The following is a 56,165-nucleotide window of genomic DNA, read 5'->3' as shown; positions in this document are numbered from 1 at the left end:
GCAGACCCACGGTGTGCAGGTCGGCGCCCAGGGCGCGGCGCTCGTCAAACACAAAACAGCCGCCGTGGTAGTGGCTGCCATCGGTTTCCTCAAAGTACTTGAGGATGCCGCCTTCGAGCTGGTAGACGTGCTCCAGCCCCTCTTCACGCATCAGGATGGCGGCTTTTTCGCAGCGGATGCCGCCGGTGCAAAAGCTCACCACGGTTTTGTCTTTCAGGTCGTCCAGGTGGCTGCGCAGCGCATCGGGAAACTCGGTGAACTTGGTGATGCGCCAGTCAATGGCGCCGTCGAACGTGCCTTCGTCCACCTCAAAGTCATTGCGGGTGTCCAGCGTCACCACCGGCCGGCCGTTGTCGTCAAAGCCCTGGTCCAGCCAGCGCTTGACGGTGGCAGGCGCCACGGCGGGGGCGCGGCCATCGGCGGGTTTGATGGTGGGGTGGTTCATGCGGATGATTTCACCCTTGACCTTGACCAGCATCTTCTTGAAGGGCTGCGTGTCAGACCAGCTCTCTTTGGGCGCGATGTCGGCAAAGCGGGGATCGGTGTGCAACTGGGTCACAAAGCCGCGCACATCATCGGCCGGGCCGGCCAGGAACATGTTGATGCCCTCTTCGGCCAGCAGGATGGTGCCTTTGAGCTGGCGGTCCAGTGCGCGCTGCAGCAGCAGCTCGCGCAGCGCAGGCGCATCGCTGATGGGGACAAATTTGTAGGTGGAGATGTTCAGGATGGTGTTCACCCCCTGATTTTAAGATTGTCAGGCGCGGCCCAATTGCTGCAGCAGCCACAGGCGTGCGCCCTCGGGGTCGACAAACACCCGGGCGTCTACCACGCCGTCCAGCAGGGTCTCAAAACGGGGGGTGAGCAAGCTGGCGCCTTCCACCGTGGGGGCAATCACAAACGCAACGGCCCGCAGGCGTGAGTCAGCCGGGCGAGATGCGTAGTCCTGGCGGGCACTGGTGTACAGCGCTTCGCTGTAGACCAGGGTGTCATGCAAGATGTTGCAGATGGCCCAGGGGCCGGCCGCATTCAGGGCCGGGGCATATTGCCGCATTTGTTGGGCGGTCTGGCTGCGCATTTCGGCATTCCAGTCGCCGCGCATGTGGACCGTCAGGATGGCGTCGGACAGTTCTACCAGGGCAGTACCGTGCGGTCGAAAGGCGGATGTCGCCATGTTTCTTGCTCCAAATCGGGTCGAGGCGGGTGTTCCCGCTTATTTTGCCTCCTGCGGCCCGATTGTGGCGCAAGGCCCGCCCCGGAGACCGGCTTGCTGCGGTGGCAAAACTACAATCAAGCCATGTTTGTACACCTGCGCCTGCACACCGAATTTTCCGTGGTGGATTCCACCAACCGCATTGACGAGGTGGTCAAGGCCGCAGCCAAGGATGGCCAGCCGGCCATGGCCATTACTGACCTGAACAACCTGTTCGGCGCCATCAAGTTTTACAAGGAAGGCCGGGGCAGGGGCGTCAAGCCGCTGATTGGGGCCGAAGTCATCATCGAAGGCCTGGGCGGCGACCCCGCTGCACTGTCGCGCATCATTGTGCTGGTGCAGAACAAGCAGGGTTACCTGAACATCTCGGAGCTGATTGCGCGCGCGTTTACGCAAAACGTGGTGAAGAACCAGGCCGTGGTCAAGATGGCCTGGTTGAAAGAACTCAACGAGGGCCTGATCTGCCTGGCCGGTGCGCAGGCCGGCCCGGTGGGCCAGGCGCTGGTGCAGGGTGACACGGCCCGCGCCTACGAGGCCGCCATGCAACTGGCCGGTGTGTTCCCGCACCGCTTTTACCTGGAGGTGCAGCGTGCAGGCCGCACCGATGACGAGGCCCACGTGGTGGCCACGGTGCAGCTGGCCGCCCGCATGATGCTGCCGGTGGTGGCCACACACCCTATCCAGTTCACCGAGCCCGACGACTTTGAGGCGCACGAGGCGCGTGTGTGTATTGCCGATGGCGAGATCCTGAGCAACCCCAAACGGGTGCGCCGCTTCACACGCGAACAGTATTTCAAGAGCGCGGCGCAGATGGAGGCGCTGTTTGCCGACATCCCCTCGGCCATTGCCAACACGCTGGAGATTGCCAAACGCTGCAGCCTGACGCTGGTGCTGGGCAAGCCGCAGCTGCCGGTGTTCCCCACGCCAGAGGTCAATGGCCAGCGCATGTCGCCAGAGGAGTATTTCCGCTACGCGTCCTTTGAAGGGCTGAAGGAGCGCATGTTGCACCTCTACCCCAAGGCGGACGCACGCGAGGCGCAGATGCCGCGGTATGTGGAGCGCCTGGAGTTCGAGCTGGCCACCATTTTGAAGATGGGGTTTCCGGGTTACTTTCTGATCGTGGGCGACTTCATCAACTGGGCCAAGAACAACGGCTGCCCGGTGGGGCCGGGCCGGGGCTCGGGTGCCGGCAGTTTGGTGGCGTATGCGCTCAAGATCACCGACCTGGACCCGCTGCAATACAACCTGCTGTTCGAGCGTTTTCTGAACCCCGAGCGGGTGTCCATGCCCGACTTCGACATCGACTTTTGCCAGACCAACCGCAACCTGGTGATCGACTATGTGAAGGACAAATACGGCAAAGACGCCGTGAGCCAGATTGCCACCTTCGGCACCATGGCCGCACGTGGCGTGGTGCGCGACGTGGGACGGGTGCTGGACATGAGCTACACCTTTTGCGATGGCATCAGCAAGCTCATTCCCAACAAGCCGGGCACCAACGTCACGCTGCAGCTGCCGCCCGCGGATGGCAAGAAGAACGACAAGTACGTCTACGCCACCGAGGCGGAGCCGATTCTGGCCGAGCGCGAAGAGAAAGAAGAAGACGTCAAGACCCTGCTGGAGCTGGCCCGCAAGTTGGAGGGCATGACCCGCAACATCGGCATGCACGCCGGGGGCGTGCTGATTGCCCCCGGCAAGCTGACCGATTTTTGCCCGCTCTACCAGCAGCCCGGCAGCGAGTCGGCCGTGAGCCAGTACGACAAGGACGACGTGGAGGCGATTGGCCTGGTGAAGTTCGACTTCTTGGGCCTGGCCACACTTACCATCCTGGAGATCGCGCGCGAGTTCATCATGAAGCGCCACCCCGGCCAGGAAAACTTTGCCTACGAGAACCTGCCGCTCAACGATGCCAAGGTCTACCGCCTGTTCTCCGAGGGCAAGACCGAGGCCGTGTTCCAGTTTGAAAGTGTGGGCATGCAGCGCATGCTGGTGGATGCCAAGCCCAGCCGCCTGGAAGACCTGATTGCGCTGAACGCGTTGTACCGACCGGGCCCCATGGACCTGATCCCCAGCTTTGTGGCGCGCAAACACGGCAAAGAGGTGATTGAGTACCCGCACCCGCTGGTGGCCGAGATGCTGTCCGAGACCTACGGCATCATGGTCTACCAGGAGCAGGTGATGCAGACCGCCCAGATTTTGGGTGGCTACTCGCTGGGCGGTGCCGACATGCTGCGCCGCGCCATGGGCAAGAAGAAGGCCGAGGAGATGGCCGAGCACCGTGCCATCTTCCGCGCCGGTGCGGCCAAGAACGACATCAGCGAGGAAAAAGCCGACGAGGTTTTTGACTTGATGGAGAAGTTTGCGGGCTACGGCTTCAACAAGTCGCACGCCGCTGCTTACTCGCTCTTGGCCTACCACACGGCCTGGATCAAGGTGCACTACGCGGCCGAGTTCTTCTGCGCCAACATGACGGTGGAAATGGACGACACCGACAAGTTGAAGGTGCTGTTCGAGGATGCCGAAAAGATGGGGCTGAGCTTTGAGCCGCCCAATATCAACCGCGGTGTGTACCGCTTTGAGCCCATCTCGAACAAGGAAATCCGCTACGGCCTGGGCGCCATCAAGGGCACGGGCGAGCAGGCCATCCAGGCCATCGTGGCCGCGCGTGAAGGCCGTGGCCCCACCGAAGAGGCGGGCCCCTTCAAGAGCCTGTTTGACTTTGCCCGCCGCGTCGACCGCACGCGCCTGAACAAGCGCTGCGTGGAAGCGCTCATCAAGGCCGGTGCCTTCGACTCCATCCACCTGAACCGTGCTTCCTTGGTGGAAAGCATGGACCGCGCGTTCGACTTTGCGGCCGCCAGTGCCGCCAATGCCAACCAGCACGGCCTGTTTGACATGGGTGGCGAGGACACGCATGGGTCCAGCACGCAAGAGCCCGATCTGGTGGAGGTGTTGCCCTGGGGCGTGCGCGAGCAGCTGACGCAAGAGAAGTCTGCGGTCGGCTTTTACCTCTCGGGCCACCTGTTTGACGAGATGGCACTGGAAGTGCGCCGCTTTGCCAAACGCCCGATTGAAGAGGTGCTGGAGACCCGCGACCCCCAGGTGCTGGCCGGCATCATCAGCGGCTTCAAGGTCATCAACGGCAACCGCGGCAAGGTGGGCATCTTCACGCTGGACGACAAGTCCGCCGCCATCGAGACCACCGCCGATGAAACCCTGCTCACCACCTACAGTGAGCTGCTGCGGGACGACACCCTGGTGATTGTGAGTGGCCGCCTGCAACAGGGGCGCAATGGTTTTGCGGCGCGTTTTGTCCTGCAGCAGGTGTGGAGCCTGGAGCAGGCGCGTTGCCGCTTTGGCAAGTTTCTGCGGGTGGCGGTGCAGCTCGACGGGCAGCAGCGTGCGCCGGATTTACACGCCTTGGTGCGCGAGTTTCCGGCGGTGCGCGAGATGTCGGAGCAGGGCGAGCTGGTGCGTGGCCTGCCAGTGCGTCTGCAGCTGCAGTGCCTGACGCCCACTGGCGAGGTGGACGGTGCTGCCGTGGACCTGCATCTGGACGAGCGTGCCAAGTTCTTCCCCAGCGATGCGGCCCTGGCCAGCTGGCGTGCCCAGGCCTACCAAGGCAAAGCTGCCATCGTCTACGATTTATAAGCCTTTTTGGCCTCTAGCCCTCGTGGGTACTGCGTGGGCAGCTATTAAAATAATAGCGCTCTGCGAGGTCTTATGGACCCAGCAGCGTTTGCGGCGACAGCACGATCACCAGCGGTGACCAGACCTTGCCGTTGTCCAGGGGCAGCTTCTCGGTCTTGTCGATGGCGTTGAGGGCCGCGTTGTCCCAGGCGTTGTTGCCGCTGCGCTTGCTGATGCGGCGGCTCAGGATGTCGCCGCTGGGGCTCAGCGAGACTTCAATTTCGGTGACGGGGTTGCCCGAAATGATGTCGGTGTAGGTGACATTGGGTTTGATACGCGCTGCCACCCGCCCAAAGTAGCTGGCACCGGGGCCTGCGCTTTTGGCCGCAGTGCCCGTGCCGCCTGAGCCTGTGGTTTCGCCGCCGGCCAGCGCGGCCATGCGTTTGAGCTGGTCGTCGCGGTTCTTTTGCGCCGCCAGTTCCGCGGCCTTGGCGGCTTTTTGCTTGGCCAGTGCCTCGGCTTTGGTCTTGTCGGTTTTCTCCGCTTTGGCCAGCTTCTCTGCTTTTTCGCGGGCGGCTTTGGCTTCCTGTTCCTTGCGCAGCTTCTCTGCGGCCAGCTTGTCGGCAGCCTGTTTCTCGCGTTGCAGTTTGTCTTGCTGCGCTTTGCGCTCCTGCTCCAGCTTGGCCTGTTGCAGTTCTTTCTCTTTCTGCAACTTGGCTTTTTCTTTTTCCTTGGCCAAGGCGATGTCTGCGGCCTTGGGCGCGTCTACCACGGGCGGTGCCGGTGGTGGCGCGGGGCGGGCGGGCAATGGGGGCTCTGGCTCGGGCTGTGGTGCTTCGGGTTCTGGCTCAGGGGCTAATGGCGCGGCTTCTTGCGGTACGCTGGCCCAGAGTTCTGCTTCTACGGCTACCGGGGGCGTCTCCCGCTTCCAGGCCACTCCGATGGCCAGCACGGCCACCAGCGCCAGGTGGGCCACCAAGGCCAGCAACACGGCGCGTACCAAACCCGGTGTGGCGGGCGGCGCAAATTCCAGATGGTGGCGGGTGGCGCTCATGGGCGGTTAGTTGGCCAGTTGCACCGACAGGCCCACGCGCTGGATGCCCGCGCGTTGCAGCGTGTCCATGACCTGGACCACACTTTCGTATTTCACGGCCTTGTCGGCACTGATGACTACGGCCGAGTTGGGGGCGGCGCCATCCTTGGTGGCCTGCGCATTGCCCTGCGCACGTTTGACGGCGGCAGCCACGTCCTTCAGGACGATGGACGTTGTCTGCTCTTTCACCTTCATCTCCAGCTTGTCGTCTTTGCCGATGACGATCTGGATGATCTGGTCGGGTTGGCGCGACGCCTTGCCCACGCTGGGCAGGTCGATCATGCTGGGGGTGATCAGCGGGGCGGTGACCATGAAGATGATCAGCAGCACCAGCATCACGTCGATGAAAGGCACCATGTTGATCTCGTTGATGGTGCGGCGGCCTCGGCCGCGTCCGGCTACTGCGGGCATGGGGGTGTTCCTGGCGGTGGCTTAGCGGGTAGCCGGGGCAGAGGCCTGTGCGCTCACGTTGCGCTGCAGGATGTTGGAGAACTCTTCGATGAAGGTCTCTTGCTGGATGGCAATGCGGTCCAGGTCCCGCGCGAAGCGGTTGTAGGCCACCACGGCGGGGATGGCGGCAAACAGGCCAATGGCGGTGGCCACCAGCGCCTCGGCAATGCCGGGGGCCACGGTGGACAGGGTGACCTGCTGCAGCGAGGCCAGGCCCGTGAAGGCGTGCATGATGCCCCACACGGTGCCAAACAGGCCTACGTAAGGCGACACCGAGCCTACCGAGGCGAGAAAGGAGAGGTTGCTCTCCACCACGTCCATCTCACGCTGGAAGCTCGCACGCATGGCACGGCGGGCGCCGTCCATCAGTGTGCCCACGTCGGCCACGCGGCGCTCACGCAGCTTTTGAAACTCGCGCATGCCGCTGGCAAAAATGCGTTCCATGGGGCCGCACTGTTGCGCGTTTTTGCTGGCTGCGCTGAACAGGTCGTTGAGGCTGGAGCCCGACCAGAACTCGCGCTCGAAGGCCTCGTTTTGGGCCTTCACACGGTTCAGCGAAAACAGCTTGCGGAAGATGGCAGCCCAGCTGGCAATGGACACCAGCATCAGCAACAACATGACGGCCTGCACCACGATGCTGGCGTTGAGGACCAAATGGAGGATGGAGAGGTCTTGGTTCATCAGGATGGTTCAGGTGGTCAGGTGGAGAGCATCGCACGCAAGCGTGCAATCGCTGTTTCCAATTGTTTCATGGAGCTGGCGGTGGAGAAACGCACAAACTGGGCGGTTTGCGCGGTGCCAAAGTCCCGCCCTGGGGTGATGGCCACGTGGGCGCGGTTCATCACCTCGAAGGCGAAGTCCCAGCTGTCCTTGATGCCCAGCTTTGTGCAAAGTTCCGAGCAATCGGCCCAGGCGTAAAACGCGCCATCGGGCATCACCGGCACGGTCAGCCCCAGGGCATTGAGCGCGGGGATGAAGTAGTCACGCCGGGCTTTGAACTCGGCACGACGCTGTTCATACAGCGCAATGCTGGCGTCTTCAAAACAGGCCAGCGCCGCGTGCTGTGCAATGGTGCTGGGGCAGATGAACAGGTTTTGCGCCAGGCGCTCCACCACGGGTACCAGCACCTCTGGCACCACCATCCAGCCCAGGCGCCAGCCGGTCATGTTGAAGTACTTGCTGAAGCTGTTGATGCTGATGAGGGCGTCGTCCAGCGCCAAGGCGGTTTGGCCAAACTGGGCGTCATGGCTGAGTGCCAGGTAAATCTCGTCCACCAGCGTGATGCCGCCACGTGCCTGCACCACCTGGTGGATACGGCGCAGTTCGTCAGGGTGGATGGAGGTCCCCGTGGGGTTACTGGGAGAGGCCAGCAGCACGCCGCGCGTGCGCGGGCCCCAGGCCGCTTCGACCTTGGCGGCACTGAGCTGGAAACGCTCAGCGGCCGTGGTGGGGACCAGCACGGCCTTGCCCTCGGCCGCACTCACAAAGTGGCGGTTGCAGGGGTAGCTGGGGTCGGGCATCAAAATTTCGTCGCCAGACTCGATCAGGGCCATGCAAGCCAGGTGCAGCGCCGCCGACGCACCGGCGGTCACCACAATGCGGCTGGCCGGCACCTGCACGCCAAAGCGGCTGGCATACCAGGCGCTGATGCGCTCGCGCAGCTGCGGCAGGCCCAAGGCGGGGGTGTACTGGGAGTGGCCGTTGCGCACCGCGCGCTCGGCTGCCTCTTGCACCAGCGGTGGGGCCGTGAAGTCGGGCTCGCCGATGTTCAGAAACACCATGGGCGCGTCGGTGTGTGCCACCTGGGCACCCAGGGCGGAAGCAGCCTTGGCTACCTCCATCACATAAAACGGTTCGATGTTTTGTGCGCGGGAAGAAATCTGCATGGGCTTGCGGACGTCAGGCCTTGCGGGGTTTCTTGGCCTTGTCGGCTTCCACTTCGGCGGCGCGCAGGCTGGGCGCCACGCCGTTGAGCACGCCGTTCACGTACTTGTGGCCATCGGTACCGCCAAACTCCTTGGCCAGCTCCACACACTCGTTGAGCACCACGCGCCAGGGCACATCCAGGCAGTGCTGAAACTCATACACACCGATCCACATCACGGCGTGTTCCACGGGTGAAATCTCGCTCCAGGGGCGGTCCAGCAGCGGAGCGATCAGCGCATCGATGGCTTCGCCTTGCGCCACACAGCCGTGCAGCAAGGCGTCAAAGTGGGCTGCGTCCGCCTTGTTGAATCCCGCCAGGTCGCGCGTGAACGGGTCGATGTCGTCTACGGCATTGCGGCCCACCAGGCTTTGGTAGAGGCCTTGCAGGGCAAACTCGCGGGCCCGCGTGCGGTTGGATTTTCCGGCGGCCTTGCGGGCACCCGTGGCTGTGAGCCCGGTGCGGGACTGGCGGGGAGGGCGCTTGGTGGCAGAGGAAGGGGTGTCGCTCATCAAATACTTTCCAGAAGGTTGGCCATTTCGACGGCTACACGGGCCGCATCGCGGCCTTTTTCGTCCTGGCGGGCAATCGCCTGGGGCATGTCTTCGGTGGTCAGGATAGCGTTGGCGATGGGCAACTGGTAGTCCAGCGCCACGCGCGTGACAGCGGAGCCGGACTCATTGGCCACGAGTTCGAAATGGTAGGTCTCGCCGCGGATGATGCAGCCCAGGGCCACCAGCGCGTCGTACTTGCCTTTTTCGGCCATGGCTTGCAGGGCCACGGGCACCTCCAGCGCGCCGGGCACGGTCACATGGTCAATGTCTTTGTCGGCCACGCCCAGGGCGAGCAGTTCGGATTTGCAGGCGGCGGCCAGCGCGTCGGTCACGCTGGCGTTGAAACGCGCCTGCACGATGCCGATGGAGAGTTTTTTGCCGTTCAAGCGGTCTTCGGTGGTGGTGCCTTTGTCTGCGCCAAACATAGTCAGAGTCCTTTCAAGTTGCGGACAGCGCTAAAGATCTGTCCCGCAAGGTTATGTGGTTGTTTACTTGCAGATGTAACCGGTGATTTCCAGGCCATAGCCAGTCACGCTGGGCATGCGGCGCGGGCTGCCCATCAGTTGCACCTTGTGCACGCCACATTGCAGCAGGATCTGGGCGCCAATGCCGTAGGTGCGCAGGTCGATGCGGCCACGCTCGGGCGCTTGCGATGCACGGGCGGTACCTTCAAACTGGGCCAGCAGCTGTTCGCCGGTTTCGCCGCAGTTCAGCAGTACCAGCACGCCTTTGCCCTCTTTGGCAATGTGGGCCAGCGCGGTGTCCAGGCTCCAGCTGTGCATGGAGCGGTTGATTTCCAGCGCGTCCAGCACCGACAGCGGTTCGTGCACACGGGCCGGCACCACGGTGTCGGCGGTCCAGCTGCCCTTGACCAGGGCCAGGTGCACGCCCTGGCCGGTGGTATCGCGGAAGGCGTGGGCACTGAACTCGCCGTAAGCCGTTTGCATGGGGCGCACGCCCAGCTTTTCGATCAGCGATTCGTTGCGGCTGCGGTGTTCGATCAGGTCGGCAATGGTGCCGATTTTCAGTCCGTGCTCGGCGGCAAACAGCTGCAAGTCGGGCAGGCGGGCCATGGTGCCGTCGTCCTTCATGATCTCGCAGATCACGGCAGCGGGCGTGCAGCCGGCCATGGCGGACAGGTCGCAACCGGCTTCGGTGTGGCCGGCGCGCATGAGCACGCCGCCGTCGACTGCTTGCAAGGGGAAGATGTGGCCGGGTTGCACCAGGTCGTTGGCCACGGCGTTTTTGGCGACGGCGGCCTGCACCGTGCGGGCGCGGTCAGCGGCGGAGATGCCGGTGGTCACGCCTTCGGCGGCTTCAATGGAGACGGTGAACGCGGTGCTGTGTTTGGTGCCATTGCGCGTGGCCATGGGGGGCAGCTTGAGCAACTCGCAGCGTTCGCGGGTCAGGGTCAGACAGATAAGGCCGCGGCCAAATTTGGCCATGAAGTTGATGGCCTCGGGGGTGACGTGGTCGGCCGCCAGGACCAGATCGCCTTCGTTTTCACGGTCTTCCTCGTCCACCAGGATGACCATGCGGCCTGCGCGCATGTCGGCGACGATGTCTTCAACCGGGGAAATGGGGACGGGGGAGAAGGCGGTCATGCGCAAGGTACTTTCAAAAGAGCGGTCCAACAAGGCCGTGCCGATGGCAGGCGTACCTCTCGATTATCGCCGCAAACCCCAAGCCAAGACCCTGCAGAGGGTTTCAGTGCCGGGCCGCCCCACGCGGCTTTGAACCGCCTGGCGCTCAGCCCTGCAAAGGAAACGCGCCCCTGGGGGCAGCGCCCCGCGCAGCGGTGGAGCGGGGGGCTTAGTCCACCGATGCGCTCCAGCGGTCACCCCAGCCTTTGTCCAGCGCACGGCGGTCCCGCTTGGTGGGGCGGCCGTGTTCGATGGTGTGGGCCGGTTCGGCGGCCAGGCGCTTGTGTTCGGCCATGTTGGCTCGTTTGGCAATGCTCTCGGGCGTCTCTTCGTACAGCTGTTGCGCCACAGATGCTGGGCCGCGCTGGTCACTGACCCCTTTGACGACCACGGTGCGTGGCACTTTGGCTTGCCAGATGGTCAACACATCCCCCACCCGGATGTCCTTGGAGGGTTTGATGTCGTGTTGCGCCATCTGCACGTGGCCCTTGTTCACCTCGTCGGTGGCCAGGGAGCGGGTTTTGAAAAAGCGCGCGGCCCAAAGCCATTTGTCGATGCGGGTGCTGTCCATGCGGGTTCAGGTGGGCGAAGTGTGGAGGGGCAATCGTACACAGGCATCCAGACCCACGCACAGGCCCTGTTCGTACAGGTTGGTGAGGGTGATGTTGCCGCCCAGCGCCTTGACCATTTCGCGCGTGATGGTCAGGCCCAGGCCGGAGCCCGAGTGTGCGTGGCCCGCAGCAAAGGGCTGGAACAGGCGCAGGCGCAGTTCGTCGGAAATGCCGGGGCCGCTGTCTTCAATGTGAAGCTCGGCCATGCCATCCTGCTGCAGCAGGCGTACGCTGAGGCGGCCACCCCGCGGGCTCAGGCGGATGGCGTTGTGCAGCAGGTTGCGCGCCATTTCGCGCAACATCCATTCGTGGGCATGTACCAGGCTGGCTTCGGTGCGAATGTCAAAGTCCAGGTCTTTTTCGGCAATCAGGGCCGACACGTCCAGGGCTACCGCACGCAGGGGCTCGGCCCAATCCATCGTAGAAAAATCCTGCTGCTGCTTGACCTGCTCCACCTTGGCCAGCGAGAGCATCTGGTTGGCCAACTGGGTGGCACGGTCCACCGTGGTCTGGATCTCTTGCAAGGCTTCCGTGGGCGGCACGTCTCCGCGCAGCGCGGACTGCACCTGCACCTTGAGCACGGCCAGCGGCGTGCGCAGCTGGTGGGCCGCGTCACGCACAAAACGTTTTTGGTGGTCCAGCAGGTGCTGCAGGCGCTGCATGACCTGGTTGGTGGCCTCGGTCAGCGGGCGTATTTCCAGTGGCAGGTGGGCGGCGTTGAGTGGCGTCAGATCGTCCTCGGGGCGCTGTTGCAGCTCGCTGCTCATGCGGCGCACCGGGCGCGTGACACGCTGGACTACCACCAGCACCACGGCGGTGATCACGGTGATCAGGATCGCCTGGCGCTGCAGCGTGTCGATCAGGATTTGTCGGGCCAGCGTACGGCGCAGCTCCAGCGTTTCGGCCACTTGCACCATGGCCATGGTGCGTTCGCGCCGTGTGGCCACAGGCTGCAGCAGCACGGCCACGCGCACCGGGTCGCCCCGGAAGCTGTCGTCGTAAAAGTCCACCAGGGCGGCGTAGGGCCCTTGGTTGGGCAGGGTACCGCGCCAGGCCGGTAGGTCTTCGGCGCCGTCCACCCACTGACCACTGGCATCGGAGATGCGGTAGCTCATGCGGCTGCGGTTGTCGGCTTCAAAGGCCTCCAGCGCAGAGTAGGGCACTTGCGCGCGCAGCCGCGCCTGCGGGCCGTCGCCTTCAATGTCCAGCAACTCGCCAATCGCCTTGGCCGAAGCCAGCAGTGTGCGGTCGTAGGCGGTGTTGACCGCGCCCAGCGCCTGGCGGTACAGGCTGACGGTGTCCACCACCACAAACAGCACGATGGGCAGCAGGATGCCCAGCAGCAGGCTGCGCCGCAACGACAAGGGGGCGTGGTGGCTGGGCGTCATGTCAGCCTTCGGCCTTGAGCAAATAGCCCAGGCCGCGCAGGGTGACCAGGGCCACGCCAGTGGCGGACAGCTTTTTGCGCAGGCGGTACACCACCACCTCAATGGCTTCAAACTGCACGTCCGCCTCGCCCGGAAACACCACTTCAAACAGGCGCTCCTTGCTCACCGCATGGCCCGGCCGGGCCATGAGGGCTGCCACCAGGGCCAGCTCACGCGGGCTCAGGTCCATGATCTGTTGGCGGTGGTAGAGCGCACCGCTGCTTTTGTCCAGCCGCAAAGCGCCCAGTTGCAAGTCCGGGCTGGCGCCGGGGCTGCTGCTGCCGTGGCGGCGGTAGAGGGCGCGCACCCGGGCTTCCAGCTCGTCCAGGTCAAAGGGCTTGGGCAGGTAGTCGTCGGCGCCGGCGTTCAGCCCCAGCACCTTGTCGCCCACGGTGCCACGGGCGGTGAGGATCAGCACCGGCGTGCCCAGGCCCTCGGCCCGCGCCGCTTTCAGGATGTCCAGGCCGTCGACCCCCGGCAGGCTCAAGTCCAGCACCACCACATCGGGTTCGGCGCTGCGCCAGTGGTCCAGCGCCAGGCGGCCATCGCTGCAGACATCCACCCGCATTTGCGCACGCACCAGGCTGCGTTGCAAGGTGGTATGCAGGGCGGGGTCGTCTTCGATGAGCAACAAGTGCATGGGGTTTTCCCTAGGCGTTTGGACAGCCGTTTGACAGGCTGGGCTCGCATCATAGGGCCTGCATTCAACACTAGGAGACATCCCATGCGTCGCGATACCTTTCTGAAGTCCATGGCCGTTTTGGCTGCAGCGGGTGCTTTGCCCCTGTCGGCCCGTGCCGCTGCCAACCTGAAGATGATGATCCCTGCCAACCCCGGTGGCGGCTGGGACGGCACAGGCCGCGCCTTGGGCAAAGCCCTGATTGATGCCAAAGCGGCAGACACCGTGCAGTACGAAAACAAGGGCGGTGCCGCCGGCGTGATCGGCCTGGCCCAGTTTGTCAACGCCGCCAAGGGTGACCCCAATGCCATGTTGATCACCGGCGCCGTGATGGTGGGCGGCATCATCACCGGCAAGCCCGCCGTGTCCCTGGACAAGGCCACGCCCATTGCACGTATCACTAGCGAATACAACGTGTTTGTGGTGCCTGCCGACTCCCCCCTCAAGACCATGAAAGATGTGGTCGCCCAGATGCAGAAAGACCCCGGCAGCGTGAAGTGGGGCGGCGGTTCGCGTGGTTCCACAGAGCACATCTGTGCCTCCATGCTGGCCACCAAGGTCAACGTGGACCCCAAGAAGGTGAACTACGTGGCCTTCCGTGGCGGCGGCGAAGCCACCGCAGCCATTTTGGGTGGCAACGTCACCGTGGGTGGCAGCGGCTACAGCGAGTTTGCCGAGTACATCACCGCGGGCAAGATGCGCGCGATTGGCGTGACATCCGAAAAACGCTTGCCCGGCATTCCCAACATCCCGACGATGAAGGAGCAGGGCTTTGATGTAGTGCTGGGCAACTGGCGCGCGGTCTACGGTGCCCCTGGCATCACGGCCGAACAGCGCGCTGCGCTGACCGAGATGGTGGTCAAGGCCACCAAGTCCAAATCCTGGGCCGAGGCCCTGGAAAAGAACGGCTGGACTCCCGCCGTGCTGACCGGCAAGGCGTTTGATGACTTCGTGGACAACGAGTTCTCCAGCCTGCGCGGTGTGATGCATCTGGCCGGCATGTTGTGATGCGTGCGGTGATCAAAGTGCGCCAGCAAACGGCGCTGGCTCTGGGGGTGCTCTTGATTGCACTCGGGCTGGCTGCCGGGGCCTGGGTTATCCCCTCCGAGGCAGGGTACGCGGGCGTGGGCCCGGATTTCTTGCCTTGGGTCGTATCCTTGGCGTTGTTGCTGTGCGGCGGCTTTCTGTTGTGGGAGTCCCGCACCGGTGGCTTTCGGGACCTGGACGCTGACGAAGACGAACCGCTACCTTACTGGCTAGGTTTTGTCTGGATGTCGGCAGGCCTGCTGGTTAATGGCGCCTTGATCACCACCATCGGCTTTATCTTCAGCTGCACCTTGTGTTTTGTGCTCGCCTCCCGCGGTGTGCGCATGTCGCAGGGGCAGCCTGCCGGGGGCGCACGCTCTTGGCTGCTGGACGCGGTGGTGGGAGTTCTCATTTCCGCACCGGTGTACTGGATGTTTACCAAGTTTCTGGCTATCAGCTTGCCAGGTTTGACGCAAAGCGGGTGGCTGTGATGGATATCTGGAACCAACTCCTTCAGGGTTTTATGACGGCGGGTACGCCCGTCAATTTGCTGTGGGCCTTTGTGGGCTGCGCGCTGGGTACCGCGGTGGGCGTGTTGCCCGGTATTGGCCCGGCTACTGCGGTGGCCATGTTGTTGCCCATCACCACCCAGGTGGAGGCCACGGCCTCCATGATCTTTTTTGCTGGCATTTATTACGGCGCGATGTACGGTGGCTCCACCACCTCCATCCTGCTCAACACCCCCGGTGAAACCTCCAGCATGGTCACTGCCATGGAGGGCAACAAGATGGCCAAAAGCGGGCGCGCGGGCGCTGCACTGGCCTCGGCTGCCATCGGCTCCTTTGTGGCTGGCACCATTGCCACCATCGTTGTCACGCTGTTTGCGCCGCTGGTGGCCGAATACGCGGTCAAGCTGGGCCCGCCCGAATATTTTTGCCTGATGCTGCTGGCCTTCACCACGGTGAGCGCAGTGCTGGGCCAGAGCACGTTGCGCGGGCTGACGGCTTTGTTCATCGGTCTGGCGATTGGCCTGATTGGCATGGACCAGATCACTGGCCAGGCACGCTACACCGGGAACATGCCTGAGCTGCTGGACGGTGTGGAAATCGTGTTGGTGGCGGTGGGCCTGTTTGCGGTGGCCGAGGCGCTGCATGCCGTGCTGTTTGAAGGCAAGGTGGTGGAGACCGAAAACAAGATGAGTCGCGTCACCATGACGGCCTCGGACTGGAAACGCTCCATCCCCGCGTGGATCCGCGGCAGCGCAATTGGTGCGCCGTTTGGCTGCATCCCCGCCGGTGGTACCGAGATCCCGACCTTCCTGAGTTACGCCACCGAGAAAAAGCTTGCCAAACCCGAGCACCGGGCCGAGTTCGGCACCAAGGGCGCCATTGAAGGTGTGGCTGGTCCCGAGGCCGCCAACAATGCCACTGTGACCACGGCGTTGATCCCGCTGCTGACACTGGGCATTCCGGTGTCCAACACCACCGCGGTGTTGCTGGGCGCGTTCCAGAACTACGGCATCCAGCCTGGCCCGCAGCTGTTCAGCAGCTCGTCGGCCCTGGTGTGGGCGCTGATCGCTTCGCTCTACATTGGCAACATCATGCTGCTGGTGCTGAACCTGCCGATGGTGGGCCTCTGGGTCAAGCTGCTCAAGGTGCCCAAGGCCCAGCTCTACGCCGGCATCCTGATTTTTGCGACGGTGGGGACCTATGGCATGCGTCAAAGCGCGTTTGACCTGTTCCTGCTTTATGCCGTGGGCGTGCTGGGTCTCGTGATGCGCCGTTTCAACTTCCCGACCGCACCGGTGATTGTGGGCATGATCCTGGGCCCTCTGGCCGAGGCCCAGCTGCGCAACGCCATGTCGATTGGTGAGGGCAGTGCCATGGTGTTCCTGCAGCGCCCCATGTCGGTGACTCTGCTGGTGGTGGTGGCTGCGGTGCTGGTCCTGCCACGGGTCTTCAAGCGAATTTCCCGCAAAAACATCGAAGCGATTGGGTAAGCCGGTTTCGGCATGAAATAGGCCTCTAGCCCGCGTGGATATTGCGCGAACAGCTCCTGAATTCATAGCAATTCAGGGGCTGTTCCTGCGTTAACATTGCCGCATGCCCATCTCTGACTCCCTGCCGCGCGACGCCCAGAGCATCCTGGAACTGGCAGCGCGCTCCATGTTTGCGCTGTTCTCCAGTGCGAGCGAAGGCATGATGCTGGTGGACCGCCAGGCCCGCGTGGTGTGGATCAACGAGCAGTACAAACGTTTTTTGCCGGCCCTGGGTTTTGAGCGTGAAGAAGACTTTGTGGGCCACCCCGTTTCCATGGTGGTGCACAACACGCAGATGCACCAGGTGCTGGAGACCGGCAAGCCCATCCTCATTGACCTGCTGACCAACCGCGCGGGCACCTTTGTGGTCAGCCGCATTCCGCTGCGCGACGCGGCGGGGCAGGTCATCGGTGCCTTGGGTATTGTGTTGTTTGACCACGCCGAAACCACGCTGCAGCCGCTGATCGACAAGTTCTCGCTGCTGCAGCGCGACCTGGACGACGCCCGGCGCGAGCTGGCCACCCAGCGTCTGCAGGCCCCGGGCCAGCGCCAGTCCAAATACACCTTTGCCAGTTTTGTGGGGCTGAGTCCGGCGGCGGTGGAGGTCAAGCGCCATGCGCGCCGTGCTGCGCTCTCCAGCAGCCCGGTGCTGCTGCTGGGCGAAACCGGCACCGGCAAGGAGCTGCTGGCCCATGCCATCCACGCTGCGTCCAGCCGGGCGCGCGGCCCTTTCATCAGCGTCAACATTGCGGCCGTGCCCGAGACGCTGTTGGAGGCCGAGTTTTTTGGCTATGCGCCCGGCGCCTTCACCGGGGCCGACCGCAAGGGCCGCGACGGCAAATTCCGCCTGGCCGATGGCGGCACGCTGTTTTTGGACGAGATTGGCGACATGCCGCAGGCCCTGCAAAGCAAGCTGCTGCGCGCGCTGCAAGAGGGCGAGATCGAGCCGCTGGGCTCCAACAAGCTGCTGCCTGTGAACGTACGTGTGATTGCTGCCACCTCGCGCGACCTGGCGGGCCTGGTGCGTGCGGGTACCTTCCGCGAAGATTTGTTCTACCGCCTGAATGTGCTGCCGATCCGTGTGCCGCCGCTGCGCGAGCGGCGGGCGGATATTGCGGCGCTGCTGGAGGTGCTGGGCGAAGACGTGGCGCTGCGTAGCGGCCTGCCGCCGCCTGAACTCACGCCCGAGGCACTGGCCCTGCTGGAAGCCCAGCCCTGGCCCGGCAATATCCGTGAGTTGCGCAATGTGCTGGAGCAGGCGGTGATGCGCAGCGAAACTGCCCGTGTGGAGGCCCATGTGTTTGCAGCGGTGCTGACTGAGTCCGGCGTGCAGCCTCTGCAGGCCGCGTTGCGCGTTCCCCCGGGCCCTGAGCCGGCTGCCAGCGTGCCGCCCGTGGTGCGGCCTTTATCGGAGCAAATCGCTGCGCTGGAGGCACAGGCCATACGCGACGCTATGTTGGCCCTTGGCGGCAACAAAGTGGCGGTGGCCAAGGCCTTGGGCATCTCGCGTGCCACCCTGTACGCACGTTTAGAGCTGTCTGAATAATAGGCATATGACTAAATTTCAGACGATGAAAATGTCTGAATATCAGGCATATTGTGGCGATTTATTGGTGTTGTTGTGATTTTCTTGAATGAAATCAATCACTTGCGTTTTGGCACGTTATGTGCAAATTGAACAATATCAAGCTACAACAACAGGAGACAGACATGCACCACCCCCGCTGGGCCGCCCGTGCCACGCTCATCGCAGCCAGCCTGTGCGCCGGCCTGATTTCTGGTGCTGCTTTTGCGCAGTCCAAAGAAATCAAGATCGCCCACATCTACAGCAAGACCGGCCCGCTGGAAGCTTATGGCAAGCAAACCCAGACCGGTTTCATGATGGGCCTGGACTACGCCACCGGCGGCACCATGACGGTTGCTGGCAAAAAGATTGTCGTGATTGAAAAAGACGACCAGGGCAAACCGGACCAGGGCAAGAGCCTGCTGGCCGCTGCGTATGGCGACGACAAGGTGGACTTGGCCGTGGGCCCCACCGCATCGCCCGTGGCGCTGGCCATGCTGCCCGTGGCCGAGGAATACAAAAAGATTCTGCTGGTCGAGCCCGCCGTGGCCGACTCCATCACCGGTGACAAGTGGAACAAGTACATCTTCCGCACTGGCCGCAACAGCAGCCAGGACGCGATTGCCAACGCCGTGGCGCTGGACAAGGCTGGTGTGACCATTGCCACCATGGCGCAGGACAGCGCCTTTGGCCGCGACGGCGTGAAGGCCTTCAAGGAAGCCATCAAGAAGGCCAAGCTGGTCCACGAGGAATACCTGCCGCCCGCCACCACCGACTTCACGGCCGGTGGCCAGCGCCTGATCGACAAACTCAAGGACCAGCCCGGCCGCAAGGTGATCTTCATCATCTGGGCCGGTGGCAACCCCTTCAAGATCGCGGACATGGACCTCAAGCGCCACGGCATCGAGATTGCCACGGGCGGCAACATCCTGCCAGCCATGGTGGCCTACAAGCAGTTCCCCGGAATGGAAGGCGCCGCTTATTACTACTTTGGCATGCCCAAGAACCCGGTGAACGAAGCCATGGTGTCGCGCCACTACAGCCAGTTCAAGGCTCCGCCCGACTTCTTCACCGCCGGTGGTTTTTCGGCCGCCATGGCCGTGGTCACCGCGCTGAAAAACAGCAATGGCGACACCAGTGCCAATACGCTGATCAAGACCATGGAAGGCATGAGTTTTGACACGCCCAAGGGCAAGATGACCTTCCGCAAGGAAGACCACCAAGCCATGCAAAGCATGTACCACTTCAAGATCAAGGTGGACCCGGCCTTTGCCTGGGGTGTGCCCGAGCTGATCCGCGAGATCAAGGCCGAAGAAATGACCGTTCCGGTTCGTAACCAGCGTTGATGTTCCGGCGGCACTGTTGCGGTGCCGCCTCTCTTCACCCCGACCAGCGGGGACCCTATGCTTGAAACCAAAGACCTCACGATCCGCTTTGGCGGCCACGTGGCGGTGAATGCTGTCAGCTGCAATTTCCTGCCTGGCACCTTGACCGCCATCGTCGGCCCCAATGGCGCGGGCAAGACCACGTATTTCAACCTGATCTCGGGCCAGCTGCAGGCCACGCAGGGCAGGGTGTATCTCAATGGGGTCAACCTGTCGTCCCTGAGCCCCTCGGCACGCACGCGGGCCGGGCTGGGGCGGGCGTTTCAACTCACCAACCTGTTCCCCAACCTCAGCGTACTGGAGAACGTGCGCCTGGCGGTGCAAGCGACGCAGGAAGGCAAGCACCTGCGCGGCCTGAACCTCTGGAGCATCTGGAGCGACCACCGCGCCTTGACCGAGCGTGCATTGGAGATATTGCAAAACGTGGCCCTGCGCGACAAACAGGAGGCCACCGTGGCCAGCCTGCCGCATGGTGACCAGCGCAAGCTGGAAGTGGCGCTGCTCATGGCGCTGGACCCCGATGTCTACATGTTCGATGAACCCACGGCCGGCATGAGTGCCGATGAGGCGCCTGTGATCCTCAATCTGATCCGTGCACTCAAGCAAGACCCGACCAAAATCATTTTGCTGGTGGAGCACAAGATGGACGTGGTGCGCGAACTGGCGGACCGCATCATCGTGCTGCACAACGGCACACTGGTGGCCGATGGCGATCCGGCGGACGTCATTGCCTCGCCCGTGGTGCAACAGGCTTACCTGGGCGTTGCGCCTGCCGACAAGGAGGCCGCATGAGCGCCGCCGCCAATAATTTGCTCACCCTTGAAGGGGTGCATACCCATATCGGCGCGTACCACATCCTGCATGGCGTGGACCTGGCAGTGCCGCGCGGCCAGCTCACCATGCTGCTGGGTCGCAACGGCGCGGGCAAAACCACCACGCTGCGCACCATCATGGGCCTGTGGCATGCGAGCCAGGGGCGTGTGGTGTTTGACGGCAAAGACATCACCGCCACCGAGACTCCGCAGATTGCGAGCCTGGACATTGCCTATGTGCCCGAAAACATGGGCATCTTTGCCGACCTGACGGTGCAGGAGAACATGCTGCTGGCCGCGCGCAAAGCCAAGCGTGCGCAGCACATCGATGGCGAGCGCCTGAAGTGGATCTTCTCGCTGTTCCCCGCGGTAGAGAAATTCTGGAACCACCCCGCGGGCAAGCTCTCGGGCGGGCAAAAGCAGATGCTGGCCGTGGCGCGTGCGATTGTGGAACCGCGCAAGCTGCTCATCGTGGACGAGCCCAGCAAGGGCCTGGCGCCCGCCATCATCAACAACATGATCGACGCGTTTGCCCAGCTCAAGCAGACCGGCACCACCATCTTGCTGGTGGAACAGAACATCAGCTTCGCCAAACGCCTGGGCGACCAGGTGGCCGTGATGGACGATGGCCGCGTAGTGCACGCGGGCGCCATGCAGGCCCTGGCCGAAGACGAAGCGCTGCAGCGCACGCTGCTGGGGTTGTCACTATGAAAAAGTTGGATTTCGACTGGAAGCCGTTGGCCCTGGTGCCGCTGCTGGCCGTGCTGGCCCTGCCCCTGGTGGGCTCGCCCAGCACCTGGCTCACGCTGACCGTGGCCGGGCTGGCCATGGGCATGATCGTTTTCATCATCGCCTCGGGCCTCACGCTGGTGTTCGGCCTCATGGACGTGCTGAACTTTGGCCATGGCGTGTTCATTGCGCTGGGCGCCTTTGTGGCCACCACGGTAATGGGGTCCATGGGAGACTGGACCGGCTCCACGGAGCTGTGGCGCAACCTGGTGGCGGTGTTCCCGGCCATGCTGGTAGCCATGGCGGTGGCAGGTGCGCTGGGCCTGGCGTTTGAGCGTTTCATCGTGCGGCCCGTGTATGGCCAGCACCTGAAGCAAATCCTCATCACCATGGGCGGCATGATCATTGGTGAGGAACTCATCAAGGTGGTCTGGGGCCCCGCGCAGATTCCGCTGCCACTGCCAGAGGGCATGCGCGGTGCGGTGCTGCTGGGCGATGCGGCCATCGAGAAGTACCGCCTCATGGCGGTGGTGGTGGGGCTGGCGGTGTTTGCTGCACTGGCCTGGGTGCTGGGTCGCACCAAGATCGGCCTGCTGATCCGCGCGGGTGTGCAGGACCGTGAGATGGTGGAAAGCCTGGGCTACCGTATCAAGCGCCTGTTCATCGGTGTGTTTGTGGTGGGCAGCGCGCTGGCCGGCCTGGGCGGCGTGATGTGGGGCCTCTACCAGCAGACCGTGACACCGCAAATGGGCGCGCAGGTCAATGTGCTGATCTTCATCGTCATCATCATCGGTGGCCTGGGTTCCACTGGCGGGGCGCTGATTGGTGCCTTGCTGGTGGGCCTGATGGCCAACTACACCGGTTTTCTGGTCCCCAAAGTGGCGCTGTTTTCCAACATCGCGCTCATGGTGGCCATCCTCCTGTGGCGCCCACAAGGCGTCTACCCCGTGGCAAACCGCTGAAGGAAACACCATGCTCACTCGCATTCTTTCCAACGACCTGCCACGCAGCCGCTGGCTTGCCTTGATCCTGACCGTGCTGGTGCTCGCACTGGCGCTCACACCGTTTATCTTCCCCGGCGTCAAGGCGCTCAACGTGGCGGCCAAGGTGCTGGTCTTTATCGTGTTGGTGGCCAGCTTTGACCTGCTGCTGGGTTACACCGGCATCGTGAGCTTTGCGCACACCATGTTCTTTGGCATCGGGGCCTACGGCATTGCCATTGCCACCACACGCCTGGGCGCCACCTGGAGTGCGCTGGGCGTGGGCGTAGGGGGGGCGCTGGTCGTATCGCTGTTGCTGGCTTGGCTCATCGGCCTGTTTTCGCTGCGTGTGCGTGCCATTTTCTTCGCCATGATCACGCTGGCGGTAGCCTCGGCTTTCCTCACCTTGGCTTCGCAGCTGCATGAATTCACAGGCGGCGAAGATGGCCTGACCTTCAAGGTGCCGGCGGTGCTGTCGCCCAGCTTTGAGTTCAGCGAAACCCCGTTCCTGGGGGCCTCGCTCGATGGTCGCTTGCTGTGCTTCTATCTGCTGTTCGCAGTGGCCACAGTGCTGTTCCTCGCGCTGCTGCGCATCGTGAATTCCCCGTTTGGCCGCGTGCTGCAGGCCATCCGCGAAAACGAGTTCCGCGCCGAAGCGATTGGTTACCGCGTGGTGGTGTACCGCACCATCTCCAGCATCCTCTCGGCCGTGTTTGCCACGTTGGCCGGTGCCATGCTGGCGCTCTGGCTGCGCTACAACGGGCCGGACACTTCGCTGTCCTTCGAGATCATGATGGACGTGCTGCTCATCGTGGTGATCGGCGGCATGGGCACGCTGTATGGCTCCATCGTCGGCGCAGTCCTCTTTCTGGTGGCGCAAAGTTATCTGCAGGACCTGCTGCGCGTGGGCAGCGAGGCGGCAGCCAGCTTGCCGTGGTTGTCCGCACTGCTGTCACCTGACCGCTGGTTGCTCTGGCTGGGCGTGCTGTTTGTGCTGTCGGTCTATTACTTTCCGACCGGCGTGGTGGGGCGCCTGCGGGCGGCCAGCCTGGGGAGCAAGTCATGAGTACCGCAACACCCACCTCCCACTACCTGCGCTGCGCGGGTTACGAAGTGCACTACACCGAGTGGGGCGCAGCCGATGCCCCGGTGGTGATCGCTTGGCACGGCCTCGCGCGCACGGGCCGCGACATGGACGAGCTGGCCCAACACCTGAGTCCACGATACCGCGTCATCTGCCCCGACACCCCGGGACGCGGCCTGAGCCAGTGGAGCCGCAAGCCGGCCGAGGAGTACTGCCTGCGGTTTTACGCCCGCCTGGCCGCGGATCTGTTGGACGCGCTGAAGATTGCGCGTGCCCATTGGGTGGGCACCTCCATGGGAGGGGCCATTGGCACGGTGTGCGCCAGCGGGCTGTTTGAGCCGCAGCTGCAAGGCCGCATCCAGAGCCTCACGCTCAACGACAACGCACCCGAGTTGGCCCGTGCAGCACTGGACCGCATCCGTGCCTACGCGGGCAAGCCACCGGCGTTTGACACCGTGCTGGAGCTGGAAGCTTTCTTCCGGCAGGTCTACCAGCCCTACGGCTGGCTCAGTGACGCGCAGTGGCGCCGCCTGACCGAAACCTCCACGCGCCGCCTGCCCGATGGCCGAGTGACGCCGCACTACGACCCGGCCATGGTGCAGCAGTTCACCGCGCACCCGGACGACTACCGCATCTGGGAGCACTACGACCGGATTCAGGTACCCGTGCTGTGCCTGCGCGGCGCAGAGTCCGATCTGGTGCTGCGCGAAACCGTGCAGGCCATGGCCACGCGGGGGCCCGGTGCTGCCGGGCGCTTGCAACTGGTGGAGGTGGCGGGCTGTGGCCATGCGCCAGCGCTGAATGTGCCGGCGCAGCTCACGCTGGTGTCCGATTTCATCGATGCGGCGCAGGCCGCAGCAGTCAGAATCTAAGCAAAATAGGGCGCTAGCCCGCGTGGATATTGCGCGAACAGCTCCTGAAATAGGAGCGATTTGGCTTAGCCCCCGACTGCCAGCACCACGGCCGCATCGTCAAACACCGCCACCGCGGCCTGGCCCACCTTGAGTTGCAGGCCTGGTGCGGCAAAACCCACCATCTGCAGGCCACAGGCCAGCGTCAGCACAATTTCGTCCCCCGCCGTGGAGCGCGCCAGCCGCGCGATCGTGCCATGCAGCCGGTTCACCGTGGCCACACCCGTGGCCGGTGCGGTCACCACGCTCACCGCCGTGGCCTTGGCCAAGGCCAATACCTCGCCGCCCACCGCCAGGCCCAGTAGCTCCGTACTTTCGCGGGTAATACGCGAGACCACCGTGCTGCCATCGCTCAGGCCCAGGCGCACCTGCATGGCGCGCCCGGCGCGCTGCAGTGCCAGCACCTGGCAGGGCAACTGGTTGCGCATGCTGGTGCGCAGGCCCAAGCCCGCTAGGCGCGGCGCCACGCCGTCCGCCGGGGCATGGCGCAGGGCCACCTGGGCCAACGCCTGGCGGCGCAGGGCGGCCAGGGTGTCGGCGGCTTCCAGCAGCTGCAGGCCGGTGGCTGTGAGCTGCGCGCCACCGCCACCACTGCCGCCCACGGTGCGCTCTACCAGTGGGGCGCCGGCCAGGTTGGTCAGCGTGTCGATGGCCTGCCAGGCGGCCTTGTAACTCACATCCGCGCCGCGCGCGGCTTCAGAAATGGAGCCGACTTGGCCGATACGGCGCAAGATGTCCAGCCGCTTGTCTGCCGCCTCGTGGCCCAGCGCACCGGCGAGCCCTGCGCCGCTCAAAGAAGGGGGAGATGTCATGTGGGCTATGCTACGCTATCCTTTTTTGGAATAACGATGTTTCCATGAACTTCCGGCAAAAAATTCTGCATGGGGCCCGTGTGCTGGCCCTGCTGGCCCCATTCGCCAGCGGCGCCCTGCATGCCGAAGAAGTCACCGTAGCGGTGGCTGCGAACTTCAGTGCACCGGTGCAAAAAATTGCCGTCGCCTTTGCCGCAGCCACCGGCCATAAGGCGACGGTGGTGGTGGGCTCCACGGGCAAGTTGTATGCGCAGATCAAGAACGGCGCGCCGTTCCAGGTCTTGCTGTCTGCCGACGACGAAGCCCCCACGCGCCTGGGCAAAGAAGGCTCCGCCGTGGCCGCCTCGCAGTTCACCTATGCCACGGGCCGCCTGGTACTCTGGAGCCGCCAAGCCGGAGTGGTGGACGACAAAGGCGAGGTGCTGCGCGGCGGGCGTTTTGATCACCTGGCCCTGGCCGACCCCAAACTGGCTCCCTACGGCGCGGCTGCAGTGGAGGCGATGACCAAGCTGGGCCTCGCGGCCAGCCTGCAACCGAAGCTGGTGCAGGGCGAAAGCATTGGGCAGGCTTACCAGTTTGCGGTTACCGGCAACGCCGCGCTGGGTTTTGTGGCGCTGTCGCAGGTGATGGTGGACGGCAAGATCCCCCAAGGCTCGGCCTGGGTGGTGCCTGCCGCCATGCACAGCCCCTTGCGGCAGGATGCCATCGTGCTGAACACAGGCAAAGACAAGGCTGCTGCTACGGCTTTCATGGCCTTTTTGCGCAGCGACGCCGCCAAGGCCGTGATCCGCAGCTTTGGCTACGAAGTCTGAGTTCACAAGCTCCCATGCCCCTCAGTCCCGACGACCTTGGCGCCATCTGGCTCACATTGCGTTTGGCCATCGTGACGACGCTGCTGCTCCTGGTGCTGGCCACGCCGCTGGCCTGGTGGTTGGCGCACACGGCCTCGCGCTGGCGCGGGCCGGTGGGTGCCGTGGTGGCGCTGCCACTGGTGCTGCCGCCCACGGTGCTGGGCTTTTATTTGCTGGTGAGCCTGGGGCCACAAGGGCCCTTGGGCCAGCTCACCCAAGCGCTGGGCTGGGGGCTGTTGCCCTTTACCTTTGCCGGGCTGGTGCTGGGCTCTGTGGTGTATTCGCTGCCGTTTGCGGTGCAGCCTTTGCAGCACGCGTTTGAGTCCATGGGCCGCCGCCCCATGGAGGTGGCGGCCACTTTGCGAGCCAGCCCGCTGGATGCATTCCTGACCGTGGCCGTGCCGCTGGCGCGCCCGGGTTTTGTCACCGCAGCGGTGCTGAGTTTTGCGCACACGGTGGGTGAGTTTGGGGTGGTGCTGATGCTGGGCGGCAATATCCCGGAGAAAACCCGCGTCGTCTCCACGCAGATCTACGGCCATGTGGAGGCCCTGCAGTACACCCAGGCGCACTGGCTCTCTGGCGGCATGGTGGTGTTTTCATTTGTGGTGCTGCTGGGGCTGGGTTGGCTCAACCCGCGTGGCAGCAGGCTGCGCCCATGAGCACGGGCAGTCACCATATCCGTCTGCGCCTGCCGCGCCCCAGCTTCACGCTAGATGTGGATCTGGCCTTGCCCGCGCGTGGCATCACCGTGTTGTTTGGTGCTTCGGGTTCGGGCAAGACCACCGTGCTGCGCTGTGTGGCCGGGCTGGAGCAGGCGGCGCAAGCCCATATCCGCATCCACGGCCAGCTGTGGCAAGACGACACGAGCGGCATTGCGCTGCCCGCCTGGCGCCGCCCGGTGGGTTATGTGTTCCAGGAGGCCAGCCTGTTGGCGCACCTGGATGTGCGCGGCAACCTGGCCTACGCCCAAAAGCGTGCGGCCAAAGCCACGGGTGCCCGCCAGGCCCTGCTGGCACTGGACACCGCGATTGATTTGCTGGGCCTGGCGCCGCTACTCACGCGCGCCACTGCCGATTTGTCCGGCGGAGAGCGCCAACGGGTGGCGATTGCCCGCGCGCTGGCCACCCAGCCCGAGCTGCTGCTGCTGGATGAACCCCTCGCCGCGCTGGACCCGGCACGCAGGCAAGAGGTGCTGCCCTGGCTGGAGCGGCTGCGCGACGAGCTGCACATCCCCATGCTCTACGTCACCCACTCGGTGGACGAGGTGGTGCGCCTGGCCGATACCCTGGTGGTGTTGGCGCAGGGGCGGGTGCAGGCCAGCGGCCCGGCAGCGCAGGTGCTGTCCCAGGTGGCCGTGCCGCTGCGCCTGGGCGACGAAGCCTCGACCCTGCTGCATGCCCAGGTGGCCGAGCAGGATGCCCGCTGGCACCTGGCCCGGCTGGCGTTTGCCGGGGGCAGCCTGTGGCTGGCGGACGCCGGGCTGGCCGTGGGCACGGCGGTGCGCTTGCGCGTGCTGGCGCGCGATGTGAGCCTGGCCACCCAAGAGCCGACGCACACCAGCATCCAGAACGTGCTGCCCTGCACCGTGCTGGCCATTGCTGACGACAGCCACCCCGCCCAGGCCTTGGTGCAGTTGGGTTGCGGCCCGGACCGCCTGCTGGCGCGGGTGACCCGGCGCTCCGTGCACACACTGGGCTTGGCGGTGGGGCAGCCGGTGTGGGCCCAAGTCAAGGCGTTGGCCCTGGCCAACTAATTAAGTAAGAAAAATTTATTAAAAAACGAACGCAAATTCACCCGTTTGGGGGAGTGACAGCGGCGGTGGACGGGACTACGCTGGGACCTATCTTTTTGATGCACTGCAGCACCATTTCCTCCACTTCCTATGCCCGTTTGCGCGCCACCCGACTCCTCGGTGCCTGTGATGCAGGTGCTGCACCAGGCCCAGCTGGCGCTCAAGCACGGCGATGTGACGCACAGCCTGGTGCTGGCCAAGGCTGCGCTGGCGCGGGCCCAGTCGGCGCACGACCTGCCCACTGAGGCACGGGCTTTGCTGGCTTTGTCGCAGGCGGACCGCATGGTGTCGCGCTTTCGGCGGGCGCAAGAAACCGCGCAGCGTGCGGCTACCCTGTTCCAGATGTGCGAAGACACCCGTGGCGAAGCCGAAGCGCTGGCCACCTTGTCGCACACCCTCAGCGTGATGGGCCACAGCGAAGAGGGCGTGGAGGCTGCGCTGCTGGGGCTCAAGCTCAATGCCGATGCGCCGGCACTCTCCCAGGCGCTCTCTTACAACTACCTGGGCGTGGCCTATGCCCATGGTGGCAGTTTTGACCGGGCCGATGCCGCCTACCGCACAGCCATTGGGCTGCTGGAGGACAGCGGCCACTGGATGGAGGCCTACCTGCCACGTGTGAACCAGCGTGCCATGGAGGTGAGCCGCTGCTTTTTTGACCGCTACTACCAGGGCCACCTCTCCGGACTGGAGCGCCTGGCCGACCTGCGCCACACCAGTGCGCGCTCGGCCCAGGTGGCCCCCAATTTGCTGGTGTTTCAGGGGGCCTACCTCAAGACGCAGGCCATGCTGGGTTTGGGCGATGGTTTTGAAGCCTGCTGGCTGGGCGACCTGGCGGTGGCCCAAAGCCATGCCGACTTCGCCCAGGCCGCCGAAACCCGGGGCGACCCCAACCCCTCGGTCACCTTGATGGAGCTGTGGCTGCGTGCCGAAATTGCCTGGGCCGCGCAAGACTGGCCCTTGGCCGAGTACCACTGCCACCGCATGATGCAGCTGGCCATGTCCATCGACCACGAACACATGGTCGGTATTTCTTATCTGCTGCTGGCCCAGATTCTCACGGCACAGGGCAAAGAACGCGCCTCGCAAGCCCAGCTGCGCGCACTCAAGCAGCGTGAAACCGATCTGCGCCATGCCGCCTTGCAGCAGCGCGAGGAGCGCATCGAGTGGCAGTTGCAAGCCCGCGCCAGCCGTGCCACCGCCCGCCGCCTGGCCCAGCACGCCCAGCAGCTGGAGCAACTGGCCATGGAAGACGCGCTCACCGGCCTGTTCAACCGACGCTACCTGGAGCGCAGGGTGCCCGAACTGCTGCGCAAGGGCGTCGACCGGGGCCTGTCACCGGCCATGGCCTTTGTGGATGTGGATTACTTCAAGCGCATTAACGACCAGTACTCCCACCAGGTGGGCGACGCCGTGCTGCAGGAGCTGGGCCATATTCTGCGCAGCTTTGTGCGCGAAGGCGATGTACCCGTGCGCCTGGGCGGCGATGAGTTTGTGGTGGCCTTTGCGCATGTCGACGAGGCAGCCGCCCACGGGCTGGCCCAGCGCATCCAGGATGCCGTGGAAACCCACCCCTGGGCCCGCCTGCGCCCCGGGCTGTGTGTGAGCGTGAGTGTGGGCGTGGCCGGTGCCCAGAGCGGTGACAGCCTGCAGAGCTGGCTGCACCGCTGCGACCTGGGCATGTACGTCGAGAAAGACACCAGGCATAAAATCCTGGGTTAGCCCCCGCAGCTGCTGCGCCAGCAGCTCCTGATTTGATAGCGTTTCAGCTCTTGGCGCCCACCATCAGTGCGGCAAAGCCCACAAACACCCCACCCGTCAGCCGGTTAAACGCGCGCATCACACTGGCCCGCTGCAGGTAGCGCGCCAATTGCTTGCCGCTGGCGGCGTACACAAAGTACCAGCTCACCTCCACCACCGCAAAGGTGCCCAGCAAAATGCCAAACTGCGGCAGCTGGGGCAGCGCCGGGTTCAGGAACTGGGGAAAGAAGGCCGCCGCAAACAAAATCGCCTTGGGGTTGCTGGCCGCCACCAGTGCGCCCTGGCGGTACAGCGCCCAACTACTCAGCGCAGCGCCCAGGTTGCCGCCCTGGGCCGAAGCATCGGCCGGGTCGCTCTCTTGCACCGGGCTGCGCCACACCTGCACGCCCAGGTAGGCCAGGTAGGCCGCACCGGCCAGGCGCAGCGCGTCGAACACCGCGGGAAACGCCTGCAGCAGCGCACCCAGCCCGGCGGCCGACAGGCTCAGCATCAGCATCAGCGAGGTCATGCAACCCGCCATGCTGGTCACCGCGCCACGCAGGCCCTGGCGCGCACCGGTGCTCATCACCAGCAGCATATTGGGGCCCGGCGTGGCCGACACCACAAACGTCATCATCACAAACAGCCACCAGGTATGCAGGCTCATGGGTTCAATCCTTGGGTTGAGTGGTTTAGTAATGGGGCGGCAAATCGTCGCGCAGATTGCGCGCGGTGGCCGGTTCGCTGGCTTGCTGGCGCAGGTGCGTCAGCTCCCGTACCAGCAGGTCAATTTGCTCCTGCTGGCGAACAATGATTTTGTCGAGCTGGTCCAGCGCATCTTCGGCAAAGCTGGCCTTGATCTCCAGCTCGGTGAGGCGCTGCTCGGTACGTTCAGTGGTATCCATAGAACCCTATTGGACACCATGCGGGGCCTGTTTTTAGCCGGCGCTCTGCGCCGCGGCCAGCGCCAGTGGCAAATACTGGGCCAGCTTCTTGTTCTTGATGTCGTCCAGCGACATGAGCTTGAGGTGCCTGCGCCCCTTACCCGCACCTTCCAGGTGGCCATGCGCATCGTCAATGCGCGCTCCATGGCTGAACTCCACTGACACATGCCCCTTGTACGCAAACACCCCGCAGAACGGCACCCCGGACGCAAACAGAATTCCGCCGTACTTCACTTCTTCCGCGATGGGCTTGAAGCTCTTGTTGACCAAGGCGCGCACCGCTTCCACGACGGCGTAACGTTCTTCGCTTACGAGGCGGATGTCTTCGAGCAGGGTTGGGACGGATTTCGTCGGCATGGCGGTGTAGGGGGGGCGCATTCAGACTGAAAACGGCCATCTGAGGCCATTAAACCGGTTGAATCCGCCCCGTTGAGACGCCTTTGTCAATTCGTCCATACGGTGGCGGTTTCATGGATGAAAAACTGTGCGTGGTTTTCCTTGCACCACAACTCAAGCTCCGTTTTTAGAGTGGGCCACAGCTCTACCGCCCAAGAGGGGGCTCGACTCCGCCAAATCTCTTCTGTTGGCAAATAGGCGGAAAGCACCGCCATGGGAAGCTCAAGAACAAAAATCCCACCTGGGCCGGTGCAAACCAACTCCTCTTTCCATCTTGGCTGAAATTTGAACATCGCGGTAAGGATATTTGCCTATGGGAAGGTCTAGTGAAGTACCTACTGTGGGGACGATTTTCGCTGTCCGCTTCCGCAGCCTAGCGGGGACGTCAAAAGACTGATAGCAGACTTCTGATCGCTCCATTAAAACCAATGTTGTCGCATATCCGACAGGAATGCCGTTGTGATTGGATAGCCAGAATTCGAGCCAATAACTGAATCGATTCCACAGCTCGGGCACAGCGCAGTTGTTCCCAAATCGAGTTGTTGGTCTTCTGGCGCATCTAGCGGAAAGTCCACCCAGTCAGTTATGGTCACTGGAGCGAAGATGCTCAAGCAATAAAAACATCCACAGACGGAACTAGCCAACACCTCCATTCGATGGCTTGAGCAATGACTGTGTGCGGCAATGATGTCGTTCATAGACTGAAAGCGGTCAAAACACTCACCAGTTATGTGTAAGTAGTTCAGCGGGGATTGGGTCGCCCCAAGTACTCCATCCGTGCTCTGCCAACTTCTCAAACCATCTATCTCGTCGAGATGGTGGGAGCTTAGAGCCACAGAAAGGACAATGATTTATCTGCAGAACTTCGGCCGAAGGCTGACAAATCAATCCGTATTCGTCGAACACTGGCGACCAATAGATTCGCTTGTCAGTTGAACCCAGCAGAGGACTTTCTGCTGCCGGAAAGGACATGTTGCTTTGCTCCGACATGTCCGGGCAGCAATGATCTTTTACATGCGTAGGTTCATCAACTAAGACGAATGAAAATGTCATATTGCGGCTAGGTGAACTATGGATTGGGCAATGTTATCGACACTTGAAATGTCAGATTCTGCCGAGTATTGGAAGAAAACAATTCATAGTTTCCGGCGCATTCGGTGAAAGCCATGTCGGATGAGGAAAATACCCAGAGCAGACACCAAGCGGCAAAAAGCAACAGCAACGCAGCAAGTGAAAAGAAGCTTAGCCTGACAACGGATTTTCGGTGCATTTGTAATTTCATAAGGCTGCCTCAGACTGACTGCAGACATTCGGTGCGCTCCGAAGCAGTCCTCAACGTGGAAGTCAGGGGCAGCCGGAGCGAAGCGGAGGGAACCACAAGCGCAGCTTGTGGCTGTCCCGCTCGACTGCAGGGTTATGCGGCTTCACGTTGCCACCGCTTAATAAGGCGGGGATCCCGCGCCGTACCCGGCCAGAGGTACACACGGTATAAATCCTCGGCAGGCTCCCACTCGGATTGAATGGTGCCGATACCACCTGCCACGGACAAGAGTTGAAATGTGCCGGGTTTCACTGAGATTCGTGGTGCGTCAGGTAGATAGCCGGTGCAACCCATGACGACGAGCTTGCCTGATGGGATGTTTATTGAGGCTTCAACTGCATTGTCCCAAGCAGACAAATCGATCTCTGGCGATTGATCAAGAACTTCAACTTCTACTGATACATCCACGTTTCGCAGTGTGCCGGGACAGATTGCGGAGTGACCAACTGCCAGCATTCTGCTTAAAGCATCTTCCGTCCAGATAACAGAGAAGTCATCTTGAGAGCCCTCATCCATGAGCACGAACTGAAAGTAATCTGCAAAGACTGTGAATCTATGCACCGGCACGCTCTCCTGACGCATAACGTTGAAGGCAACCGGACCGCAACGCTTGCGGCAAAGCCGCCTCCTGCAGTTGCGGGTCCGTGTTGGCCGACCTGTTAAACGGTGTCCAAAAGCTCGGGTTCATTCAAACTCCTTAAGAACAGTCGGATGCCCCGCCCGGATCACCTGACCGCGGAAGCGCACATGCCAATTGGGATCCCAGTCACGATGGGCGTGAATCTGAAAACCGCCATCAACGGGTTCAATGTCCAATGGAAGTAGGTCCGCGCTCGGTCTAGCAAGCAGTTCAACGGCGTGCCCGGGAGAGAGGACGACTTCTTCTGGAACCATCTCTAGGAACAGCCGAATATCGGCCTGTGTGTCATTCCGAAAATACCCCACCACTGGATAAAGATCAGGCTGCATGCTGTAGCCGTTTAACGTTAAAGCTCAGCGGGCGGCGAAGCCGTCCGCTGCAGCGAGAGGTTAGAAGGCGCGGCGGCAACAACCGTTGGATCTTCTTTGGTTAGGACAGACACGCACTCGTTGCGACCGATAACCAAGTACTCGCGCACCCAACTTTGGCGACCAGAAAAGAAGGTTGGACGGGAGAGCTCCAAGGCCTTCCAACCATTGGCTGTGACTTCGAAGAACCAGCCGTCACGCAGGGAGCATTGCGACCAGAACTCTGTCAGGTCCAGTTCGTCCAACACGCGAAACCCGTATGTCTGCGTGAACGTGACCTTTGCATCCCACTGAGCTGACGAGACCGAAATAGCTAGACCATCAGACGAAAATTCCACCGACGAAACGTCGATCGTTTCGTCTGAGGCAAAGGGGGTGGGAACAGCAGTAATGCGCGGCGGATCAATCACCGAAACAAGCCTTTTAACGTAATGTATGTCGCAAAACCTGCGGAATATTCTGGCGGCTGCGGGATAAACTGGGCGCGAATTGAACTTGGAAGCCGCTCGCAGTAACGATTTCAGCAAATTTCATATGCGTTTGTACAGGTATAAAAATTCCGACAAACCCCGCAGGTTGTAAGAAATGGAGTGAGTCACTGACATGAAGATTCTTACTTCTCGGAAACGGCTTGAACATCCCCCATTTGGGTGATTTTTTGAACATCGGCTTCCGCCGCATTGCTGCCTTCTGAATTGAATTCAGTCCCTACGCAAACCCACCCGCTCACCCGCAGAGCTGGGGCTAGGGGCCTCCGCCGATTTCTGGGCGTTTGACAGTATGAGGCGGGGGGCCCTAGCCCCAGCTCTGCCCACCCACGCTGTGGCCAGCAAGGCAAATATGCTATCAATTTGGTAGCTTCTCGCGCATATTCCACGAGGGCTAGAGGCCAAAAACACTACTATTTAGCCCACCCGCAACCCCAAGCCAAGCAGCCTACTGCTTCGCCCCTAGCGCCACCGCCGCCGCACGCGATGCCTGCAGTTCGGCCGCATCTGGGGCTTCCAACGTAGGCCAGCCTTGCAGATGCTTTTGTGCCAGGTTGCACAGCGCGGTGATCCACTCGGGGTCGTCGTTGAGGCAGGGGATGTAGTGGAACTCTTGGCCGCCGGCGTGCAAGAACGCCTCGCGGCCTTCCATGTTGATTTCTTCCAGCGTCTCCAGGCAATCGCTGGTGAAGCCGGGGCAGATCACGTCCACGCGCTTCACACCTGCCTGGCCCAGTTTGATCAGGCTGGGTTCGGTGTAGGGCTCCAGCCATTTGGCGCGGCCCAGGCGGGACTGGAAGGTGACCTGGTACTGGTCTTTGTTCAGGCCCAGCGACTCACCCAACAGGCGTGCGGTCTTGAAGCACTCGCAGTGGTACATGTCCCCCAAGTGCAGCGTGCGTTCAGGCACGCCGTGGAAGCTCATCACCAGTGTGTCGGGTCGGCCGTTCGCCTTCCAGTAGCGCTGCACGCTGGCGGCCAGGGCGCTGATGTAGCCCGCGTCGTCGTGGTAGCGGTTGATGAAGCGGAACTCAGGGATGGCGCGGGTCTTGGCGGCCCATGCATATACCGCGTCGCACACACTGGCGGTGGTGGTGCCGCTGTACTGCGGGTAGGCGGGCAGCACCAGCACGCGGGTCACGCCTTCGGCCTTCATGGCGTCCAGCTGCGAGGCGATGGAGGTGCTGCCGTAGCGCATGGCCCAGCGCACTTTGACCTGGTGGTTGCGCTGGCCCAGCCAGCCTTGCAGCAGCTTGGCCTGCTTTTCGGTCCACACCTTGAGCGGGGAGCCCTCGGGCGTCCACACGCTGGCGTATTTGGCGGCCGACTTGGCAGGGCGCGTGCGCAGGATGATGCCGTGCAGGATCAGCAGCCACAGCAGGCGTGGGATTTCGACCACACGCGGGTCGCCCAAAAATTCTGCCAGGTAGCGGCGCACGGCAGGGGCGGTGGGTTCGTCGGGTGTGCCCAGGTTGCACAGCAGCACGGCGGTGCGGGGCACCTGGCCGTGGGTGAACGGGGGCTCGGGCTGGAAGGGGGATTGGAAAAGCATGCGGTATTCTCCCGCACCTATGCTGCAACTCTCCACCATCAAGGCCATTACCCTGGACCTGGACGACACCTTGTGGCCCATCTGGCCGTGTATCGAGCGGGCCGAAAAAGTGTTGCATGCCTGGTTGCTGCAATACGCACCGGCCACCGCCACCCTGTATGCCGACCCACACGCACGGCGCACCCTGCGCGAAGACACCGAGCGGCAGTGGGCCGCCCAGGCGCACGACCTGAGCGTGCTGCGCCGCGAGTCGATTCGCCTGGCGCTGCAGCGCGCGGGCGATGACACTGACCTGGCCGACCCGGCCTTCGACGTGTTTTTTGCCGAGCGCATGCGCGTGGAGCTGTTTGACGACGCACTGGAAACGCTGGACTGGATGGCGCAGCGCTGGCCGCTGTATGCGGTGTCCAACGGCAATGCCGATGTGAACCAGGTGGGTTTGGGGGCCTACTTCACGGGCGCCGTGAGTGCGCGCGACGCGGGGGTGGGCAAGCCGGACCCGAAGATATTTTTGGCCGCGGCGCAGGCCTTGCAGGTGGCACCCCAGCAGATCTTGCACGTGGGGGATGACGCCGCGCTGGATGTGCTGGGCGCGCTGGATGTGGGCATGCAGGCGGTGTGGGTGAACCGCGCCGAGCACCTGTGGAGCCACGCGCAGCACCCGCATGCCACGGTGGCCAGCCTGACCGAACTGCGCGACCTGCTCAGCGCGGGCTGAAACCCGGCCTGCGCCAGGCCGTCAGGGCGCTGGTTGGAAGCGCAGGCTGCTCTTGGTGTGCGCCCGCACATCGTCCTCGCGCAGGTGCTGCGGCACATAAGCACCGGCGATGTATTGCTGGGCCTGGTCGGCATAGTGCGTGTCAAACAGCACACCGCTTTGGCCCACCGGGTTGATGCCCACGGCGCGGCTGGCATCGGCAAAGTCGATCACCCGGCGCGTGGACGGCCCATAGCTCACTGCCCAGGGCGCAGGGCCCACGGGGTTGGACAGGTTGTTGGGCGTCTCGCGCCCACCCGGGGCCGGGAAGGGGCCCACATTGAACAGCAGGTGCAGCGGCTTTTGCCGGCCCAGCGGGTGGCCGTGGGTGACGGTGTGGGTCACACCCCAACGCCAGTCCAGCAGGCTGGTGCCGTAGAGGCCCTGCAGGTGCTTGAGCGTGTTGGCCCAGGCGATGCGCACGGTCTCAAAATGGCTCTCTGGCGCCTTGGTGTTTTTGTTGTCCCACCAGGGGGATTGGGGATCGGCCATCAGCAAGGGAAGGGCGGCATCCAGCGCGCGGGTGTTCAGCAGGTTCTTGAACTGCACCTCGCCCAGCTCGTCCTCCATCGCGGCTTTGGCCAGCTCGTACAGCATCTGGCTGAACAGGGTGGCGGCAATGCTGTCGGTGCTGTAGTTGCCGTCCCATTTCTCCAGCGGTTCCATGAAGGCTTTTTCGTTGGGGTCTGTTACCACCGCATGCATCACGGGCAGCAGGTTTTGCAGGACGCGGTGGCCATAGCCGTTGCGGGTGTCCAGTTGCAGCGTTTGTGCGGCTTGGGTGTCCCACAGGGTCTGGGGGTTGGAGAGCACGGCGTCCAGGCGGCGGGCGCGGTCGGGCAGGTTGTAGTAGCCGGGCACGGGCACGCCGCTGCTGGGCTGGGGCTGGTGGTTGGCCGACATGATGTAACCACGCGCGGGGTTTTCTTCCTGGGGGTTGAACACGAAAGCGTAGAAGCCCGGTTTCTCGGCCTCGCCCTTGGCCGCGTCCAGGATGAAGGTGGGGTTCACCCCCAGCGGGCGCTGCGGCAGCTTGGCCGAGGCCCACCAGCCGATGTCGCCCTTGGCATTGGCCCACACCACGTTCAGGCCGGGCGCGTGGATCTTGCTGGCGGCCTCGCGCGCCTTGTCGCGGGTGTCGGCGCGGTTGAGTTCGTAGAAGGCCTGCAATGCCGGGTTTTCGGTTTCCAGAAAGGTCCACCACATGGCAATCGGGGTGTCGCCCAGGCTGTCCTTGAAGGCGTCGTTGATGATGGGGCCGTGCGGCGAGCCGCGCAGGGCCAGTTGCACCGGCGCAGCGCCCTTGACCGAGATGGTCTCCGACCGGGTGCTGAGGTTCACCCACTGGCCGTTGTGCCATACCTGCTGCGGATTGGCGGGGTTGGTCTTTTCGGCGATCAAGTCCATGTCGTCGTTCTGGAACATGGTCAGGCTCCAGCCAAAGTCCATGTTGTGGCCCAGCAGCGCAAAGGGGCTCAGGGCCTGGAAGTGGCCGTAGAGCTCGAAGTCGGGCGCGCTCAGGTGGGCCTCGTACCAGACGCTGGGGGTGGAGAAGCCAATGTGCGGATCGCCCGCCAGCAGGGGCTTGCCACTGGCCGTGCGCTTGCCCGAGATGGCCCAGGCATTGCTGCCCTCAAACAGGGGCACACCGGCCAGGTCCATCGCGTCCTGGCTGATGGCGGCGATGCGGTTCAGGCTGTTCCAGTCGCGGCTGGTGAGCTGTGCCAAGGGGGTGACCACGCCTTCGGGGTGCCAGTTGATGTCAAACGCGCGCAGGTAGTCGGCGCCGAGTTTGTCGCGGATAAAGGTCATGGCCGGTTCGGTGCGAAACGCCGCGGCAAAGCTGTAGGCCAGGTAGCCCGACACCGCCAAGGTGTCCTCGGGGGTGAAGGGCTGGTGGGGAATGCCCAGAATGTCGAACTCGATGGGCGCGCGGTGCGTGTCCTGGTACTGGTTGATGCCGTCCAGGTAGGCCAGCAAGGCCTGGTTGGCCGGGGTGGTCATGTCCATCTTGGCCGCGGTGGCCTTGGCGTGTGCGCGTATGCCCAGGGTGCGGAACAGGGTGTCCACCTCCACCAGCTTGGGGCCCAAAATGTCGGCCAGCTCGCCCTTGGCCAGGCGGCGCACCATTTCCATCTGGAACAAGCGGTGCTGGGCATGCACATAGCCCAGCGCGCGGTAGAGGTCAGCCTGGTTCTCGGCGCGGATGTGGGGCACGCCCCGTTCGTCAAACTGCACCTGCACCGGGGCGCTGAGCTTCTGGATGGCCAGTGTGCCGCTGCGCACGGGCTGCTTTTGGTACAGGTACCAGCCGCCCAAGGCCAACGCGGCAAGCAGGAGCAAGGCGATCAGGCCGCCAACAATTTTCAGGACAAGCTTCATGGCGGCTATGGTGCCACCAAAACTGCCCGCCACGCCTTAAAAAATCCAGGGATTGCGGGTGCGCACGCGGGCACCCAGGCTGCGCAGCATTTGCGTCATCCCCAAGTGGGCGCGGTCAAAGTGCGGCAGGTCCGGGGGCACGGCACGCAGGTAGTGCGTGGCGGTGCGCCGTGCGGCTGCATCGGGTTGGGGCGGCGGTGGCAGTTGGCCAAAGTCGTACACCGCGCTCTGCAGCGGCAGGCATTGCCAGTCCTGCCAGCCCGCCAGCGCGGGTAGCAGCTCGGTTTCAAAGCGCGGGAGGTCCAGCGCCGGGTCAATCAGCCCCAGCGTCAGGTAGGCGTTGCGCAGTGCAGCCGTGTCTTTGGGGCGGCGCAGTGCGGCCTTCCAGACTATGGCGGCCTGCTCACAAAACAGCGGCGACAGCGTGCGCGTACAACCGAAGTCCAGCAGGCCCAGCCGGCCCTCGTCCATGAACAGGTAGTTGCCCGCATGCGGGTCGGCCTGCAGCCGCTGCAGGCCCCAGGCGCACTGCATGAAGGTGTCAAACAGCAGCTGGCCGTAGTGGTCGCGCTGGGCTTGGCTGGGCTGGGTGGCCAGCCACTCGGCCAGGTGCAAGCCGTGCAGGCGCTGCATGGTCAGCAGGCGCGGCGTAGTGCGGTCCATGTACGGCTGGGGCAGCACCAGCTGCGGATGTTGCAGGTGCCGGGCAAACCACTGCAGCTGGCCAGCCTCGTGCAGATAGTCCAGCTCCTGCGTCAGCGTCTGGGCGATGTTGTCCATCACACGGGCCTGGATGTCGGCGTTGGGCAGTGCCTCGGGCCCCAGGCTGATGCCCTTGAGCAGCAGGCGCAGCAGGGTCAGGTCGCTCTGGATGGTGGCGGCCATACCGGGGTATTGCAGCTTCACGGCCACGGCCTCACCGCTGTGCAGCGTGGCGGCATGCACCTGGCCCAGGCTGGCGGCGGCAAAGGCCTGCAGGTCGAAGTCGGCAAACAGCGCCTCGGGGCTGTCGCCCAGCTCCTGGCGCAGCAGCTTGAGCACCAATGCGCGGTTCAGTGGGGTGACTTGGTAGTGGGCCCGGGCCAGCTGTTGGCGCACGCCTTCGGGCAACAGGCCCAACTCCATGCTCAGTAGTTGCGAAGCTTTGAGCGCCGTGCCTTTGAGCTGGTTGAGCGCGGTGAAGGCGATGCGGCCCATCTTGGCCTCGTGCTCCACACGCGCAGTTTCCTTGTCAGTCGCACTGGTGCCGCGTTGTACCAGCCGCGTGGCCGAGCGTGCCAGCTGTGTGGCCCCAGCCTGTGCTGCGGCCGCGCCCACAATGGCGCCGCGCGCGAGCTTACTGGTGCGCGGTGCGTGCGGCATGCAGGGACTGGCTGAGCATTTTGGGGACGATGAGCCGATGCACCGGTCCCACGATGGCCATGTAGGCGCGGCCCAGCGCGTTGTGGTTGTGCACTACGGTGCTGACCGACACCAGGGGCTGGCCGTCTTGCTGGTGCTTAAAGACCGATAGCTCTACACGTAAGTGCTTGTCGTCATCGAAGAGGATGACCTCGGGCGCAGACAGGTAGTCCACGCTGAAGATGCCCGCACGGTCGCCCACGGAGTAGCTGGCGGCGGGCTTGGCGTCTTGCGCCTGCATCTTCACCTCCAGGCCACCCAGGTGTTTGAGCCCCACCAGCCGCACGGCCTGGTTGCGCACCGACATCAGAAAGTTCATCCAGCCCGGGCTGTAGCCCATCACGGCCAGATAGGTTTCCATGGCGCTGCTGCCGGGCTGTGGGTCAGCAAAGGTGTAGCAGTCGGCAAAGTCGGCACCTGCGGTGCGCAGGGCAATCTGGCTGTGTGCGGGCAGCGGGGTTTCGGTGATGGTGGCGGCGTTCATGGGGTCTTGGGAGTTTGTAATGTTTGGCGGGCGCGTTGCATCAGGTCCAGCCAGCCGCCGCCGGGTTGCAGCAGGCGCGCAAGCTGGCTGCGCAGCAAAAAGCCACCCAGCTCCAGCAGGCGGTCCACCAAGCCGCTGCGCAGGGCCAGGGTCAGCACGCCCAGGCTCAGGTCGGTCATGCGGGTGGTGTCGGCAAAACCGTCAGACGTGTCGCGCAGCCAGAAGCCCAGCACCGCGTAGACATAGTCCGCCATCAGGCTGGAGAGGCTGCCCTGAAAGCCGCAGGGCGGTATCTCGCCGCTGGCCTGCGTGGCTTCCAGCATCTCGGCAAACGCGGCCTGCAGCAGCGCCTTGCCGGGCAGGGTGCCGCTCAGCATCGCCAGGGGTGCTTTGTTGAGCAGCTGGTGCGCCAGGGCTACAAACTCGCGGTCGGGCAGCAGGGTTTCCAGCAGGTGGTCCACCAGCAGCTGCATGCGTTCTTGCAGCACAAATTTGTCCAGTCCTTTGGTCTTGCGCATGGCCGCCAGGGCGTCTTCCACGGCCTGTTCAAAGTAGGCCAGCACCAGTTTTTCCTTGCTGGGGAAGTACTTGTAGATGGTGGCATCGCCCATGTCGGCGGCGCGGGCGATCTGCTTCATGGTGGTGCCGTCAAACCCGTGCTGGGTCATCAGGTCCACCGCTGTGCGGATCAGCAGGCGGTGGCTTTGGGCTTGTTGGGCTTTGGTGGTGCGCATGGGGGAGTGTGGGCGTTTAGAGGGTGCCGTCCCAGCGGGCATCGGCGCGCAGGGCAGAGTAGGTCCAGAGGCCACCGGCCAGGTCGGCCAGGCCAAACAGGATGATCATGGGGTTGCCCAGCTCGGCGAGGGCAAAGGCCGTGAACGCCACGAAGACGATAAAGCGTGTGTAGACGGACGCGACGAGGAAGGGCTTGAACTCATGGCTGGCGGCCACCCAGGCGTACACGCCGATCATGAAGGCCACCAGCCCCACCACGCGAATCCACACGTCGGGCGTGGGCGGTATCTGCAGCAGGGACAGCAGCAGGTTGGGCACGGTGATGAGCACGGCACCGGCCAAAAACAGGTAGACGGCGAAAACTTTGGCGCTGAAGGCGGAGCTGGACATGGAGGCTTCCTTTTTAGAGCGAGAGCCAACCGTAGCCAGTGGCAATGAGCAGGGGCCCGGTAGGCAGTGCGGCCCAGAACGGGGACTTGGGAAAGGCCGCGGCACCCAGCACACCGGTGAACAGCAGATAGCCGCCCACGATCTTCAGCAGTGCCAAGTCTCCCGTGGCCACTGCATGCAAGGCTGCGTGGCCGGCCAGCACCAGCAGCGGACCCAAGATCAGGAACCAGAAGGCGGTGCGACGTTCTTCCGTCGCACCGAACTGGCCGATGAAGCCACCGGCCCACGCCGCCCGCAGCGGGGCGTGGTACTTGCGCAGGCCATAGGCGATGTGCCCCAGACCGAGGAGGACCAAGAACCAAGCGGCAGTATGTGCCATGCAATGCCTTTATGAAAACTAACTTTTCATAAATGTAGCATTAATGCGTATTTAAGGATAGTTGGTTTTGTAAATGTCTGCGATGGCCACGCCACTGCGCACCGCGCCCTCCAGCGTGGCGGGGTAGGGGCCGTCCACATAGTCGCCACAGGCCCACAGGCCGGGCGCGATGGCCTGGCGGGGGCGCACCAGCCCCGGCGTGCAGGCGAAGGTGGCGCGTTTTTCCACCACGGTTTGCAGCGGCGTGAGCGCCAGACCCAGCTGCGCCTGCGCTTGGGCCAGCACTTGGGTTTGCAGGGTGTCGCGGTCGCCCTCGCTGGCGCTGACCACAAAGGCCAGCAAGCCCAGCGGGCCACCGAGCTGGCCGCGGTCGAATACAAACTGGGCCGGGTAGGCGCTGTCACTGCGCAGCGCCAGCATGGGCTGGCTCAGGCGCGCGTTGGGCGCGTGGGCGTAGACGGTGGCAATGGCTTCAAACTGCAGGGCCTGCGCCGTAGCGGCCCAGGCCTGCATCGCGCTTGCTATGGTTTTAGGAGCTGCTTGCGCAGATTCCATAAGGGTTAAGGCCGCATTGGATGATGAAGTCGCCCACAGTACGGCATCAAAGGGCTGGCCGTTCACCCGCCAACCGTTGCCTGTGGCTTGGGGGCTGATCTGCTCCACGCGCGTGCCCAGCTGCACCACGCCGCCCTGCGCCTGCAGCCAGTTGGCTGCTGCCTGCGGGAACAGCGTCGCCAGGTCGGCGCGCGGCAAAAGCAGGTTGGAGCTGCCGCGCCCGCCAAACAAAGAGTCGCGCAGCACGGTGAGGAATACCTGGCCGCTGGCGCGTGCGGCCGGCGTGTTGAGGGCGGACACGCACAGCGGGTCGATCATGGTGGCCAGCACGGTGGGCGTGAGCGTGCGGCACAGGTCGGCCACACTGGTCTGCGGCGCGCAGGCAAAGCCGCCCAGTTGCCAGCCGGTGGCGGCGCGCAGCAGGCTCCCTTTGTCAGCCCAGGTCCAGCCCTTGGCGCGCGCAATGCCGGCCAGCGCATCCAGCGGGCTGGGCCAGTCGGGCAGGGCCAAGCCGTCGCCGTCGGGGAACAGCAGCGTGAGCGGCAGGCGCAGCAGTGTTTGCTGCGGGTCCACACCCACGGTGCGCATGAGCTTCAGGGTTTCGCTGTAGGCGCCAATCAGGATGTGCTGGCCGTTGTCCAGCACCACGGGGGTGCCGTCTGGCAAAGTGCCATTTAAGGCTCTAGCCCGCCCCCCGACTGCGCGGGCTGCTTCGAAAACGGTAGCGTGGTGGCCGGCTTGTGTGGCGGTCACTGCCGCCGCCATGCCGGCCCAGCCGGCGCCGACGATGGCTACGTGCATAGGCCAGCCGAAGCAGGTTTGGCCGCCGGGCCGCCCCAAGGCCAAACGCAGCCCCCTTGGGGGGCAGGGAGCCACACGCAGTGGGCGACCGTGGGGGCCATGTTCATAGACGGCCGAGGGCTTGCACCTTCCACGCCAGCCAGAGCTTGCGCAGCGGCGTGAGTGCGATGCGCTGGTGCAGCACCTGGAAGTTGTCGGCCTCGATCTCGCGTAGCAGGGCGCGGTAAATGCTGGCCATCATCAGGCCGGGCTTTTGCGTGCGGCGGTCGGCGGCGGGGAGCAAGGCCAGGGCTTCGTCATACAGGCCCTGTGCGCGGGCGGCCTGAAATTTCATGAGCGCGGTGAAGCGGTCCGAATACGTGCGTTTCAGGATCTCGTGCGCCTTCACATCAAACTGCTGCAGCTCGTTGACGGGCAGGTAGATGCGCCCGCGCATGGCGTCTTCGCCCACGTCGCGGATGATGTTGGTGAGCTGCAGGGCTTGGCCCAGCTTGTGGGCGTAGGCGGTGGTGTGCGGGTCGGTCTGGCCGAAGATGCGCGCCGCCACCTCGCCCACCACGCCGGCCACCAGGTGGCAGTAGCGCTGCAGGCCGGGGTAGTCCAGGTAGCGGGTTTGCTCCAGGTCCATCTGGCAGCCCTCGATCACGCCCAGCAGGTGGCGCGCCTCGATGCTGTAGACCGTGGTGTGCGGCATCAGCGCCTTCATCACCGGGTGGCTGGGTTGGCCGGCAAAGGCCTTGCCGACCTCGGTTTGCCACCAGGCCAGTTTGGTCGCAGCCACGCCGGCGTCCACCATCTCGTCCACCACGTCATCCACCTCGCGGCAAAACGCATAAAACGCGGTGATGGCGGCGCGCCGCGGTGCGGGCAGAAACAGGAAGGCGTAGTAGAAGCTGCTGCCGCTGGCGGCGGCTTTGTCCTGGACGTATTGCTCTGGGGTCATGGCGGGGATTGTTACATCCCGCGGCCGCTTATTTGAATTCAGCGGGCTTGAAGAAGTACTCGTCCGGAATGGCCTGGAAGGCCTCGGTCAGCAGTGGGGTGTCCAGGGTGATGGTGTCGCGCTGAGAGAGCTTGGCACGCAGCAGGGCGCGGCGCACCGAGGGATCGGCGTTGAGTAGCTTCTGGAAGGAGCCGTCGGCAAAGGCGCGCTTGAGGCCCAGCAGAATGCTGGCGTGCAGCTCGGTCTGGTCCGGCCGCACATAGAACAGGCGGGCAAACTTGTAGACCAGCAAGGTGTGTGGCTCCACCACCATGGACGGGGCAAAGTCGCCGTACTGCTCCGAGTAGCCGTACACCTCATTCAGGCCCAGGGGCAAAAAGTCAAAACGCCTGGCCTCCAGCATGGAGAACAGCGACTCCAACGTGGGCCCGGTGACGACCGCGATGCCGGCGGCCTGCATGATGGCGTTGTTGGACCAGCCAATGCCCTGGCCGGCACGGAAGCGTTGCAGGTGTGTGAGGTTGCGGACTCTGGCGAATTCCGCCTCCAGGCTATGGTGGATCAGGCTGATGCGGTAGCCCAGCAGGCCGCGGTCGATGGGGAAGTAGACGGCGCTGAAGGTTTTTTCAAATTCAGCGCCCGAGCCAAAGTCGCACACGCTGACCTCGCCCCGGCGCAGCAGGGCGCGGGCACGCTCGTCGTTCACCGCCATGGGGTGCAGGCTCAGGCTGTAGGGCTTGCCGGACTTGGCCAACGCCAGTTCCAGCATGCGGTAGCCCAGGTTGTCCGCACCGTTGCCATTGAGGTTGGGGTAGATCACGGCACTGCCTTGGGCGCGGCCCGTGGGCAGGACGCCCAGCGCCACGCCAGCTCCGGCAAGGCGGAGCAGGCTGCGGCGGTTCCAACGGGGCTCTTTTTGTATCGCGTCTGGCGCAGGCAAAGGCATGGCGCCGATTGGAGCACGCTTACATGCGCGCAGCGCGCCACAGCAGTAGGGGAAAGTCCCAAGCCCGCAGCACCGGGCGCTGCGAGAGGGTGGTGTAGTGCAGCGCGGCGATCTTGTCCAGAATGCGCAGCCCGCCTTGCACCACCAGGCGCAGCTCCCAGCCCGCACGGCCTGGCAGGCGGTGTACCAGTTGCGAGCCTTTTAGCATGCTAGCCCTTGCCGCATCTGCGCAAGCAGCTATTAATTTGGTAGCGTTCTCGGTCTGGCGCTGGGCCAGGATGTCGGATTGGGGGACCCCAAACCGGGTGCGGGCGGCGTGGCTCAGGTAGTAGCGGCCGCGCGGGATGTCCACACTCAGGTCTTGCCAGAAGTTGATGAGCTGCAGCGCGGTGCAGATCGCGTCACTCTCGGCCAACGCCTGCGCGCTGTGCACGCCATACAGGTGCAGCAGCAGCCGGCCCACGGGGTTGGCGGAGCGGCGGCAGTAGTCCCACAGTTCGGCGTCGTCGGCGTAGCCCGCGCCGTCGCGGGTTTTCTCGATGTCTTGCACGAAGGCGTCCAGCAGGTCGTGCAGCAGCTGCACCGGCAACCGGTGCGTGGCGATTGAAGCCTGCAGGGGGCCAAAGACCTGGGGCCAGCCGGCAAATGCCGTGCCACCGTCGGCCGCCTGCTGCAGGGCCTGGCGGTAGGCCTGCAGGCTGGCCAGGCGCTGGGCCGGGGCGGCGTCGCCTTCGTCGGCGATATCGTCCGCGGTGCGGGCAAAGTGGTAGATGGCGGCAATCGGTGCGCGCAGGTGGGCCGGGCACAGCCAGGAGGCAACGGGGAAGTTTTCGTAATGCGTGATGGGGGCGGCTGCGGTGGGCGCAGCGGGCAGGGGGCTTGGCATGGGCGCCATTGTGCCTTTCGGCCTATTTGCTGGGCCGCGCCTTGACAAAAAACAGTGCGTACCCTAAATTACTAACCATTCGGTCATTAGTGGTGCTGGGCGACGTGTCTGGCACCGTTTGTTTTTCTTTATTGCCTCCCCACCACCATGTCCACCAGAACTTTTTACACCGCAGGCGCTGTGCTCGCTGCCGCGCTGCTTGCCACCGCCTGCTCCAAGCCCGCCCCCTCCGAGGAGCCGGTGCGCGCGGTCAAGGTCAGCACGGTGGGCGCGTCCAGCATCCAGTCCGGCTCCGAGTTTTCAGGCGAGGTGCGGCCCCGCATTGAGTCGCGCCTGGGCTTTCGCGTGGCGGGCAAACTGGTGCGCCGCCCCGTGGAACTCGGGCAAATGGTGAAAGCCGGTCAGGTGCTGGCCCAGTTGGACCCGCAGGACTACAAACTGGCCACTGAAGCTGCCCGCGCCCAGGTAGCCGCTGCTGCCACCAACCGCGACCTGGCTGCTGCTGACTTCAAGCGCTTCAAGGAGCTGCGCGACCAGAACTTCATCAGCGGTGCCGAACTGGAGCGCCGCGAAGCTACCCTCAAAGCCGCCCAGGCCCAGCTGGACCAGGCGCAGGCCCAACTCAACAGCCAGGGCAACCAGGCGTCTTACACCACCCTGGTGGCCGACATGGCGGGCGTGGTGACCGCCATCAACGCCGAACCCGGCCAGGTGGTGAGCGCCGGCACGCCGGTGGTGCAGATTGCCCAGGATGGTCCGCGCGACGTGGTGTTCTCGGTGCCCGAAGACAAGGTGGTCATGATCAAGGCGGGCTCTGCTGTGGATGTGAAGGTGTGGGCCAGCAAGACCACCGTAAAAGGCGTGGTGCGCGAAGTGGCGGCCAGTGCCGACCCGGTGACGCGCACCTTTGTGGTGAAGGTGGCGCTGGATGCCAAGGATTCCCTGGCGCTGGGTACCACGGTGTCGGTGGTGCCGCAGGCGTTTGACCGCAGCGGCGTGCAAGTCATCAAGCTGCCCACCAGCGCGCTGGTGCAGAGCGGCAAGTCCACCGCCGTGTGGGTGCTGGACAGTGCCAGCATGACCGTGAAGCTGCAACCCATCACCGTGGCCACGGCCGATGGCAACGAGGCCGTGGTGGCCGATGGTTTGCAGCCCGGCATGCAGGTGGTGATTGCGGGTGTGCATGTGCTGTCGCCCGGCCAAAAGGTCTCCATTTACAAGGAAAAAATGCCTCTAGCCCCCGTGGGTTCTGCGCAAGCAGCTCCTGAAATCGTAGCGCCTGCGGTGGCCAAGGCCACCAGCGACACGGCTGCGAAGTGAGGCTGGCATGAACCTCGACGAACCGAAACCAGGCTTTAACCTGTCCAAGTGGGCCCTGGACCACGCGGCGCTCACGCGCTACCTGATGATCGTGCTGCTCTTGCTGGGCGTGGCGTCCTACTTCCAGCTGGGGCAGGACGAAGACCCGCCGTTCACCTTCCGCGCCATGGTGGTGCGCACCTACTGGCCCGGCGCCACGGCGCAGCAGGTGGCTGAGCAGGTCACCGACAAGATCGAGCGCACCCTGCAAGAGGTGCCGTATGCCGACAAGATTCGCAGCTATTCCAAGCCCGGCGAGTCGCAGATCATTTTCCAGATCAAGGACTCCAGCAAACCGTCGGATGTGCCCAACGTCTGGTACAGCGTGCGCAAAAAGGTGGGTGATATCCGCGGCACCTTGCCCGGTGGCGTGGTCGGCCCGTTTTTTAACGATGACTTTGGCGATGTGTATGGCGTGATCTACGCGCTGGAGGCCGATGGCTTCAACTACGCCGAGCTCAAGACCTTTGCCGACGACGTGCGCCAGCGCCTGCTGCGCGTGCCCGATGTGGCCAAGGTGGAGTTGTTTGGTGCGCAGGACGAGAAGCTGTACATCGAAATTTCGCAAAAACGCCTGGCCCAGTTGGGGCTGGACCTGAACCAGGTGCTGGCGCAACTGGGCCAGCAAAACGCAGTGGAATCCGCCGGTGCAGTGCAAACCCCGCTGGACGTGGTGCAGGTGCGCGTGGGCGGCCAGTTCAACCGGGTGGAAGAGCTGCAGGCGATGCCAATCCGCGGCGCCTCGGGCAACCAGTTGCAGCTCAAGGACATTGCGACCATCGCCAAAGGGTATGTGGACCCGCCGGCGGTGAAGGTGCACCACCAGGGCAAGGAAGTGATTGCGCTGGGCGTTTCCATGACCAAGGGCGGCGACATCATTGCGCTGGGCCATTCGCTGGAATCGGTGTTCAAGGGCATCGAGAAGGATTTGCCGGCCGGTATCAAGCTGGTGCAGCTGCAGGACCAGCCCAAGTCGGTCACCTCTTCGGTGAGCGAGTTTGTGAAGGTGCTGATCGAGGCCGTGGTGATTGTGCTGGCGGTGAGTTTTATTGCGCTGGGCCTGCACAAGCGCCCCGGCAAGAACCCTCTGTGGAAGCGCTGGATTCTGGACATCCGCCCCGGCCTGGTGGTGGGTATCACCATCCCGCTGGTGCTGGCGGTGACATTCCTCGGTATGTATTACTGGGGTATTGGCCTGCACAAGATTTCGCTGGGCTCGCTCATCATTGCGCTGGGCTTGCTGGTGGACGACGCCATCATTGCGGTGGAAATGATGGTGCGCAAGATGGAGGAGGGCTACGACAAGGTGCGCGCCGCCACCTTCGCCTACGAAGTTACCGCCATGCCCATGCTGACGGGCACCTTGATTACCGCGGTGGGCTTTTTGCCCATCGGCCTGGCCAAGTCCACCACCGGTGAATACACCTTTGCCATTTTTGCGGTGACGGTGCTGGCGCTGATCCTGAGCTGGTTTGTGTCGGTGTACTTTGTGCCTTACCTGGGCACGCTGCTGCTCAAGGAGCACAAGCACCATGCGGGCGAGGAGTCGGTCCACGCCGAGCACTTTGACACGCCGTTCTACAACATCTTCCGCAAAACGGTGAACTGGTGTGTGCAGCACCGCTGGATGACCATTGGTGCCACCATTTTGGTGTTCGCCTTGGGCATCGTCGGCATGGGCAAGGTGCAGCAGCAGTTCTTCCCGGACTCCAGCCGCCCCGAGGTGCTGGTGGATATCTGGTTCCCCGAGGGCACGTCCTTCGCGGCCAACCAGGAAGTCACCCAGCGTGTGGAGCAGCGCCTGATGCAGGAAGAGGGCGTCAACACCGTGAGCACCTGGATCGGCTCTGGCGTGCCGCGTTTCTATTTGCCGCTGGACCAGGTGTTCCCCCAGTCCAACGTGTCGCAGTTCATCGTCATCCCCAAAGACCTGAAGGTGCGTGAAACCCTGCGCGTGAAGCTGCCTGCGCTGCTGGCGAGCGAGTTCCCCGAGGTGCGTGGCCGCGTCAAGCTGCTGCCCAACGGCCCGCCTGTGCCGTACCCCGTGCAGTTCCGCGTCGTCGGCCCCGACCCGATTGCGCTGCGCGAGCGCGCTGATGAGGTGAAGGCCGTGGTGCGCACCAGCCCCAATATGCGCGGTGTGAACGACAACTGGAACGAGTCGGTCAAGGTGCTGCGTCTGGAAGTGGACCAGGCCAAGGCCCGCGCACTGGGCGTGACCAGCCAGTCCATCGCCCAAGCGTCCAAAACCGTGTTGGCTGGCACCACCGTGGGCCAGTACCGCGAAGGTGACAAGCTGATCGACATTGTGCTGCGCCAGCCGCTGGACGAGCGCAACGCCATTACCGACATTGCCAACGCCTACCTGCCCACGGCCAGTGGCAAGTCCATTCCGCTCACGCAGATCGCCAAACCGGTGTTCACCTGGGAGCCCGGTGTGATGTGGCGCGAGAACCGCGACTACGCCATCACGGTGCAGGGCGACATTGTGGAAGGCCTGCAGGGCGCCACCGTGACCGCTGAGCTGATGCCCCAGCTCAAGGTGCTGGAGGCCAAGTGGCAGAAGGCGGACATGCAGGGTTACCGCATCGAGGTGGCGGGGGCCGTGGAGGAAAGCTCCAAGGGCTCCGCGTCCATCGTGGCGGGAGTTCCCGTCATGCTGTTCCTGACCTTTACGCTGCTGATGCTGCAGCTACAAAGCTTCAGCCGCGCGCTGCTGGTGTTCATCACCGGGCCGCTGGGCATTGCCGGTGTGGCGGGGGCGCTGATCCTGCTAGGCCGTCCATTTGGTTTTGTGGCGCTGCTGGGTGTGATCGCCCTGATGGGCATGATCCAGCGCAATTCGGTGATCCTGATCGACCAGATCGAACAGGACCGCGCCAATGGCATCCCGGCCTGGGATGCGATTGTGGAGTCCGCCGTGCGGCGTCTGCGCCCCATCGTGCTGACGGCTGCCGCTGCGGTGTTGGCCATGATTCCGCTGTCGCGCTCGGTGTTCTGGGGGCCCATGGCCGTGGCCATCATGGGTGGGCTGATCGTGGCGACCGTGCTGACGCTGCTGGCCTTGCCCGCCATGTACGCCGCATGGTTTCGGGTCAAGAAGGAGCCTTCCGCAGCGACTTGAGGAGAGTCGGTCTTTCCGCAGGTTAAAATAGCGGGCTGACCGATTTCAAATGGGTGGTCCAGGCCTTGTGGGTATGTCCCGCAAGTGCATCAGGCCTCCCATTTCTGTTTTTTGCGCGGGTGGCGAAATTGGTAGACGCACCAGGTTTAGGTCCTGACGCTGGCAACAGTGTGGGGGTTCGAGTCCCCCCCCGCGCACCAACCTTTAACAGGCACCTTTGACCGGTGCCGCAGGTGAAAGTCCTGCCAAAACCACAATTAGGAGTTAGCCATGGCCGTTACTGTAGAAACTCTGGAAAAGCTGGAGCGCAAGATCACGTTGACACTGCCTGTGGGCGTGATCCAGACTGAAGTGGACAGCCGTCTGCGCAAGCTGGCCCGTACCGTGAAGATGGACGGCTTCCGTCCCGGCAAAGTGCCCATGAATGTGGTGACACAGCGCTACGGTTACTCCGTGCACTACGAAGTGATGAACGACAAAGTGGGCGAGGCTTTCGCCACTGCCGCCAACGAAGCCAAGCTGCGCGTGGCGGGTCAGCCCAAAATCACCGAGAGCGAAACCGCTGCTGAAGGCCAAATGGCATTCGATGCCATTTTCGAAGTGTTCCCCGAAGTCAAGATCGGTGACCTGGCTACCGCCGAAGTCGAAAAGCTGGCTGCTGACGTGACCGACGAAGCCATCGACAAGACCATCGAGATTCTGCGCAAGCAGCGCCGTACCTTTGCCCAGCGCGCCCAAGGCACTGCTGCGCAAGACACTGACCGTGTCACTGTGGACTTCGAAGGCAAGATCGACGGTGAACCCTTTGCCGGTGGCAAGGCCGACGACTTCCAGTTCATCCTGGGCGACGGCCAGATGCTGAAAGAATTTGAAGACGCAACACGTGGCATGAAGACTGGCGAAAGCAAGACTTTCCCCTTGGCTTTCCCCGCTGATTACCATGGCAAGGATGTGGCCGGCAAGACTGCTGATTTCATGGTTACCCTGAAGAAGCTGGAAGCTGCCAATTTGCCCGCCGTGGACGGTGAGCTGGCCAAGTCCCTCGGTATTGCCGAAGGCACTGTGGAAGCGCTGCGTGCAGACATCCGCAAGAACCTGGAGCGCGAAGTCAAGTTCCGTTTGCTGGCCCGCAACAAGCAAGCGGCCATGGACGCCTTGGTGTCCAAAGCTGAGCTGGACTTGCCCAAGTCGAGCGTGCAGGCAGAACTGGATCGCATGATCGAAAACGCCCGTGCGGATCTGAAGCAACGCGGCATTAAAGATGCTGACAAGGCACCGATTCCTGACGACATCTTCCGCCCCCAAGCTGAGCGCCGCGTGCGCCTGGGCCTGGTAGTGGCTGAGCTGGTGCGTGCCAATGACCTAGCTGCCAAGCCTGAGCAGATCAAGGCCCACGTGGACGAGTTAGCTGCGAGCTACGAAAAGCCTGCTGATGTGGTGCGTTGGTACTTTGGTGACAACCGCCGTATGGCTGAAGTGGAAGCGATCGTGATTGAGAACAACGTGACCGATTTCGTGTTGGCCAAGGCCAAAGTCACTGCCAAGGCGGTGTCCTTTGACGAACTGATGGCGCAAAACTGATCGGCCATGCGATTGGCGTGCCTGGCGCGCTAAATTGAAAATGGGGCTTGCGCAGGACTTGCAGTCCGGCGGTCAAGCCCCATTTGCATGGCGGGTTCGGTTTTTTCGGTACAGTTACACCATTCAATTTGGAGAGCTTATGAACGTGAAATATGGAATGTCCGGCGCAATGGAAACGCAGGCTTTGGGCATGGTTCCCATGGTCATCGAGCAGTCAGGCCGCGGCGAGCGCTCCTACGACATTTATTCACGCCTGCTCAAAGAGCGCGTGATTTTCCTGGTCGGTCCGGTCAATGACCAGACCGCCAACCTGGTGGTCGCGCAGTTGCTGTTCCTGGAAAGCGAAAATCCTGACAAGGACATCTCGTTCTACATCAACTCTCCTGGTGGCTCGGTCAGCGCCGGCATGGCGATTTTCGACACCATGAACTTCATCAAGCCTGATGTCTCCACCTTGTGCACCGGCATGGCCGCCAGCATGGGCGCGTTCCTGCTGGCTGCTGGAGCCAAGGGCAAGCGTTTCTCGCTGCCCAACTCCAAGGTCATGATTCACCAGCCTTTGGGTGGCACGCAAGGCCAGGCCACGGAGATCGAGATCCACGCTCGCGAAATCCTCAAGACCCGCGAGCAGCTCAACAAGATCTTGGCTGAGCGTACGGGTCAGCCGCTGGAAAAGATCGAGCGTGATACTGAGCGCGATTACTACCTGTCTGCCGATGAAGCCAAAGAATACGGCTTGGTGGACCAAGTGATCACCAAGCGCCCCTGATAGTGCGGCTTTAGCCCCCTCCGACGGTGTCTTTCTGCTCGAAAGGCACCGTTTTTATTTGGTTATCATTGCTTAACTTAGCGAAAAAGGCAGACTTCACATGGCCGAGAAAAAAGGCGCAACCGGCGAAAAAACCTTGTACTGCTCTTTTTGCGGCAAGAGCCAGCATGAGGTGAAAAAGCTGATCGCCGGCCCGTCGGTGTTTGTGTGCGATGAGTGCATTGAACTCTGTAACGAGATCATTCGCGACGAGCTCCCCGCCACCACCGAAGGCAAGGATGCGCGCAGCGATCTGCCCACCCCTGCCGACATCAAGGCCAATCTGGACAATTACGTGATCGGCCAGGAGCCCGCCAAGCGCACACTGGCGGTTGCGGTGTACAACCATTACAAGCGTCTCAAGCACAAGGAAAAAGCCAAGAAGGACGACGTCGAGCTGGCCAAGAGCAATATCTTGCTGATTGGTCCCACCGGCTCTGGCAAGACCCTGCTGGCCCAAACGCTGGCGCGCATGCTCGATGTGCCGTTTGTGATGGCAGATGCCACCACGCTAACCGAAGCGGGTTATGTGGGCGAAGATGTGGAGAACATCGTTCTCAAGTTGCTGCAAAGCTGCAACTACGATGTGGAGCGGGCCCAGCGCGGCATTGTTTACATCGACGAAATTGACAAAATTTCGCGCAAGTCGGACAACCCCTCCATCACGCGTGATGTGTCGGGCGAAGGCGTGCAGCAGGCTTTGCTAAAGCTCATTGAAGGCACCATGGCCAGCGTGCCGCCCCAGGGGGGGCGCAAGCATCCCAACCAGGACTTTGTGCAGATCGACACCACGAACATCCTGTTTATCTGCGGTGGCGCCTTTGCGGGCCTGGAGAAGGTCATTGAGCGTCGCACCGAGTCTTCGGGTATCGGCTTTGGAGCCGCCGTCAAGAGCAAGCAGCAGCGCGCCTTGACCGAGGTCTTCAAGGAAGTGGAGCCAGAGGATTTGATCAAGTTCGGTTTGATTCCCGAATTGGTCGGTCGCATGCCCGTGGTCGCGACTCTGGCCGAGCTGACCGAAGATGCGTTGGTGCAAATCTTGACCGAACCCAAGAATGCCTTGGTCAAGCAATACGCCAAGCTTTTGGCCATGGAAGGCGCTGAGCTGGAAATCCGCCCCGCTGGCCTCAAGGCGATTGCCAAGCGTGCTTTGGCACGCAAGACCGGCGCACGTGGGTTGCGCTCCATTTTGGAACAGTCCCTGATTGACACCATGTACGAGTTGCCCAATGCGGGCAACGTGGAAAAAGTGGTGGTGGATGAGTCCACCATCGAAGAGAACCAGCCTCCCTTGCTGGTGTACCGCGAGTCGGCCAAGAAGGCGTAATGCATTTCCGCCCAAGGGTCCAATTAACAGGGCTTTTGGGTGAGTACACCTGAAATCGCAGGCCATGCTGCCAACCATAATGGCAGTGCGCTTGAATTTCAGGCAACTCGGTCCATATTCAACAGGTAACGAAAAGGTTCCCCATGTCTGGCCACACACCCCTGCCTGCTACCCCCATTGATTTGCCACTGTTGCCGCTGCGTGACGTGGTTGTTTTTCCCCACATGGTGATCCCGCTGTTTGTGGGGCGCCCCAAGAGCATCAAGGCGCTGGAAGCCGCGATGGAAGCCGATCGTCGCATCATGCTTGTCGCCCAGAAGGCTGCGGCCAAAGATGATCCTGTCGTGTCGGACATGTTCGATGTGGGCTGCGTGTCCACCATCCTGCAAATGCTGAAGCTGCCGGATGGTACGGTGAAGGTGTTGGTGGAAGGCCATCAGCGCGCCACCGTGAACGAAATTGTTGAGGGTGAGCAGCACTTCTCCGCCAACGTCACCCCCATCGAAGCCGCTGACGAAAACACGGATGACGCCCGCAAGGCCGCCAGCGAAGTGGAGGCTCTGCGCCGTGCGGTGATGCAGCAGTTTGACCAGTACGTCAAGCTGAACAAGAAGATTCCGCCCGAGATCCTGACCTCCATCTCCAGCATTGACGATGCCGGCCGTCTGGCCGATACGATTGCCGCGCATTTGCCCCTGAAGTTGGACAGCAAGCAGACCGTGCTGAGCCTGCCGCTGGTCAAAGACCGTCTGGAAAACTTGTTCGAGCAAATCGAGCGCGAAGTCGACATCCTGAATGTGGACAAGAAAATTCGTGGTCGCGTGAAGCGCCAGATGGAGAAGAACCAGCGCGATTTCTATTTGAATGAGCAAGTCAAGGCTATCCAGAAGGAGTTGGGCGAGGGCGAGGATGGCGCTGACATCGAGGAGATCGAGAAGAAGATCAAGGCAGCCAAGATGCCCAAGGAGGCCTTGAAGAAGGCCGAGGCTGAACTGAAGAAGCTGAAGTTGATGTCGCCCATGTCGGCCGAGGCCACCGTGGTGCGCAACTACATCGAGGTGCTGACGGGTCTGCCCTGGACCACCAAAACCAAGATCAAGCACAACCTGGTGAATGCCGAGAATGTGCTGAACGAAGACCACTACGGCCTGGACAAAGTCAAGGACCGCATCCTGGAATACCTTGCAGTGCAACAACGCGTGGACAAGGTCAAGGCGCCCATCCTGTGCCTGGTAGGCCCTCCTGGCGTGGGTAAGACGTCTCTGGGTCAATCCATTGCCAAAGCCACCGGCCGCAAGTACGTGCGCATGGCCCTGGGTGGCATGCGGGACGAGGCCGAGATCCGTGGCCACCGCCGTACCTACATCGGTGCCATGCCTGGCAAAGTGTTGCAAAGCCTGTCCAAGGTTGGTACCCGCAATCCGCTTTTCCTGCTGGATGAAATCGACAAACTGGGCACGGACTTTCGAGGTGACCCCAGCAGCGCGCTGCTGGAGGTGCTGGACCCCGAGCAGAACAACAAGTTTGGCGACCACTATGTCGAGGTCGATTACGACCTCAGCGATGTGATGTTTGTGGCGACATCCAATTCGATGAACATTCCTCCGGCCCTGTTGGACCGCATGGAAGTGATCCGTCTGTCGGGATATACCGAAGACGAGAAGACCAATATCGCCATCACTTACCTGCTGCCCAAGCAGATGAAGAACAATGGTGTGAAGACGGCGGAGCTGGCAGTGTCGGAAGACGCGGTACGCGATATCGTGCGCTATTACACGCGGGAAGCCGGTGTGCGTTCGCTGGAGCGTGAACTCTCCAAGATTTGCCGTAAGGTGGTCAAGGGCTTGTTGCTCAAAAAGCTGACGCCTCAGGTGCTGGTGACGGTGGACAACTTGAACGATTTCCTAGGCGTGCGCAAGTACACCTACGGCCGTGCTGAAGAGCAGAACCAGGTCGGCCAAGTGGTTGGTCTTGCCTGGACGGAAGTCGGTGGTGATTTGCTGACCATTGAAGCCGCTTTGACGCCCGGCAAAGGTGTGATCACGCGTACTGGTTCGCTGGGCGATGTGATGAAAGAGTCGGTTGAGGCTGCCCGTACCGTGGTGCGTAGCCGTTCACGTCGTTTGGGCATCAAGGATGAAGTGTTCGAGAAGAAGGACATCCACATCCACGTGCCCGATGGTGCAACTCCCAAAGATGGGCCCAGCGCAGGTGCTGCGATGGCGACTGCGTTTGTGTCGGCTTTGACCGGAATTCCTGTGCGTGGGGACGTGGCGATGACCGGCGAAATCACCTTGCGGGGCGAGATCACCGAAATCGGCGGACTCAAGGAAAAGCTGCTGGCCGCGCTACGTGGTGGCATCAAGACAGTGTTGATTCCTGAGCAGAACGCCAAGGACCTGCAGGACATTCCTGAGAACGTGAAGAACGGTCTCGAGATTGTGCCGGTGCGTTGGATAGACCAGGTGTTGGAGCTGGCGCTGGAAAGCCATCCCATTCCCCTGACGGACGAAGAGGTGCTGCCCGCGACGGCTGTGGCTGCCATTGCGCCTGCCGTGCAATTGGATGATTCCGTCAAACACTAAGTGCTGACATTTTTTGAGTCGTAGTGGACTTAGGCTAAGAAAGTAGGCTATAATTTGAGGCTTGAAACGCG

At 63.0% G+C, this 56,165-nt stretch carries 53 protein-coding genes and 1 tRNA gene (1 of these 54 only partly in view); 23 read left to right on the top strand and 31 right to left on the bottom strand.

Going from position 1 to position 56,165, the window contains the following annotated elements:
* Window positions 1-736: the 5' portion of a sulfurtransferase gene (locus AC3WS7_RS03875; RefSeq protein WP_296469799.1), read on the bottom strand. 23 nt of this gene lie to the left of the window's left edge; the window shows 736 of its 759 coding nt (coding positions 1-736); it begins with the start codon at window positions 734-736; its stop codon lies off the left edge, out of view.
* 18 nt (window positions 737-754) lie between these two features.
* The gene (locus AC3WS7_RS03870) at window positions 755-1,171 is read right to left on the bottom strand and encodes a hypothetical protein (RefSeq protein WP_296469797.1); all 417 of its coding nucleotides are present in this window, start codon (window positions 1,169-1,171) and stop codon (window positions 755-757) included.
* 123 nt (window positions 1,172-1,294) lie between these two features.
* Between AC3WS7_RS03870 and dnaE the strand changes: the two genes are divergently transcribed.
* Complete coding sequence (gene dnaE / locus AC3WS7_RS03865; protein WP_492655423.1) at window positions 1,295-4,861, top strand: DNA polymerase III subunit alpha; 3,567 nt, start codon at window positions 1,295-1,297, stop codon at window positions 4,859-4,861.
* A 70-nt stretch (window positions 4,862-4,931) separates the two neighbouring features.
* Here dnaE and tolA read toward each other — a convergent pair whose 3' ends face one another.
* From tolA to AC3WS7_RS03815, 10 genes are all read right to left on the bottom strand, one after another.
* The gene (gene tolA / locus AC3WS7_RS03860) at window positions 4,932-5,894 is read right to left on the bottom strand and encodes a cell envelope integrity protein TolA (RefSeq protein ID WP_296469795.1); all 963 of its coding nucleotides are present in this window, start codon (window positions 5,892-5,894) and stop codon (window positions 4,932-4,934) included.
* A gap of 6 nt (window positions 5,895-5,900) precedes the next feature.
* Window positions 5,901-6,344 carry an ExbD/TolR family protein gene (locus AC3WS7_RS03855; protein WP_296469792.1) on the bottom strand — a complete coding sequence of 148 codons (444 nt, stop codon included), beginning with the start codon at window positions 6,342-6,344 and terminating at the stop codon, window positions 5,901-5,903.
* Window positions 6,345-6,365: 21 nt separating this feature from the next.
* The gene (gene tolQ, locus AC3WS7_RS03850) at window positions 6,366-7,067 is read right to left on the bottom strand and encodes a protein TolQ (protein WP_296469973.1); all 702 of its coding nucleotides are present in this window, start codon (window positions 7,065-7,067) and stop codon (window positions 6,366-6,368) included.
* 14 nt (window positions 7,068-7,081) lie between these two features.
* The gene (locus tag AC3WS7_RS03845) at window positions 7,082-8,269 is read right to left on the bottom strand and encodes a pyridoxal phosphate-dependent aminotransferase (protein ID WP_296469790.1); all 1,188 of its coding nucleotides are present in this window, start codon (window positions 8,267-8,269) and stop codon (window positions 7,082-7,084) included.
* A 13-nt stretch (window positions 8,270-8,282) separates the two neighbouring features.
* On the bottom strand, window positions 8,283-8,819 hold the full coding sequence (gene nusB / locus AC3WS7_RS03840; protein ID WP_296469787.1) for a transcription antitermination factor NusB: 537 nt from the start codon (window positions 8,817-8,819) through the stop codon (window positions 8,283-8,285).
* Window positions 8,819-9,286 (bottom strand): 6,7-dimethyl-8-ribityllumazine synthase, encoded by a 468-nt coding sequence (ribH, locus tag AC3WS7_RS03835; protein ID WP_296469785.1) that lies wholly within the window; start codon window positions 9,284-9,286, stop codon window positions 8,819-8,821. The genes nusB and ribH overlap by 1 nt, the downstream gene beginning before the upstream one ends.
* A gap of 63 nt (window positions 9,287-9,349) precedes the next feature.
* Window positions 9,350-10,465, bottom strand: coding sequence for a bifunctional 3,4-dihydroxy-2-butanone-4-phosphate synthase/GTP cyclohydrolase II (ribBA, locus tag AC3WS7_RS03830; protein WP_296469782.1), 1,116 nt, complete (start codon window positions 10,463-10,465; stop codon window positions 9,350-9,352).
* A gap of 208 nt (window positions 10,466-10,673) precedes the next feature.
* On the bottom strand, window positions 10,674-11,075 hold the full coding sequence (locus AC3WS7_RS03825; protein ID WP_296469778.1) for an RNA-binding S4 domain-containing protein: 402 nt from the start codon (window positions 11,073-11,075) through the stop codon (window positions 10,674-10,676).
* Between the two features lie 6 nt (window positions 11,076-11,081).
* A complete protein-coding gene (locus AC3WS7_RS03820) occupies window positions 11,082-12,503 on the bottom strand; it encodes a sensor histidine kinase (RefSeq protein WP_492655422.1) in 1,422 nt (473 codons plus the stop codon).
* Between the two features lies 1 nt (window position 12,504).
* The gene (locus AC3WS7_RS03815; RefSeq protein WP_296469772.1) at window positions 12,505-13,182 is read right to left on the bottom strand and encodes a response regulator transcription factor; all 678 of its coding nucleotides are present in this window, start codon (window positions 13,180-13,182) and stop codon (window positions 12,505-12,507) included.
* An 84-nt stretch (window positions 13,183-13,266) separates the two neighbouring features.
* Between AC3WS7_RS03815 and AC3WS7_RS03810 the strand changes: the two genes are divergently transcribed.
* The 10 genes from AC3WS7_RS03810 to AC3WS7_RS03765 all read left to right on the top strand — a co-directional run bounded on the left by AC3WS7_RS03810 (window position 13,267) and on the right by AC3WS7_RS03765 (window position 23,711).
* The gene (locus tag AC3WS7_RS03810; RefSeq protein ID WP_492655421.1) at window positions 13,267-14,229 is read left to right on the top strand and encodes a Bug family tripartite tricarboxylate transporter substrate binding protein; all 963 of its coding nucleotides are present in this window, start codon (window positions 13,267-13,269) and stop codon (window positions 14,227-14,229) included.
* On the top strand, window positions 14,229-14,738 hold the full coding sequence (locus tag AC3WS7_RS03805; RefSeq protein ID WP_492655420.1) for a tripartite tricarboxylate transporter TctB family protein: 510 nt from the start codon (window positions 14,229-14,231) through the stop codon (window positions 14,736-14,738). The genes AC3WS7_RS03810 and AC3WS7_RS03805 overlap by 1 nt, the downstream gene beginning before the upstream one ends.
* On the top strand, window positions 14,738-16,246 hold the full coding sequence (locus AC3WS7_RS03800) for a tripartite tricarboxylate transporter permease (protein WP_296469763.1): 1,509 nt from the start codon (window positions 14,738-14,740) through the stop codon (window positions 16,244-16,246). Before AC3WS7_RS03805 ends, AC3WS7_RS03800 begins: the two co-directional genes overlap by 1 nt.
* Before the next feature lie 103 nt (window positions 16,247-16,349).
* Window positions 16,350-17,831: a sigma-54 interaction domain-containing protein gene (locus tag AC3WS7_RS03795; protein WP_492655419.1), complete on the top strand. Its 1,482-nt coding sequence runs from the start codon at window positions 16,350-16,352 to the stop codon at window positions 17,829-17,831.
* A 164-nt stretch (window positions 17,832-17,995) separates the two neighbouring features.
* Window positions 17,996-19,195 (top strand): substrate-binding domain-containing protein, encoded by a 1,200-nt coding sequence (locus AC3WS7_RS03790; protein WP_492655418.1) that lies wholly within the window; start codon window positions 17,996-17,998, stop codon window positions 19,193-19,195.
* A 57-nt stretch (window positions 19,196-19,252) separates the two neighbouring features.
* Window positions 19,253-20,026 (top strand): ABC transporter ATP-binding protein, encoded by a 774-nt coding sequence (locus tag AC3WS7_RS03785; protein WP_492655417.1) that lies wholly within the window; start codon window positions 19,253-19,255, stop codon window positions 20,024-20,026.
* Entirely contained in the window at window positions 20,023-20,757 is a 735-nt protein-coding gene (locus AC3WS7_RS03780; RefSeq protein ID WP_492655416.1) for an ABC transporter ATP-binding protein, read from the top strand. Before AC3WS7_RS03785 ends, AC3WS7_RS03780 begins: the two co-directional genes overlap by 4 nt.
* The gene (locus tag AC3WS7_RS03775) at window positions 20,754-21,737 is read left to right on the top strand and encodes a branched-chain amino acid ABC transporter permease (protein WP_492655415.1); all 984 of its coding nucleotides are present in this window, start codon (window positions 20,754-20,756) and stop codon (window positions 21,735-21,737) included. The genes AC3WS7_RS03780 and AC3WS7_RS03775 overlap by 4 nt, the downstream gene beginning before the upstream one ends.
* 10 nt (window positions 21,738-21,747) lie before the next feature.
* Entirely contained in the window at window positions 21,748-22,821 is a 1,074-nt protein-coding gene (locus AC3WS7_RS03770; protein ID WP_492655414.1) for a branched-chain amino acid ABC transporter permease, read from the top strand.
* On the top strand, window positions 22,818-23,711 hold the full coding sequence (locus tag AC3WS7_RS03765) for an alpha/beta fold hydrolase (protein WP_492655413.1): 894 nt from the start codon (window positions 22,818-22,820) through the stop codon (window positions 23,709-23,711). Before AC3WS7_RS03770 ends, AC3WS7_RS03765 begins: the two co-directional genes overlap by 4 nt.
* Window positions 23,712-23,776: 65 nt before the next feature.
* Here the strand turns inward: AC3WS7_RS03765 and AC3WS7_RS03760 are convergent, their stop codons facing one another.
* Window positions 23,777-24,562 carry a TOBE domain-containing protein gene (locus tag AC3WS7_RS03760; RefSeq protein WP_492655412.1) on the bottom strand — a complete coding sequence of 262 codons (786 nt, stop codon included), beginning with the start codon at window positions 24,560-24,562 and terminating at the stop codon, window positions 23,777-23,779.
* Between the two features lie 44 nt (window positions 24,563-24,606).
* On the opposite strand from AC3WS7_RS03760, the gene modA reads away from it, so the two are divergent.
* The 4 genes from modA (at window position 24,607) to AC3WS7_RS03740 (ending at window position 28,924) form a co-directional block, all read left to right on the top strand.
* Window positions 24,607-25,374, top strand: coding sequence for a molybdate ABC transporter substrate-binding protein (modA, locus tag AC3WS7_RS03755; RefSeq protein ID WP_492655411.1), 768 nt, complete (start codon window positions 24,607-24,609; stop codon window positions 25,372-25,374).
* A 14-nt stretch (window positions 25,375-25,388) separates the two neighbouring features.
* Window positions 25,389-26,072, top strand: a complete 684-nt coding sequence (gene modB / locus AC3WS7_RS03750) for a molybdate ABC transporter permease subunit (RefSeq protein WP_492655410.1) — start codon at window positions 25,389-25,391, stop codon at window positions 26,070-26,072.
* Window positions 26,069-27,166, top strand: coding sequence for a molybdenum ABC transporter ATP-binding protein (gene modC / locus AC3WS7_RS03745; protein WP_492655409.1), 1,098 nt, complete (start codon window positions 26,069-26,071; stop codon window positions 27,164-27,166). The genes modB and modC overlap by 4 nt, the downstream gene beginning before the upstream one ends.
* 129 nt (window positions 27,167-27,295) lie before the next feature.
* Window positions 27,296-28,924 carry a GGDEF domain-containing protein gene (locus AC3WS7_RS03740; protein WP_296469729.1) on the top strand — a complete coding sequence of 543 codons (1,629 nt, stop codon included), beginning with the start codon at window positions 27,296-27,298 and terminating at the stop codon, window positions 28,922-28,924.
* Between the two features lie 43 nt (window positions 28,925-28,967).
* Here the strand turns inward: AC3WS7_RS03740 and AC3WS7_RS03735 are convergent, their stop codons facing one another.
* The 8 genes from AC3WS7_RS03735 to hemH all read right to left on the bottom strand — a co-directional run bounded on the left by AC3WS7_RS03735 (window position 28,968) and on the right by hemH (window position 34,651).
* The gene (locus tag AC3WS7_RS03735; RefSeq protein ID WP_492655408.1) at window positions 28,968-29,609 is read right to left on the bottom strand and encodes a LysE family translocator; all 642 of its coding nucleotides are present in this window, start codon (window positions 29,607-29,609) and stop codon (window positions 28,968-28,970) included.
* Window positions 29,610-29,634: 25 nt separating this feature from the next.
* Window positions 29,635-29,847 (bottom strand): SlyX family protein, encoded by a 213-nt coding sequence (locus AC3WS7_RS03730; protein ID WP_296469723.1) that lies wholly within the window; start codon window positions 29,845-29,847, stop codon window positions 29,635-29,637.
* Window positions 29,848-29,880: 33 nt separating this feature from the next.
* Window positions 29,881-30,243, bottom strand: a complete 363-nt coding sequence (locus AC3WS7_RS03725; protein ID WP_492655407.1) for a DUF1801 domain-containing protein — start codon at window positions 30,241-30,243, stop codon at window positions 29,881-29,883.
* Between the two features lie 759 nt (window positions 30,244-31,002).
* Window positions 31,003-31,335 (bottom strand): DUF6980 family protein, encoded by a 333-nt coding sequence (locus AC3WS7_RS03720; protein WP_492655406.1) that lies wholly within the window; start codon window positions 31,333-31,335, stop codon window positions 31,003-31,005.
* Between the two features lie 361 nt (window positions 31,336-31,696).
* A complete protein-coding gene (locus tag AC3WS7_RS03715) occupies window positions 31,697-32,185 on the bottom strand; it encodes a hypothetical protein (RefSeq protein WP_492655405.1) in 489 nt (162 codons plus the stop codon).
* Between the two features lie 102 nt (window positions 32,186-32,287).
* Window positions 32,288-32,572, bottom strand: coding sequence for a hypothetical protein (locus AC3WS7_RS03710; RefSeq protein ID WP_492655404.1), 285 nt, complete (start codon window positions 32,570-32,572; stop codon window positions 32,288-32,290).
* Between the two features lie 17 nt (window positions 32,573-32,589).
* Window positions 32,590-33,021, bottom strand: a complete 432-nt coding sequence (locus AC3WS7_RS03705) for a hypothetical protein (protein ID WP_492655403.1) — start codon at window positions 33,019-33,021, stop codon at window positions 32,590-32,592.
* A 526-nt stretch (window positions 33,022-33,547) separates the two neighbouring features.
* Window positions 33,548-34,651, bottom strand: coding sequence for a ferrochelatase (hemH, locus tag AC3WS7_RS03700; RefSeq protein WP_492655402.1), 1,104 nt, complete (start codon window positions 34,649-34,651; stop codon window positions 33,548-33,550).
* A gap of 19 nt (window positions 34,652-34,670) precedes the next feature.
* Between hemH and AC3WS7_RS03695 the strand changes: the two genes are divergently transcribed.
* Window positions 34,671-35,369, top strand: coding sequence for an HAD family hydrolase (locus AC3WS7_RS03695; RefSeq protein WP_492655401.1), 699 nt, complete (start codon window positions 34,671-34,673; stop codon window positions 35,367-35,369).
* A 21-nt stretch (window positions 35,370-35,390) separates the two neighbouring features.
* On the opposite strand, the gene AC3WS7_RS03690 is transcribed toward AC3WS7_RS03695, so the two are convergent.
* The 10 genes from AC3WS7_RS03690 to hpnC form a co-directional block, all read right to left on the bottom strand.
* Window positions 35,391-37,790 (bottom strand): penicillin acylase family protein, encoded by a 2,400-nt coding sequence (locus tag AC3WS7_RS03690; protein WP_492655400.1) that lies wholly within the window; start codon window positions 37,788-37,790, stop codon window positions 35,391-35,393.
* 36 nt (window positions 37,791-37,826) lie between these two features.
* Window positions 37,827-39,152, bottom strand: a complete 1,326-nt coding sequence (locus tag AC3WS7_RS03685; protein ID WP_492655399.1) for an ABC1 kinase family protein — start codon at window positions 39,150-39,152, stop codon at window positions 37,827-37,829.
* Window positions 39,127-39,675, bottom strand: a complete 549-nt coding sequence (locus AC3WS7_RS03680) for a DUF2867 domain-containing protein (protein WP_492655398.1) — start codon at window positions 39,673-39,675, stop codon at window positions 39,127-39,129. The genes AC3WS7_RS03685 and AC3WS7_RS03680 overlap by 26 nt, the downstream gene beginning before the upstream one ends.
* On the bottom strand, window positions 39,672-40,409 hold the full coding sequence (locus AC3WS7_RS03675) for a TetR/AcrR family transcriptional regulator (RefSeq protein WP_296469701.1): 738 nt from the start codon (window positions 40,407-40,409) through the stop codon (window positions 39,672-39,674). Before AC3WS7_RS03675 ends, AC3WS7_RS03680 begins: the two co-directional genes overlap by 4 nt.
* 16 nt (window positions 40,410-40,425) lie before the next feature.
* A complete protein-coding gene (locus AC3WS7_RS03670) occupies window positions 40,426-40,800 on the bottom strand; it encodes a hypothetical protein (protein WP_492655397.1) in 375 nt (124 codons plus the stop codon).
* 13 nt (window positions 40,801-40,813) lie between these two features.
* Window positions 40,814-41,179 carry a DUF6463 family protein gene (locus AC3WS7_RS03665; RefSeq protein ID WP_296469697.1) on the bottom strand — a complete coding sequence of 122 codons (366 nt, stop codon included), beginning with the start codon at window positions 41,177-41,179 and terminating at the stop codon, window positions 40,814-40,816.
* Between the two features lie 51 nt (window positions 41,180-41,230).
* Window positions 41,231-42,535 (bottom strand): hydroxysqualene dehydroxylase HpnE, encoded by a 1,305-nt coding sequence (hpnE, locus tag AC3WS7_RS03660; RefSeq protein WP_492655396.1) that lies wholly within the window; start codon window positions 42,533-42,535, stop codon window positions 41,231-41,233.
* 103 nt (window positions 42,536-42,638) lie between these two features.
* Window positions 42,639-43,478 (bottom strand): presqualene diphosphate synthase HpnD, encoded by an 840-nt coding sequence (gene hpnD / locus AC3WS7_RS03655; RefSeq protein WP_492655395.1) that lies wholly within the window; start codon window positions 43,476-43,478, stop codon window positions 42,639-42,641.
* 28 nt (window positions 43,479-43,506) lie between these two features.
* Window positions 43,507-44,424, bottom strand: coding sequence for a hypothetical protein (locus AC3WS7_RS03650; RefSeq protein ID WP_492655394.1), 918 nt, complete (start codon window positions 44,422-44,424; stop codon window positions 43,507-43,509).
* Window positions 44,425-44,443: 19 nt separating this feature from the next.
* Entirely contained in the window at window positions 44,444-45,310 is an 867-nt protein-coding gene (hpnC, locus tag AC3WS7_RS03645; protein ID WP_492655393.1) for a squalene synthase HpnC, read from the bottom strand.
* A 147-nt stretch (window positions 45,311-45,457) separates the two neighbouring features.
* Between hpnC and AC3WS7_RS03640 the strand changes: the two genes are divergently transcribed.
* The 7 genes from AC3WS7_RS03640 (at window position 45,458) to lon (ending at window position 56,094) form a co-directional block, all read left to right on the top strand.
* Complete coding sequence (locus tag AC3WS7_RS03640) at window positions 45,458-46,630, top strand: efflux RND transporter periplasmic adaptor subunit (RefSeq protein ID WP_492655392.1); 1,173 nt, start codon at window positions 45,458-45,460, stop codon at window positions 46,628-46,630.
* Window positions 46,631-46,637: 7 nt separating this feature from the next.
* The gene (locus AC3WS7_RS03635) at window positions 46,638-49,793 is read left to right on the top strand and encodes an efflux RND transporter permease subunit (protein WP_492655391.1); all 3,156 of its coding nucleotides are present in this window, start codon (window positions 46,638-46,640) and stop codon (window positions 49,791-49,793) included.
* 113 nt (window positions 49,794-49,906) lie between these two features.
* Window positions 49,907-49,993: transfer RNA gene (locus AC3WS7_RS03630), tRNA-Leu, on the top strand.
* A 70-nt stretch (window positions 49,994-50,063) separates the two neighbouring features.
* A complete protein-coding gene (tig, locus tag AC3WS7_RS03625; protein ID WP_492655390.1) occupies window positions 50,064-51,374 on the top strand; it encodes a trigger factor in 1,311 nt (436 codons plus the stop codon).
* A 139-nt stretch (window positions 51,375-51,513) separates the two neighbouring features.
* Window positions 51,514-52,143, top strand: coding sequence for an ATP-dependent Clp endopeptidase proteolytic subunit ClpP (clpP, locus tag AC3WS7_RS03620; RefSeq protein ID WP_296469683.1), 630 nt, complete (start codon window positions 51,514-51,516; stop codon window positions 52,141-52,143).
* 100 nt (window positions 52,144-52,243) lie between these two features.
* Window positions 52,244-53,509, top strand: a complete 1,266-nt coding sequence (gene clpX / locus AC3WS7_RS03615) for an ATP-dependent Clp protease ATP-binding subunit ClpX (protein ID WP_296469681.1) — start codon at window positions 52,244-52,246, stop codon at window positions 53,507-53,509.
* Between the two features lie 143 nt (window positions 53,510-53,652).
* Window positions 53,653-56,094, top strand: a complete 2,442-nt coding sequence (gene lon, locus AC3WS7_RS03610) for an endopeptidase La (protein WP_296469679.1) — start codon at window positions 53,653-53,655, stop codon at window positions 56,092-56,094.
* The last annotated feature ends 71 nt before the right edge of the window (window positions 56,095-56,165 follow it).

The sequence above is a fragment of the Rhodoferax sp. EU05-FHT12H12 genome (genome assembly GCF_058791215.1).
This window is presented reverse-complemented; position numbering and strand designations above follow the sequence as displayed.

Coding starts and splice junctions, on each gene's coding strand:
- clpP (WP_296469683.1), top strand. CDS start 51,514: ATGAACGTGAAATATGGAATGTCCGGCGCAATGGAAACGCAGGCTTTG.
- AC3WS7_RS03800 (WP_296469763.1), top strand. CDS start 14,738: ATGGATATCTGGAACCAACTCCTTCAGGGTTTTATGACGGCGGGTACG.
- AC3WS7_RS03760 (WP_492655412.1), bottom strand. CDS start 24,562: ATGACATCTCCCCCTTCTTTGAGCGGCGCAGGGCTCGCCGGTGCGCTG.
- AC3WS7_RS03680 (WP_492655398.1), bottom strand. CDS start 39,675: ATGAACGCCGCCACCATCACCGAAACCCCGCTGCCCGCACACAGCCAG.
- AC3WS7_RS03790 (WP_492655418.1), top strand. CDS start 17,996: ATGCACCACCCCCGCTGGGCCGCCCGTGCCACGCTCATCGCAGCCAGC.
- hpnD (WP_492655395.1), bottom strand. CDS start 43,478: ATGACCCCAGAGCAATACGTCCAGGACAAAGCCGCCGCCAGCGGCAGC.
- AC3WS7_RS03740 (WP_296469729.1), top strand. CDS start 27,296: ATGCCCGTTTGCGCGCCACCCGACTCCTCGGTGCCTGTGATGCAGGTG.
- AC3WS7_RS03780 (WP_492655416.1), top strand. CDS start 20,023: ATGAGCGCCGCCGCCAATAATTTGCTCACCCTTGAAGGGGTGCATACC.
- modC (WP_492655409.1), top strand. CDS start 26,069: ATGAGCACGGGCAGTCACCATATCCGTCTGCGCCTGCCGCGCCCCAGC.
- AC3WS7_RS03725 (WP_492655407.1), bottom strand. CDS start 30,243: ATGCCGACGAAATCCGTCCCAACCCTGCTCGAAGACATCCGCCTCGTA.
- AC3WS7_RS03825 (WP_296469778.1), bottom strand. CDS start 11,075: ATGGACAGCACCCGCATCGACAAATGGCTTTGGGCCGCGCGCTTTTTC.
- AC3WS7_RS03695 (WP_492655401.1), top strand. CDS start 34,671: ATGCTGCAACTCTCCACCATCAAGGCCATTACCCTGGACCTGGACGAC.
- modB (WP_492655410.1), top strand. CDS start 25,389: ATGCCCCTCAGTCCCGACGACCTTGGCGCCATCTGGCTCACATTGCGT.
- AC3WS7_RS03770 (WP_492655414.1), top strand. CDS start 21,748: ATGCTCACTCGCATTCTTTCCAACGACCTGCCACGCAGCCGCTGGCTT.
- AC3WS7_RS03670 (WP_492655397.1), bottom strand. CDS start 40,800: ATGTCCAGCTCCGCCTTCAGCGCCAAAGTTTTCGCCGTCTACCTGTTT.
- hpnE (WP_492655396.1), bottom strand. CDS start 42,535: ATGCACGTAGCCATCGTCGGCGCCGGCTGGGCCGGCATGGCGGCGGCA.
- modA (WP_492655411.1), top strand. CDS start 24,607: ATGAACTTCCGGCAAAAAATTCTGCATGGGGCCCGTGTGCTGGCCCTG.
- AC3WS7_RS03815 (WP_296469772.1), bottom strand. CDS start 13,182: ATGCACTTGTTGCTCATCGAAGACGACCCCGCCCTGCATACCACCTTG.
- AC3WS7_RS03640 (WP_492655392.1), top strand. CDS start 45,458: ATGTCCACCAGAACTTTTTACACCGCAGGCGCTGTGCTCGCTGCCGCG.
- ribBA (WP_296469782.1), bottom strand. CDS start 10,465: ATGACCGCCTTCTCCCCCGTCCCCATTTCCCCGGTTGAAGACATCGTC.
- AC3WS7_RS03775 (WP_492655415.1), top strand. CDS start 20,754: ATGAAAAAGTTGGATTTCGACTGGAAGCCGTTGGCCCTGGTGCCGCTG.
- ribH (WP_296469785.1), bottom strand. CDS start 9,286: ATGTTTGGCGCAGACAAAGGCACCACCACCGAAGACCGCTTGAACGGC.
- AC3WS7_RS03730 (WP_296469723.1), bottom strand. CDS start 29,847: ATGGATACCACTGAACGTACCGAGCAGCGCCTCACCGAGCTGGAGATC.
- AC3WS7_RS03765 (WP_492655413.1), top strand. CDS start 22,818: ATGAGTACCGCAACACCCACCTCCCACTACCTGCGCTGCGCGGGTTAC.
- tolA (WP_296469795.1), bottom strand. CDS start 5,894: ATGAGCGCCACCCGCCACCATCTGGAATTTGCGCCGCCCGCCACACCG.
- AC3WS7_RS03735 (WP_492655408.1), bottom strand. CDS start 29,609: ATGAGCCTGCATACCTGGTGGCTGTTTGTGATGATGACGTTTGTGGTG.
- AC3WS7_RS03635 (WP_492655391.1), top strand. CDS start 46,638: ATGAACCTCGACGAACCGAAACCAGGCTTTAACCTGTCCAAGTGGGCC.
- AC3WS7_RS03845 (WP_296469790.1), bottom strand. CDS start 8,269: ATGCAGATTTCTTCCCGCGCACAAAACATCGAACCGTTTTATGTGATG.
- AC3WS7_RS03785 (WP_492655417.1), top strand. CDS start 19,253: ATGCTTGAAACCAAAGACCTCACGATCCGCTTTGGCGGCCACGTGGCG.
- AC3WS7_RS03855 (WP_296469792.1), bottom strand. CDS start 6,344: ATGCCCGCAGTAGCCGGACGCGGCCGAGGCCGCCGCACCATCAACGAG.
- AC3WS7_RS03675 (WP_296469701.1), bottom strand. CDS start 40,409: ATGCGCACCACCAAAGCCCAACAAGCCCAAAGCCACCGCCTGCTGATC.
- AC3WS7_RS03820 (WP_492655422.1), bottom strand. CDS start 12,503: ATGACGCCCAGCCACCACGCCCCCTTGTCGTTGCGGCGCAGCCTGCTG.
- AC3WS7_RS03650 (WP_492655394.1), bottom strand. CDS start 44,424: ATGCCTTTGCCTGCGCCAGACGCGATACAAAAAGAGCCCCGTTGGAAC.
- AC3WS7_RS03870 (WP_296469797.1), bottom strand. CDS start 1,171: ATGGCGACATCCGCCTTTCGACCGCACGGTACTGCCCTGGTAGAACTG.
- AC3WS7_RS03665 (WP_296469697.1), bottom strand. CDS start 41,179: ATGGCACATACTGCCGCTTGGTTCTTGGTCCTCCTCGGTCTGGGGCAC.
- AC3WS7_RS03810 (WP_492655421.1), top strand. CDS start 13,267: ATGCGTCGCGATACCTTTCTGAAGTCCATGGCCGTTTTGGCTGCAGCG.
- AC3WS7_RS03685 (WP_492655399.1), bottom strand. CDS start 39,152: ATGCCGCACGCACCGCGCACCAGTAAGCTCGCGCGCGGCGCCATTGTG.
- AC3WS7_RS03690 (WP_492655400.1), bottom strand. CDS start 37,790: ATGAAGCTTGTCCTGAAAATTGTTGGCGGCCTGATCGCCTTGCTCCTG.
- AC3WS7_RS03710 (WP_492655404.1), bottom strand. CDS start 32,572: ATGCAGCCTGATCTTTATCCAGTGGTGGGGTATTTTCGGAATGACACA.
- hemH (WP_492655402.1), bottom strand. CDS start 34,651: ATGCTTTTCCAATCCCCCTTCCAGCCCGAGCCCCCGTTCACCCACGGC.
- AC3WS7_RS03805 (WP_492655420.1), top strand. CDS start 14,229: ATGCGTGCGGTGATCAAAGTGCGCCAGCAAACGGCGCTGGCTCTGGGG.
- AC3WS7_RS03720 (WP_492655406.1), bottom strand. CDS start 31,335: ATGACATTTTCATTCGTCTTAGTTGATGAACCTACGCATGTAAAAGAT.
- nusB (WP_296469787.1), bottom strand. CDS start 8,819: ATGAGCGACACCCCTTCCTCTGCCACCAAGCGCCCTCCCCGCCAGTCC.
- AC3WS7_RS03795 (WP_492655419.1), top strand. CDS start 16,350: ATGCCCATCTCTGACTCCCTGCCGCGCGACGCCCAGAGCATCCTGGAA.
- tig (WP_492655390.1), top strand. CDS start 50,064: ATGGCCGTTACTGTAGAAACTCTGGAAAAGCTGGAGCGCAAGATCACG.
- clpX (WP_296469681.1), top strand. CDS start 52,244: ATGGCCGAGAAAAAAGGCGCAACCGGCGAAAAAACCTTGTACTGCTCT.
- dnaE (WP_492655423.1), top strand. CDS start 1,295: ATGTTTGTACACCTGCGCCTGCACACCGAATTTTCCGTGGTGGATTCC.
- AC3WS7_RS03715 (WP_492655405.1), bottom strand. CDS start 32,185: ATGCGTCAGGAGAGCGTGCCGGTGCATAGATTCACAGTCTTTGCAGAT.
- hpnC (WP_492655393.1), bottom strand. CDS start 45,310: ATGCCAAGCCCCCTGCCCGCTGCGCCCACCGCAGCCGCCCCCATCACG.
- lon (WP_296469679.1), top strand. CDS start 53,653: ATGTCTGGCCACACACCCCTGCCTGCTACCCCCATTGATTTGCCACTG.